Source organism: Leclercia barmai (genome assembly GCF_049312895.1).
Classification (GTDB): Bacteria; Pseudomonadota; Gammaproteobacteria; order Enterobacterales; family Enterobacteriaceae; genus Enterobacter; species Enterobacter barmai.
Genome location: NZ_JBMNWZ010000001.1, coordinates 1,709,660 through 1,767,330 on the forward strand (window position 1 = coordinate 1,709,660; position 57,671 = coordinate 1,767,330).

The 57,671-nt window shown below is 58.6% G+C and carries 51 protein-coding genes (2 of these 51 running past the window's edge); 19 read left to right on the forward strand and 32 right to left on the reverse strand.

Going from position 1 to position 57,671, the window contains the following annotated elements; genetic code table 11:
• Both aldA and ACOYA6_RS08060 read right to left on the reverse strand, forming a co-directional pair.
• On the reverse strand, positions 1-1,095 hold the 5' portion of the coding sequence (gene aldA / locus ACOYA6_RS08055; RefSeq protein WP_039028534.1) for an aldehyde dehydrogenase. 345 nt of this gene lie to the left of the window's left edge; the window shows 1,095 of its 1,440 coding nt (coding positions 1-1,095); it begins with the start codon at positions 1,093-1,095; the stop codon falls past the left edge of the window.
• A 199-nt stretch (positions 1,096-1,294) separates the two neighbouring features.
• A complete protein-coding gene (locus ACOYA6_RS08060; protein WP_422654467.1) occupies positions 1,295-2,098 on the reverse strand; it encodes a YdcF family protein in 804 nt (267 codons plus the stop codon).
• A 390-nt stretch (positions 2,099-2,488) separates the two neighbouring features.
• On the opposite strand from ACOYA6_RS08060, the gene ACOYA6_RS08065 reads away from it, so the two are divergent.
• The 5 genes from ACOYA6_RS08065 (at position 2,489) to ACOYA6_RS08085 (ending at position 8,864) form a co-directional block, all read left to right on the forward strand.
• Positions 2,489-3,811: an MFS transporter gene (locus ACOYA6_RS08065; RefSeq protein ID WP_422654468.1), complete on the forward strand. Its 1,323-nt coding sequence runs from the start codon at positions 2,489-2,491 to the stop codon at positions 3,809-3,811.
• A gap of 155 nt (positions 3,812-3,966) precedes the next feature.
• Positions 3,967-5,619: an MFS transporter gene (locus ACOYA6_RS08070; RefSeq protein WP_039028531.1), complete on the forward strand. Its 1,653-nt coding sequence runs from the start codon at positions 3,967-3,969 to the stop codon at positions 5,617-5,619.
• Positions 5,620-5,653: 34 nt separating this feature from the next.
• Complete coding sequence (locus tag ACOYA6_RS08075) at positions 5,654-6,733, forward strand: HlyD family secretion protein (RefSeq protein ID WP_138369131.1); 1,080 nt, start codon at positions 5,654-5,656, stop codon at positions 6,731-6,733.
• On the forward strand, positions 6,730-8,106 hold the full coding sequence (locus tag ACOYA6_RS08080) for an efflux transporter outer membrane subunit (protein WP_422654469.1): 1,377 nt from the start codon (positions 6,730-6,732) through the stop codon (positions 8,104-8,106). The genes ACOYA6_RS08075 and ACOYA6_RS08080 overlap by 4 nt, the downstream gene beginning before the upstream one ends.
• 98 nt (positions 8,107-8,204) lie before the next feature.
• Positions 8,205-8,864, forward strand: coding sequence for an O-methyltransferase (locus tag ACOYA6_RS08085; protein WP_422654470.1), 660 nt, complete (start codon positions 8,205-8,207; stop codon positions 8,862-8,864).
• 428 nt (positions 8,865-9,292) lie between these two features.
• Here ACOYA6_RS08085 and hrpA read toward each other — a convergent pair whose 3' ends face one another.
• On the reverse strand, positions 9,293-13,195 hold the full coding sequence (gene hrpA, locus ACOYA6_RS08090) for an ATP-dependent RNA helicase HrpA (protein WP_422654471.1): 3,903 nt from the start codon (positions 13,193-13,195) through the stop codon (positions 9,293-9,295).
• A gap of 203 nt (positions 13,196-13,398) precedes the next feature.
• Here hrpA and azoR point away from each other — a divergent pair, with 203 nt between their 5' ends.
• Both azoR and ACOYA6_RS08100 read left to right on the forward strand, forming a co-directional pair.
• Positions 13,399-14,004 carry an FMN-dependent NADH-azoreductase gene (gene azoR / locus ACOYA6_RS08095; RefSeq protein WP_138369136.1) on the forward strand — a complete coding sequence of 202 codons (606 nt, stop codon included), beginning with the start codon at positions 13,399-13,401 and terminating at the stop codon, positions 14,002-14,004.
• A gap of 272 nt (positions 14,005-14,276) precedes the next feature.
• Positions 14,277-14,429, forward strand: coding sequence for a Hok/Gef family protein (locus ACOYA6_RS08100; RefSeq protein WP_039028525.1), 153 nt, complete (start codon positions 14,277-14,279; stop codon positions 14,427-14,429).
• An 89-nt stretch (positions 14,430-14,518) separates the two neighbouring features.
• Here the strand turns inward: ACOYA6_RS08100 and paaY are convergent, their stop codons facing one another.
• From paaY to paaA, 13 genes are all read right to left on the reverse strand, one after another.
• Positions 14,519-15,115: a phenylacetic acid degradation protein PaaY gene (paaY, locus tag ACOYA6_RS08105; protein WP_039028524.1), complete on the reverse strand. Its 597-nt coding sequence runs from the start codon at positions 15,113-15,115 to the stop codon at positions 14,519-14,521.
• A gap of 10 nt (positions 15,116-15,125) precedes the next feature.
• Positions 15,126-16,061: a phenylacetic acid degradation operon negative regulatory protein PaaX gene (gene paaX / locus ACOYA6_RS08110; protein WP_139565262.1), complete on the reverse strand. Its 936-nt coding sequence runs from the start codon at positions 16,059-16,061 to the stop codon at positions 15,126-15,128.
• Positions 16,062-16,148: 87 nt separating this feature from the next.
• The gene (paaK, locus tag ACOYA6_RS08115; protein WP_139565263.1) at positions 16,149-17,465 is read right to left on the reverse strand and encodes a phenylacetate--CoA ligase PaaK; all 1,317 of its coding nucleotides are present in this window, start codon (positions 17,463-17,465) and stop codon (positions 16,149-16,151) included.
• Positions 17,466-17,517: 52 nt separating this feature from the next.
• Positions 17,518-18,723, reverse strand: a complete 1,206-nt coding sequence (gene pcaF, locus ACOYA6_RS08120) for a 3-oxoadipyl-CoA thiolase (protein WP_138369140.1) — start codon at positions 18,721-18,723, stop codon at positions 17,518-17,520.
• Entirely contained in the window at positions 18,723-19,145 is a 423-nt protein-coding gene (gene paaI, locus ACOYA6_RS08125; RefSeq protein WP_039028520.1) for a hydroxyphenylacetyl-CoA thioesterase PaaI, read from the reverse strand. The genes pcaF and paaI overlap by 1 nt, the downstream gene beginning before the upstream one ends.
• On the reverse strand, positions 19,135-20,556 hold the full coding sequence (locus ACOYA6_RS08130; RefSeq protein WP_422654472.1) for a 3-hydroxyacyl-CoA dehydrogenase: 1,422 nt from the start codon (positions 20,554-20,556) through the stop codon (positions 19,135-19,137). Before ACOYA6_RS08130 ends, paaI begins: the two co-directional genes overlap by 11 nt.
• 1 nt (position 20,557) lies before the next feature.
• The gene (paaG, locus tag ACOYA6_RS08135; protein WP_138369142.1) at positions 20,558-21,343 is read right to left on the reverse strand and encodes a 2-(1,2-epoxy-1,2-dihydrophenyl)acetyl-CoA isomerase PaaG; all 786 of its coding nucleotides are present in this window, start codon (positions 21,341-21,343) and stop codon (positions 20,558-20,560) included.
• A 2-nt stretch (positions 21,344-21,345) separates the two neighbouring features.
• Entirely contained in the window at positions 21,346-22,113 is a 768-nt protein-coding gene (gene paaF, locus ACOYA6_RS08140; RefSeq protein ID WP_422654473.1) for a 2,3-dehydroadipyl-CoA hydratase PaaF, read from the reverse strand.
• A complete protein-coding gene (gene paaE / locus ACOYA6_RS08145; protein WP_422654474.1) occupies positions 22,110-23,180 on the reverse strand; it encodes a 1,2-phenylacetyl-CoA epoxidase subunit PaaE in 1,071 nt (356 codons plus the stop codon). Before paaE ends, paaF begins: the two co-directional genes overlap by 4 nt.
• A gap of 7 nt (positions 23,181-23,187) precedes the next feature.
• The gene (gene paaD, locus ACOYA6_RS08150) at positions 23,188-23,685 is read right to left on the reverse strand and encodes a 1,2-phenylacetyl-CoA epoxidase subunit PaaD (protein ID WP_039028515.1); all 498 of its coding nucleotides are present in this window, start codon (positions 23,683-23,685) and stop codon (positions 23,188-23,190) included.
• A 14-nt stretch (positions 23,686-23,699) separates the two neighbouring features.
• Positions 23,700-24,446 (reverse strand): 1,2-phenylacetyl-CoA epoxidase subunit PaaC, encoded by a 747-nt coding sequence (paaC, locus tag ACOYA6_RS08155; RefSeq protein ID WP_039028514.1) that lies wholly within the window; start codon positions 24,444-24,446, stop codon positions 23,700-23,702.
• Between the two features lie 7 nt (positions 24,447-24,453).
• Positions 24,454-24,741, reverse strand: a complete 288-nt coding sequence (gene paaB, locus ACOYA6_RS08160) for a 1,2-phenylacetyl-CoA epoxidase subunit PaaB (protein WP_032611057.1) — start codon at positions 24,739-24,741, stop codon at positions 24,454-24,456.
• Between the two features lie 11 nt (positions 24,742-24,752).
• The gene (paaA, locus tag ACOYA6_RS08165) at positions 24,753-25,682 is read right to left on the reverse strand and encodes a 1,2-phenylacetyl-CoA epoxidase subunit PaaA (RefSeq protein ID WP_039028513.1); all 930 of its coding nucleotides are present in this window, start codon (positions 25,680-25,682) and stop codon (positions 24,753-24,755) included.
• A 282-nt stretch (positions 25,683-25,964) separates the two neighbouring features.
• Here paaA and paaZ point away from each other — a divergent pair, with 282 nt between their 5' ends.
• The 3 genes from paaZ (at position 25,965) to ACOYA6_RS08180 (ending at position 31,671) form a co-directional block, all read left to right on the forward strand.
• Positions 25,965-28,010 (forward strand): phenylacetic acid degradation bifunctional protein PaaZ, encoded by a 2,046-nt coding sequence (paaZ, locus tag ACOYA6_RS08170; protein ID WP_422654475.1) that lies wholly within the window; start codon positions 25,965-25,967, stop codon positions 28,008-28,010.
• A 176-nt stretch (positions 28,011-28,186) separates the two neighbouring features.
• The gene (tynA, locus tag ACOYA6_RS08175; RefSeq protein ID WP_422654476.1) at positions 28,187-30,454 is read left to right on the forward strand and encodes a primary-amine oxidase; all 2,268 of its coding nucleotides are present in this window, start codon (positions 28,187-28,189) and stop codon (positions 30,452-30,454) included.
• 167 nt (positions 30,455-30,621) lie between these two features.
• Complete coding sequence (locus ACOYA6_RS08180; RefSeq protein WP_422654477.1) at positions 30,622-31,671, forward strand: GGDEF domain-containing protein; 1,050 nt, start codon at positions 30,622-30,624, stop codon at positions 31,669-31,671.
• Between the two features lie 166 nt (positions 31,672-31,837).
• Here the strand turns inward: ACOYA6_RS08180 and ACOYA6_RS08185 are convergent, their stop codons facing one another.
• Positions 31,838-33,337, reverse strand: coding sequence for an aldehyde dehydrogenase family protein (locus ACOYA6_RS08185; protein WP_422654478.1), 1,500 nt, complete (start codon positions 33,335-33,337; stop codon positions 31,838-31,840).
• Between the two features lie 235 nt (positions 33,338-33,572).
• Here ACOYA6_RS08185 and feaR point away from each other — a divergent pair, with 235 nt between their 5' ends.
• Positions 33,573-34,478, forward strand: a complete 906-nt coding sequence (feaR, locus tag ACOYA6_RS08190) for a transcriptional regulator FeaR (protein WP_138369149.1) — start codon at positions 33,573-33,575, stop codon at positions 34,476-34,478.
• Here the strand turns inward: feaR and ACOYA6_RS08195 are convergent, their stop codons facing one another.
• From ACOYA6_RS08195 to ACOYA6_RS08205, 3 genes are read right to left on the reverse strand one after another with little or no spacing between them, the layout of a single operon-like run.
• Entirely contained in the window at positions 34,479-34,799 is a 321-nt protein-coding gene (locus ACOYA6_RS08195) for a YdbL family probable chaperone protein (protein ID WP_039028507.1), read from the reverse strand.
• 7 nt (positions 34,800-34,806) lie between these two features.
• Positions 34,807-34,998, reverse strand: coding sequence for a YnbE family lipoprotein (locus tag ACOYA6_RS08200; RefSeq protein ID WP_039028506.1), 192 nt, complete (start codon positions 34,996-34,998; stop codon positions 34,807-34,809).
• The gene (locus tag ACOYA6_RS08205) at positions 34,995-37,634 is read right to left on the reverse strand and encodes a YdbH family protein (protein ID WP_422654479.1); all 2,640 of its coding nucleotides are present in this window, start codon (positions 37,632-37,634) and stop codon (positions 34,995-34,997) included. Before ACOYA6_RS08205 ends, ACOYA6_RS08200 begins: the two co-directional genes overlap by 4 nt.
• A gap of 209 nt (positions 37,635-37,843) precedes the next feature.
• On the opposite strand from ACOYA6_RS08205, the gene ACOYA6_RS08210 reads away from it, so the two are divergent.
• Positions 37,844-38,833 carry a 2-hydroxyacid dehydrogenase gene (locus tag ACOYA6_RS08210; protein ID WP_039028504.1) on the forward strand — a complete coding sequence of 330 codons (990 nt, stop codon included), beginning with the start codon at positions 37,844-37,846 and terminating at the stop codon, positions 38,831-38,833.
• 265 nt (positions 38,834-39,098) lie between these two features.
• Positions 39,099-39,512 (forward strand): heat shock protein HslJ, encoded by a 414-nt coding sequence (gene hslJ / locus ACOYA6_RS08215; protein WP_039028503.1) that lies wholly within the window; start codon positions 39,099-39,101, stop codon positions 39,510-39,512.
• On the opposite strand, the gene ACOYA6_RS08220 is transcribed toward hslJ, so the two are convergent.
• Entirely contained in the window at positions 39,513-39,779 is a 267-nt protein-coding gene (locus ACOYA6_RS08220; protein ID WP_039028502.1) for a putative hemolysin, read from the reverse strand. It abuts the gene before it with no gap.
• Between the two features lie 268 nt (positions 39,780-40,047).
• Between ACOYA6_RS08220 and nifJ the strand changes: the two genes are divergently transcribed.
• The 3 genes from nifJ to ACOYA6_RS08235 all read left to right on the forward strand — a co-directional run bounded on the left by nifJ (position 40,048) and on the right by ACOYA6_RS08235 (position 45,494).
• Positions 40,048-43,572, forward strand: a complete 3,525-nt coding sequence (nifJ, locus tag ACOYA6_RS08225; protein WP_422654480.1) for a pyruvate:ferredoxin (flavodoxin) oxidoreductase — start codon at positions 40,048-40,050, stop codon at positions 43,570-43,572.
• A 402-nt stretch (positions 43,573-43,974) separates the two neighbouring features.
• The gene (gene ompC, locus ACOYA6_RS08230) at positions 43,975-45,084 is read left to right on the forward strand and encodes a porin OmpC (protein WP_039028500.1); all 1,110 of its coding nucleotides are present in this window, start codon (positions 43,975-43,977) and stop codon (positions 45,082-45,084) included.
• A 197-nt stretch (positions 45,085-45,281) separates the two neighbouring features.
• Positions 45,282-45,494 carry a KTSC domain-containing protein gene (locus ACOYA6_RS08235; protein ID WP_039028499.1) on the forward strand — a complete coding sequence of 71 codons (213 nt, stop codon included), beginning with the start codon at positions 45,282-45,284 and terminating at the stop codon, positions 45,492-45,494.
• 19 nt (positions 45,495-45,513) lie between these two features.
• Here ACOYA6_RS08235 and ACOYA6_RS08240 read toward each other — a convergent pair whose 3' ends face one another.
• The 3 genes from ACOYA6_RS08240 to ACOYA6_RS08250 form a co-directional block, all read right to left on the reverse strand.
• Positions 45,514-45,930, reverse strand: coding sequence for a GFA family protein (locus ACOYA6_RS08240; protein ID WP_138369153.1), 417 nt, complete (start codon positions 45,928-45,930; stop codon positions 45,514-45,516).
• 85 nt (positions 45,931-46,015) lie between these two features.
• Positions 46,016-46,522 (reverse strand): hypothetical protein, encoded by a 507-nt coding sequence (locus ACOYA6_RS08245; RefSeq protein WP_039028497.1) that lies wholly within the window; start codon positions 46,520-46,522, stop codon positions 46,016-46,018.
• Between the two features lie 214 nt (positions 46,523-46,736).
• Positions 46,737-46,814, reverse strand: a complete 78-nt coding sequence (locus tag ACOYA6_RS08250) for a hypothetical protein (protein ID WP_225759512.1) — start codon at positions 46,812-46,814, stop codon at positions 46,737-46,739.
• A gap of 241 nt (positions 46,815-47,055) precedes the next feature.
• On the opposite strand from ACOYA6_RS08250, the gene ttcA reads away from it, so the two are divergent.
• Complete coding sequence (gene ttcA, locus ACOYA6_RS08255) at positions 47,056-47,991, forward strand: tRNA 2-thiocytidine(32) synthetase TtcA (protein ID WP_422654481.1); 936 nt, start codon at positions 47,056-47,058, stop codon at positions 47,989-47,991.
• Between the two features lie 45 nt (positions 47,992-48,036).
• Here ttcA and dbpA read toward each other — a convergent pair whose 3' ends face one another.
• The 4 genes from dbpA to ACOYA6_RS08275 all read right to left on the reverse strand — a co-directional run bounded on the left by dbpA (position 48,037) and on the right by ACOYA6_RS08275 (position 52,164).
• On the reverse strand, positions 48,037-49,410 hold the full coding sequence (dbpA, locus tag ACOYA6_RS08260; RefSeq protein ID WP_138369156.1) for an ATP-dependent RNA helicase DbpA: 1,374 nt from the start codon (positions 49,408-49,410) through the stop codon (positions 48,037-48,039).
• 28 nt (positions 49,411-49,438) lie between these two features.
• Positions 49,439-49,615: a proline-rich small protein YnaL gene (gene ynaL, locus ACOYA6_RS08265; protein ID WP_422654482.1), complete on the reverse strand. Its 177-nt coding sequence runs from the start codon at positions 49,613-49,615 to the stop codon at positions 49,439-49,441.
• Positions 49,616-49,896: 281 nt separating this feature from the next.
• Entirely contained in the window at positions 49,897-50,880 is a 984-nt protein-coding gene (zntB, locus tag ACOYA6_RS08270; protein ID WP_138369157.1) for a zinc transporter ZntB, read from the reverse strand.
• A 156-nt stretch (positions 50,881-51,036) separates the two neighbouring features.
• Positions 51,037-52,164 carry a methyl-accepting chemotaxis protein gene (locus ACOYA6_RS08275; protein ID WP_422654483.1) on the reverse strand — a complete coding sequence of 376 codons (1,128 nt, stop codon included), beginning with the start codon at positions 52,162-52,164 and terminating at the stop codon, positions 51,037-51,039.
• Positions 52,165-52,708: 544 nt separating this feature from the next.
• On the opposite strand from ACOYA6_RS08275, the gene ACOYA6_RS08280 reads away from it, so the two are divergent.
• Together ACOYA6_RS08280 and ACOYA6_RS08285 are read left to right on the forward strand one after the other, a co-directional pair.
• Positions 52,709-53,941 (forward strand): sensor domain-containing diguanylate cyclase, encoded by a 1,233-nt coding sequence (locus tag ACOYA6_RS08280; RefSeq protein ID WP_223073975.1) that lies wholly within the window; start codon positions 52,709-52,711, stop codon positions 53,939-53,941.
• Positions 53,942-53,992: 51 nt separating this feature from the next.
• Entirely contained in the window at positions 53,993-54,562 is a 570-nt protein-coding gene (locus ACOYA6_RS08285; RefSeq protein WP_422654484.1) for a DJ-1/PfpI family protein, read from the forward strand.
• 114 nt (positions 54,563-54,676) lie between these two features.
• Here ACOYA6_RS08285 and ACOYA6_RS08290 read toward each other — a convergent pair whose 3' ends face one another.
• The 4 genes in view from ACOYA6_RS08290 to tssG are tightly spaced (at most 23 nt apart) and all read right to left on the reverse strand, a layout consistent with a single transcriptional unit that may run on beyond the window.
• On the reverse strand, positions 54,677-55,972 hold the full coding sequence (locus ACOYA6_RS08290) for a VasL domain-containing protein (protein ID WP_422654485.1): 1,296 nt from the start codon (positions 55,970-55,972) through the stop codon (positions 54,677-54,679).
• Positions 55,973-55,995: 23 nt separating this feature from the next.
• Positions 55,996-56,451, reverse strand: coding sequence for a type VI secretion system baseplate subunit TssE (gene tssE, locus ACOYA6_RS08295; RefSeq protein WP_138369162.1), 456 nt, complete (start codon positions 56,449-56,451; stop codon positions 55,996-55,998).
• The gene (gene tssJ / locus ACOYA6_RS08300) at positions 56,451-56,996 is read right to left on the reverse strand and encodes a type VI secretion system lipoprotein TssJ (protein ID WP_138369163.1); all 546 of its coding nucleotides are present in this window, start codon (positions 56,994-56,996) and stop codon (positions 56,451-56,453) included. The genes tssE and tssJ overlap by 1 nt, the downstream gene beginning before the upstream one ends.
• Positions 56,974-57,671: the 3' portion of a type VI secretion system baseplate subunit TssG gene (gene tssG / locus ACOYA6_RS08305; protein ID WP_422654486.1), read on the reverse strand. Its footprint extends 388 nt past the window's final position; the window shows 698 of its 1,086 coding nt (coding positions 389-1,086); the start codon falls outside the window, past its right edge — the gene reads right to left on this strand; the stop codon is at positions 56,974-56,976. Before tssG ends, tssJ begins: the two co-directional genes overlap by 23 nt.

The following is a 57,671-nucleotide window of genomic DNA, read 5'->3' on the forward strand; positions in this document are numbered from 1 at the left end:
ATAGAAATAGCCTTTACCTTCCACCGCTTTACCGCCCAGCACCACTTTCGCACCCTGCTCTACCGCCAGAGCGACTTTCTGCTCAACGCGCTCCAGCGCCGCGGCGTTGATCAGCGGCCCCATGGCGACATCGTTGCGCTCGGCCGGGTTGCCAAACTGCACCGCTTTCATCGCTTCGCCCAGGCGGTTTACAAAGCGGTCGTAGATGCCCTTCTGCACATACACGCGCTCGGCGCAGTTACATACCTGCCCGGTGTTGATCACGCGGGAGTCGACAATCGCCTTCACCGCCAGCTCCAGATCCGCATCGTCCATCACGATGGCCGGGGCTTTACCGCCCAGTTCCAGACACACTTTGGTGATGTTCTTCGCGGCGGCAGCCATGATCTTCTCCCCCGCGCCCACGCTGCCGGTCATGCTGACCATCGCCACTTTCGGGTTGCCCGCCAGCTCCTGGCCTACGGTTTCACCCCGGCCCAGCACCAGGTTAAAGACCCCTTTCGGCAGGCCAATTTCGTCGACGATTTTGGCGAAGGCGATGGCATTATTCGGGGTAAATTCGCTCGGCTTGATAACGATAGTGTTGCCGGTCAGCAGCGCCGGAGCCAGCTTGCGGGCAATCAGGAAGAACGGGAAGTTCCACGGCAGAATGCCGGTGGTCACACCAAGCGCGCGTTTGAACAGCAGAATGTTTTCGCCCGGACGATCGCTCTGGATAATTTCGCCCTCGTAGCGACGCGCCCACTCTGACATGTAATCGAGATAGTCGGCGGTGAAGGCGACTTCGACCTCGGCGAGCTGCTGGATCTTGCCGCCTTCGGCCACGATCAGGGCGCTGATTTCACTGGCGCGCTCGCGAATGCCTGCGGCGATTTTACGCAGCCAGCCCGCACGCTGGATGGCTGGCAGCGCCTCCCAGGCATCCTGGGCGCGTTCGGCAGCGTCGATCGCCTTGCGGGCATCTTCAGCGCTACCGTCGGGAATACGGGAAATGACCTCTTCGGTGGCCGGGTTGATCACATCAATCCAGGCATCACCCTGCCAGGCAACAAACTGTCCATCGATATACATAGGATGTTGTACGGGTACTGTCATGACTCGCTCCTGTAATTACACTGTTTTTAACAAGTAAAATTATTGTTAAAAACTACAGATCCCGATCCTCAATCCCAGCCTATCGCGCTGTTTTTGTGAGACATCTCATAAAAGAAACGGGTCAGCAGGAGAAAAGTATTACATTCCGGCAACAGAGAGTTGCCCGTTTGCGTGAAACTCAGCGCAAACGGGCAAGGCGTTACAGCAGAGAGCGGCTGGCCAGCGCCTCGGTGAGGACGGCGTCATTACGCAGGATTTGCCAGGCAGCCTCCACCTCGGCAGGAATATCCACATGTACAATGAAATCCCGGCCGAGCGGGCCGTAGCCATTAATGTCATCCCGCAGGCGCGGGAGTTCACCCAGCACCAGCGACAGATAGCGTTCGACGGGCCACAGCCCCTCGCCGCCGCCGCGAAACGCCAGACCGTCATCGCTGTTTTGCAGCTGCGGCACGACGCCTGGGTGGCTGGTCCATTCCGGGGCATCCGGTTTATCGCGGTAGACGCGGGCAAACGTCGCCATGGTGCGGCGCTGCATGGTCGGGTCCTGCACCACGATCCCGCGCTTCACCGGCAGATGGTGATGCTGGATCATCGCCGCGCTGAAGCGGGCATTTTCACCGCAGTTGGTGGACTGGTCTTCCACCAGCAGGCGCTCGGGCGGAATATGCCAGAACTCCCGGGCGATCTCCGCCAGAATGGTGGCTTCGGCCTTGCCGGTGGTGCGTACTTTGTTGTAGCGCGGGTGCCGCGCAATGGCGGCGTATAAAAAGGTGGTGGAATGGCCTATCCCGCCGCTGATCAGCAACGGCACGGCAAGCTCCGACGCCAGACGGCAGGCCGCGTCGATGGCGGGGATCACCGCGTTACCGGCCAGCGCCACCAGGTCGGCCCGGAGCGCGGGCGGATTGTAAGGCAGGTTATCTTCGGCAAGCCAGTGGCCGACGGTATTCACCGCAGCCAGGGTTTTATCCGGCAGGGATGGGAAGATCGTAAGACTCATCGTTACCTCCTTGCAGCATTTACGTTCAGGGTAACGCGCGGGCCGTCGCTTAACAGAGGATCCCTCTGAAAGCCAAATCGGCAGTTACCTTATAAGAATAGTCATTAAACTGAAATAACCAGAAACGTCCAAAAATCAGCAGGTTGCACCTGCATTATATGCTGCAATCTACCCTGATAAAAAAATTAAGCGCCAGAAATATCGCACCTGTCAGCATCGATAGCTGCTTATTTCACCGTGATCTGACCAGTTTTGACATTTCGCCGCTTGCCAAAAGTAACAGCCCTCCCTAAGTTGCTTAACAATTCGACAACCTTTTCCTTTATCGGGTTGCACCCGAAGCGCGCCGGGTGTCACCCGCTTCATCATCCACTGGGCGGGATCACGGTTATGACACAACAACACGAAAGCAGTGCCACAGTTCTACGTAAAAATAAGAAGGTGCTGGTCGCCAGCCTTACCGGCAGCGCCATTGAATGGTTTGACTATTTTCTCTACGGCACGGCCGCCGCGCTGGTCTTCAATAAGATCTTCTTCCCGATGGTCGACCCGGTCATCGGCCTGATTTTGTCCTATCTTTCGTTCTCATTAACCTTTTTTATCCGCCCCATTGGTGGCGTGATATTCGCCCACATCGGGGATCGCATTGGGCGCAAGAAAACGCTGGTCTTAACCCTGTCGCTGATGGGGGGTGCAACAGTGATGATTGGGCTGCTACCCACCTATGAACAGATTGGCCTCTGGGCGCCGGCCCTGCTGATCCTGATGCGCATTATTCAGGGGATGGGGATCGGCGGCGAATGGGGCGGCGCCCTGCTGCTGGCCTATGAATACGCCCCGGAAAAGCGTAAAGGCTTCTTCGGCAGCATCCCGCAGGCGGGGGTCACCATCGGCATGCTGATGGCCACCTTTATCGTCTCGCTGATGACCCTATTCAGCGAGGAGGATTTCCTCTCCTGGGGCTGGCGAATTCCGTTCCTGCTGAGCTCGGTGCTGGTGCTGCTGGGCCTGTGGATCCGCAAGGATATCGACGAAACGCCGGAGTTTAAGAAGGTGAAATCCTCCGGCAAAGTGGCAAAAGCCCCCCTGCGTGACACCCTTAAATATCACTGGCGCGAAGTGCTGATCGCCGCCGGGCTGAAGGTGGTTGAAACCGCGCCGTTCTACATTTTCTCAACCTTTGTGGTGAGCTACGCCACCACGACGCTCAGCTACCAGAAGTCGCAGGCGCTGGAGGCGGTCACCCTCGGGGCGCTGGTCGCCACCGTGATGATCCCGCTGATGGGGCTGCTGTCGGATAAGGTCGGTCGCCAGCGGATGTATGCCGTCAGCGTCTTTATCCTCGGCCTGTTTATCGTGCCGTGGTTTATGCTGCTCAATACCGGCACCACCTGGGGCATTGTGCTGGCGACGGTGATCGCCTTCGGAGTGCTGTGGGCCCCGGTCACCGCGGTGCTGGGCACGCTGTGCTCGGAGATTTTCACCGCCAACGTGCGCTATACCGGCATCACCCTCGGCTATCAGCTGGGCGCCGCGCTGGCGGGCGGTACCGCGCCGCTGATTGCCACCGGCCTGCTGGCGAAATATAACGGCGACTGGGTGCCGGTGGCCTGGTATCTTGCGGTGACGGTGACCATCTCGCTGATTGCCATCTTCTGCGCCAGCCGGGTGAAGCGCGCCCCGGTGATTAACGCGCAAACACACGAACTCTGATCCTCAGGCGGCCAGCCCTGCTGGCCGCTTTTTCCTGAACTTCCCTCTCACATTTGCTTAACCGCCGTTATCATATTCACTTGAATCAGACATTGCGTCAGACGTAGAATCATTAGCCCACTAACTATCCATTCTTATCACAGGTATTTATCGCTATGCGCCTGCCCCAACGCGACCCCTATGCTCCTCGCGAGTGGCAGCCTCACGAAAAGCCGATGCTGTTAGGCTCCCCCTCCACGCCGGTGCACAGCACCCCGAAGCGTATCGCCTATGGCGTGGTGGGATTACTGGTCTGTCTGACCGGCGCGCTGGGCAATGCGATGGTCGCCGCCAACCTGCAAAATTTGCAGGGCACCTTTGCCGCCTGGTCCACCGAGATCGCCTGGCTCCCGGCGGTCTACGTGATGACCAACGTGTCGATCAACCTGCTGCTGGTGAAGTTTCGCCAGCAGTTTGGCCTGCGCGCCTTCACCGAAGGGTTCCTGGTGCTGTATGTGCTGGTGACCTTTTTTCACCTCTTTGTTAACGATCTCAGCTCGGCCCTGATGGTGCGCGCGGCCCACGGTATGGTGGCCGCCGCGCTCAGCTCGCTCGGGATCTACTATCAGATCCAGGCCTGGCCGGCGAAACACCGTCTCAAAGCCCTGACCATCGGCATCACCGGCTCCTCGCTGGCGATCCCCATTGCGCGGCTGTTCTCCACCGAACTGCTGCAGCTGGACGAGTGGCGCGGGCTGTATCTCTTTGAGCTCGGTCTGGCGCTGATCTCGCTGGGCTGCGTGATCGCCCTCAAGCTGCCCCCGGGCGACCGGCGCAAGGTGTTCGAGAAGAAGGACTTCATCACCTTTATTCTGCTGGCGCCGGGCATGGCGCTGCTGTGCGCGGTGCTGTCCCTGGGGCGGCTCGACTGGTGGTTTGAAGCGCCGTGGATCGGCTGGGCGCTGGCGGGTTCGCTGGTGCTGATTGTCTCAGCCATCGTTTTTGAGCATAACCGCAGCAACCCGCTGCTGAATACGCGCTGGCTCTCCAGCGGCAGTATTGTGCGCCTGGGGCTGATTATGCTGCTGATCCGCATCGTGCTGGCGGAGCAGAACACCGGGGTGATCGGCTGGCTGCAGTATGTCGGCCTGCAAAACGAGCAGATGACCCATCTGGCGTGGTCGATTTTTGCCGGGATCGCCTGCGGTATCGCCGCCAGTTGCCTGACCATCAAACCCACAAAGCTCGCCTGGCCGATTATCACCTCGCTGGTGCTGATGATTATCGCCTCGCTGCTCGACAGCCAGTCCACCAGCCTCACCCGCCCGGATCAGCTGATGCTGAGCCAGTTCCTGCTCGGGTTCGGCAGCGCCTTCTTCCTCGCCCCGGCGATGCTGGCCGGGATTGGCGGGGTGATTGCCGACCCGCGTAACCTGGTCAGTTTTTCGGTGCTGTTCGGCATGAGCCAGAACATCGGCGGCCTGCTGGGGTCGGCCATTCTTGGCACCTTCCAGACCTGGCGTGAGAAGTACCACTCCAGCCTGCTGGCGGAGCAGCTCACCAGCCTGAATCCGCTGGTCAACGAGCGCCTGCAGATCTACAGCCAGATGTACCGCAGCCTGATTGGCGACGATGCGCTGGTGAGCGTGCAGTCCACGCTGCAGCTGCAGAACGCCAGCACGCTGGAGGCAAATATTCTCGCTTACAACGATACTTATCTTCTGACGGCTGGCATTGCCACCGCCACGCTGGTGTGGATTTTATGGCGCTTGCTGCGGCTGCGCATTACTGCCCGTCTGGCGCTAAAAAAGGCCACCGGCAGTCAATAATGGATAAAAAATTAATGATGTTTCTGGAGAAGTTATGAGTCAGCAGGATGCCGCTAAAGAGCAGGCCAATACCCGTAATAATCTGCGCGTGGTGTCAGTGTTCGCCGCTGCCGCCATCGGCATCGTCGGCGTGCTGGTGATCCTCTACGCCTGGCAGCTACCGCCGTTTACCCGCCATGTCCAGTTCACCGATAACGCCTACGTGCGCGGCCAGACCACCTTTATCAGCCCGCAGGTGAACGGCTATATCACCGAGGTCAAGGTGCAGGATTTTGAGCGGGTGAAGAAAGGCGACCTGCTTTTGCAGATTGACGACCGCATCTACCGCCAGCGCGTGCATCAGGCCGAGGCCCAGCTGGCGATGAAGGTAGCCACCCTGAACAACAACCTGCAGCAGCGCAAAAGCGCCGAGGCGGTGATCCAGCGTAACGATGCGGCGCTGAAAAACGCCCGGGCCCAGAGCCAGAAAACCCAGGCCGACTTAAAGCGGGTGAAGGACCTGACCGCCGACGGCTCGCTGTCGATTCGTGAGCGGGATGCCGCTCTGGCAAGCGCCGCCCAGGGCAGCGCCGACATCGACCAGGCAAAGGCCACGCTGGAGATGTCGCGCCAGGATCTGCAAACCGCCATTGTTAACCGCGCCGCGCTGGAGGCGGACGTAGAGAACGCGAAGGCGGCGCTCGAACTGGCGCAGATCGACCTGCAAAATACCCGCATCGTCGCTCCGCGCGACGGCCAGCTCGGGCAGATTGCCGTGCGCTTAGGGGCCTACGTCACCGCCGGAACCCATCTCACCACCCTGGTGCCGCCGCAGCACTGGGTGATCGCCAATATCAAAGAGACGCAACTGGCGAACCTGCGCGTCGGCCAGCCGGTGAAATTCACCGTCGATGCCCTGAACGATAAAGCCTACGAGGGCCGGGTGCAGAGCATCTCCCCGGCGACCGGGGTGGAGTTCAGCGCCATTACGCCGGATAACGCCACGGGGAACTTCGTCAAGATTGCCCAGCGTATTCCGGTGCGCATCGAGGTGCTCGGCAAGCCGGAGGAGTCGGCCCTGCTGCGCCCGGGGATGTCGGTGCAGGTGACGATTGATACCCGGGAGGCGAAATGATCCGCCGCCCGCTCGTTGCCCTGATGGTTGCCGCCGCTCTGAGCGGCTGTCAGTCAGTGGATGTCGCCCCGGCAAAACCGACGTTGCAGATCCCCGCCCAGTGGCGAGCCGCGACCGGCCCAGCCAGCCCGGCAGAGCAGATGTGGTGGCGCAATTTTCACGACAGCCAGCTCAACCACTACGTTGACCAGGCCCTGCGCAACAACAGCGACGTGCTGATCGCCCGGGAGCGGATCAACGAGTATCAGGCCCGGGTGTATGCCGCCGACGGCAGCCTGTTTCCGACGCTGGATGCCGACCTGAGCGCGGGTCGCGCCCGCTCCCAGTCGGCGGCGACCGGTTTGCCGGTCTATGGTGCGCTCTATAAAGGCAGCCTGACCGCCAGCTATGACGTGGATATCTGGGGCGTGAACCGCCGCACCAGCGATGCCGCTGAAGCGACCCTCGAGGCGCAAAAGGCGGCGGCAGCGGCAGCGGATCTGACCGTGGCGTCGTCGGTGGCATCGGGCTACGTCACCCTGCTGGCGCTGGACGAGCAGCTCAGGGTCACGCAGTCGACCCTGAAAGCGCGGGAAGAGGCCTTTAACCTGGCGCAGCGGCAGTATCAGACCGGCTATAGTTCGCGCCTTGAGCTGATGCAGTCCGACTCGGAACTGCGCTCGACCCGGGCCCAGATCCCGCAGGTGCAGAACCAGATTGCCCGCCAGGAGAATGCCCTCAGCCTGCTGCTCGGCAGCAATCCGGGTGCTATTGCCCGCAGCGCGGATTTCGACACCCTGACGCCGCTGCGTATCCCGTCGCAGCTGCCGTCATCACTGCTTAATCGTCGGCCTGATATTGTGCAGGCGGAACGCCAGCTTATCGCGGCGGATGCCACTCTTGCCGCCTCGCGCGCCAGCCTGCTGCCGTCGATCAACCTCACGGCGACGGGATCGATTCAGGATCGCACCCTGCCCGGCCTGCTGGATAATCCGCTGGAGCTGTGGAGCATCGGCGGCAGTATTCTGGCCCCGCTGCTGAACCGCCAGGCGCTGAATGCGCAGGTGGATATCGGCCAGTCCCAGCGCAACCAGGCGCTCTACAGCTATGAGAAAACGGTGCGTAACGCCTTTAAAGAGGTAAACGACAGCCTGGATGCCATCGCCCGTTACGGCGAGCAGCTCACCGAGCTGGTGGCGCAGCAGGATGTGGCCCAGGAGACATTGCGCATCGCCCAGAACCGCTATAACAACGGCTATTCGTCTTATCTGGACGTGCTGGACGCCCAGCGCACGCTGTTCTCGGTGCAGACCAGCGTGGTGCAGGCGAAAAATAACCTTCTGCTGGCGCAGATCGATCTGTATAAGGCGCTGGGCGGTGGATGGTCGGTGTAAAACGCCCGGCGGCGCTGCGCTTGCACGGGCCTACGGATTTCGTAGACCTGGTAAGCGCAGCGCCACCGGGCAATGCTCACACACTAAGGGGTCAATCTATGCAACAACAGTGGTCTGCCGTAGATAATTACATGATTTCCGAGCTTATTCCTCAGGATGAGGTGCTGCAGAAGGTCCTTGAGAATAACCAGCGAGCAGGTTTACCGGCCCACGACGTCGCCGCCAATCAGGGGCAACTGCTGGCGCTGTTTGTGCGCATGTCCCAGGCGAGGCGCATTCTGGAGATTGGCACGCTGGGAGCCTACAGCAGCATCTGGATGGCGCGCGCCTTGCCCGCTGATGGCAAGCTGATCACCCTGGAAGCCGACCCGGCGCATGCCGCCGTTGCGCGTCAGAATATTCATCTGGCAGGGCTGGATCAGCGTATCGAGCTGATTGAAGGCCCGGCCCTGCTCTCCCTTGAGCGCTTCAATAACATCCCGCCTTTTGACCTGATTTTTATTGATGCCGACAAACCCAATAATCCTGGCTATCTGGAGTGGGCGCTGCACTACTCCCGGCCGGGGACGCTGATTATCGGCGACAACGTAGTGCGCGACGGGGAAGTGATCAACGGCCAGAGCGACGACGCCCGCGTGCACGGCGTGCGGCGGTTTATCGAGATGATCGGTGACAATCCGCGCCTGACCGCAACCGCGTTACAGACGGTAGGTGTGAAGGGTTGGGATGGGTTTACGCTGGCGCTGGTGAACGGGTAAAAACCGCCGGGCGGCGCTACGCTTGCCCGGCCTACAAAACCCGGCCCGTCAACTTTTAACGCAATGAGAGAGTATCAAGGGAATCATGACTTACAGCGGCACCCTTGTCCGGCTGAAAATCGCCGAAGCGTTTCCGAAAGGCCGGGGCGAGGCGCAGGGACGCGCCGAGAGGGTATAGCCTGCAGGGATGCAGGCTGGTGCCCGACCCGAAAGCCTGAAGGAATAAGCTGAGGGCACCGCGAAGCGGCGATTTTCTTGCCGGGAGCCCGGGTAGCCAGGGTGGTGGCGATTGAGCCACCCTGGCACGTTCACAGGTTCAGGATTAACAGAGAAGCAAGAAACGTAAGGTGAACGGAACTACCACCGGTGCCACATGCATCCGCAAAAACCATGTAGGCCCGGTAAGCGCAGCGCCACCGGGCAGGGTTTTACCCTGAGATCTGCTCCATCGCCTGCAAAATACGCTTATCGGAGATCGGATACGGCGTCCCAAGCTGCTGGGCAAAGAAGCTGACGCGCAGCTCTTCGATCATCCAGCGGATCTCCTGAACGTCTTCGTCATCGCGGCGGGCTGGCGGGAGCTTGTTCAGCCACTGCTGCCAGCGCTGCTGCACCGCTTCCACCTTCAGCATCTGCGCCCGGTCGCGGTGCGGATCGATCGCCATCTTCTCCAGACGCTTTTCAATCGCCTGTAAATAGCGCAACGTATCGCCTAAACGCCTGTAGCCGTTACCGGTGACAAACCCGCGATAGACCAGCCCCGCCATCTGCGCTTTCACGTCCGACAGCCCCAGCGCCATGGTCATATCCACCCGCCCTTTCAGACGCTTGTTAATATTGAACACCGCAGTCAGGATCTGCTCGACCTGCTTCGCAATGTTGACCACCGTCTCGTTGAGTTCGGCGCGCACCTTATCGTGCAGCTTCGCAAAGCCCTCTTCCGTCCACACCGGGCCGCCCGCAGCGTGGATCAGCTGATCCACGCCGCAGGAGATGCAGTCGTCAATCAGATCCAGCACCTTGCCGTACGGGTTAAAGTAGAGCCCCAGCTTGGCTTTGTTCGGCAATTTCTCGTGCAGATACTTGATCGGCGACGGGATGTTCAACAGCAGCAAACGGCGCAGCCCGCGCCACATCGCCTGCTGCTGCTCCTGCGGATTATCAAACAGCTTGATCGCCACGCTGTCGCGCTCGTCCACCAGCGCGGGCCAGGCTTTCACCTTGTAGTTGCCGCGCTTCTGCTCGTAGCTTTCCGGCAGCTGACCAAAGCTCCAGATATGCAGCCCGCTCTGCTCGATACCGTCGTCGGCCACGGCAGACAGGGTCTCCTGTACTTTGCCTTTCAACGCCTCTTTCAGATCGGTGAGGGAGCGGCCTTCCTGCAGCTTTTTGTTTTTGTCGTCCACCACCCGGAAGCTGATTTTCAGGTGATCGGGCACCTGATCCCAGTGCCAGTCCTCCCGGTCGATGGTGACGCCCGTCATGCGACGCAGCTCGCGCTCTAGCGAATCCAGCAGCGGCAGCTCCAGCGGCGTGGCGCGCCCCAGGAACGCCTCGGCATAGTTCGGCGCAGGCACAAAGTTACGCCGCACCGGTTTGGGCAGCGATTTAATCAGGGCGATAATCAGCTCGCGGCGCAATCCTGGAATTTGCCACTCAAAGCCGCTCTCCTCCACCTGGTTGAGCAGCGGCAGCGGGATGTGAACGGTGACGCCGTCGGCATCGGTTCCCGGCTCAAACTGGTAGCTCAGGCGCAGCTTGAGGTTGCCCTGATGCCAGAAGTTCGGGTAATCCAGCTTGCTGACCTGTTCCGCCCCCTCTTTAATCAACATGCTCTTTTCAAAGTTGAGCAGGTCCGGGGTCTCGCGGCTGACCTTTTTCCACCAGCTGTCGAAGTGGCGCGCAGAAACCACGTCGTGGCTGATGCGCTGGTCATAAAACTCAAACAGCGTCTCGTCATCCACCAGGATATCGCGACGGCGGGTTTTGTGCTCCAGCTCCTCCACTTCGCTGCGCAGCTTGAGGTTTTCACGGAAGAAGGCGTGACGGGTCTGCCAGTCGCCCTCCACCAGCGCGTGGCGGATAAACAGTTCACGCGACAGGGCCGGATCGATCTGGCTGTAGTTGACCTTACGCGCGGCCACCACCGGCAGGCCGTAAACGGTGACCTTCTCGGTCGCCATCACCGCCCCCTGCGCCCGCTCCCAGTGCGGTTCACTGTACGAGCGTTTCAGCAGGTGCTGCGCTACCGGCTCGACCCACTCCGGGTCGATGCGCGCGGCAATGCGCCCCCACAGGCGGCTGGTCTCCACCAGCTCGGCCACCATCGTCCACTTCGGCGGCTTCTTGAATAGACCTGAGCCCGGGAAGATAGAGAACCGGGCGTTACGCGCCCCGGTGAACTCCTGCTTGTCGGCATCTTTCATACCGATATGCGACAGCAGACCGGTCAGCAGCGCGATATGAATTTCGCGGTACTCCGCCGGCTCGCTGTTCACCGGAACGCCAAGCTCCTTCACCACCTGACGCAGCTGGGTGTAGATATCCTGCCACTCGCGCACCCGCAGGTAGTTGAGGAAATCCAGCTTGCACTGGCGGCGGAACTGGTTTGACGACAGCGCTTTCTGCTGCTCGCCGATATAGTTCCACAGGTTCACAAAGGCGAGGAAATCGGACTCTTTGTCGTGGAAGCGGCGGTGCTTCTCGTCCGACGCCTGCTGCTTGTCCATCGGACGCTCGCGCGGATCCTGAATGGAGAGCGCCGAGGTGATGATCATCGCCTCGCGCACGCAGCCGTGTTTTTGCGCCTCCAGCACCATACGCGCCAGACGCGGGTCCACCGGCAGCTGACTGAGCTGACGGCCCATTGGCGTCAGCTTGTAAACGGTGGCCTGCTCGTCGGTGGTGATCGCCCCCAGCTCCTCCAGCAGGCGCACGCCGTCCTGGATATTGCGCTTGTCCGGCGCTTCCACAAACGGGAAGGCGGCGATGTCGCCGAGCCCAAGGGCAGTCATCTGCAGAATGACCGATGCCAGGTTGGTACGCAGAATTTCCGGGTCGGTAAACTCAGGACGCGACAGGAAATCGTCTTCCGAATAGAGACGAATACAGATCCCTTCCGAGACACGTCCGCAGCGGCCTTTACGCTGGTTGGCCGAGGCCTGGGATACCGGCTCAATCGGCAGACGCTGCACCTTGGTGCGGTAGCTGTAGCGGCTGATGCGCGCCGTGCCGGGATCAATCACATATTTAATGCCCGGTACGGTAAGGGAGGTTTCCGCCACGTTGGTCGCCAGCACGATGCGGCGGCCGCTGTGGGACTGGAACACCCGGTTCTGCTCGCTGTTGGAGAGACGCGCGTACAGCGGCAGGATCTCGGTATGGCGCAGGTCGCGCTTGCTGAGCGCGTCGGCAGTATCGCGGATTTCGCGCTCGCCGCTCATAAAGATCAGAATATCGCCCGGGCTTTCATTCCCCAGCTCATCCACCGCGTCGAAAATGGCCTGCAGCTGATCGCGCTCGGTGTCGTCGGCGTCCTCCACCATCGGGCGGTAACGCACTTCAACGGGATAGGTACGACCGGAGACTTCGATAATCGGCGCGTTGTTGAAATGGCGCGAAAAACGTTCCGGATCGATGGTCGCCGAGGTGATGATCACTTTCAGATCCGGACGACGCGGCAGCAGCTCACGCAGGTAGCCCAGCAGGAAGTCGATGTTCAGGCTGCGCTCGTGGGCTTCATCGATGATGATGGTGTCGTACTGCATCAGCATCCGGTCCTGCTGGATCTCCGCCAGCAGGATCCCGTCGGTCATCAGCTTGACCATGGTGTTGTCGCTGACGCGATCGCTGAAGCGCACCTTGTAGCCGATGCAGCCGCCCGGCTCGGTTTGCAGCTCTTCGGCAATTCGGTTTGCCACGGTCCGCGCCGCCAGACGACGCGGCTGGGTGTGGCCGATCAGCCCCTTCAGCCCACGCCCCAGCTCCATACAGATTTTTGGCAGCTGGGTGGTTTTACCGGAGCCGGTCTCCCCCGCCACAATCACCACCTGGTGATCGCGCACGGCTTCGAGGATCTCCTGCTTTTTCTGGCTGACGGGCAGGTTTTCCGGATAGACGATCGCCGGGCGCGCCGCTTCGCGCAGCACGACCTTACCTGCCGCCTGTTCAATCTCTTTCGCCATCTCCTGGAAAATGGCCTGTTGTGCATCAGGATTTTTAACCTTCTTCACCCCGTGCAGACGGCGGGCAAAGCGCTGTTTGTCACGCAGCATCAGCGTATCAAGCTGTTGCATAAGCATCGGGAAGGTTAATTTCTGTTGTTCTGTCATAGCGTTAACGGGCAGTGCACTGCCGGATAAAATCTCTTTTTAATGATTGATATAGAGTACCACATTGACGGTTTTTGCGCCTTATTCAAAAATTTCGAACATAGGCTTCGATATATTGCGCTATCCCTGCGACAGGATTGTGAATAGAGTGTCATCAAGCAACGGGGTAACCCCCCTCATCAAATACAACAAAGGAATCACCCATGAGCAAAGTATTAGTTCTTAAATCCAGTATTCTGGCAGGGTACTCTCAGTCTGGTCAGCTGTCTGATTATTTCGTTGAACAGTGGCGTGAACAGCACAGCGCTGACGAAATCACCGTCCGCGATCTGGCCGCTCAGCCGGTACCGGTACTGGATGGCGAACTGGTTGGCGCGCTGCGTCCGAGCGATGCTCCACTGACCCCACGTCAGCAGGAAGCGCTGGCGCTGTCTGATGAGCTGATTGCCGAGCTGAAAGCGCACGACGTGATCGTGATTAACGCGCCGATGTACAACTTTAACATCCCGACGCAGCTGAAAAACTATTTCGACCTGGTGGCGCGTGCAGGTGTAACCTTCCGCTACACCGAGAAAGGACCAGAAGGTCTGGTGACCGGTAAACGTGCGATTGTGCTGTCAAGCCGTGGCGGTATTCACAAAGATACCCCAACCGACCTGGTTGCCCCGTATCTGTCCCTGTTCCTGGGCTTCATCGGTATCACCGACGTGAACTTCGTGTTCGCTGAAGGTATCGCTTACGGTCCGGAAGTGGCGACGAAAGCCCAGACCGACGCCAAAGCCGCTATCGACAGCCTGGTTGCTGCATAAGATTTCCCACTCCCACCGCCCGGTGGGAGTTTTTTTATTTCCCCTGCCGTCCCCTGCATTTACGAGACGCCTCGTAGAATCAGCGCTGTAATCTGCGCATCTTCAAAGAAATCCTTATTATGCCGGCGGGTGCTTGAGGCTGTTCAACCTCAGGCAAACTTGCCGTAGGCTGGACAGTAAAAAGCCCCAGGAGATTTTTCAATCCACCTGGGGCTACCATCCAAACCCTAGCAAGTTGGATGTTAGCCCCTTCTGAGCAAGGAGGCAATGACATGCTGACAAAGTACGCCCTTGTGGCAATTGTGGTGCTGTGCTGCACAGTGCTGGGATTTACGCTTCTTGTACGCGAAACCTTATGTGAGTTGAGCGTAAAAGAACGTGGTATGGAGTTTAAAGCTGTTCTCGCTTACGAATCGAAGAAGTAGCTAAAACGCGGGGAGCAATCCCCGCGTATCCCACAAGCAGGCTGGATCTCAATGCATCTTTTAGCCCTCTCGAATGAGAGGGCTAACTCTTAGCTGGCCGATTTCGGCCGCAGGTTTTCGTCAAACACCAGCCGCTTACGATCCGGCTCCGCCTCGTGCAGTGGTTCGACCTGATGCATCGTCTGTTTGCAGCGATCCACCAGGGTCTGGTACTCCCGGGTGCCCTGCTTTTTCCACGCTTTTTCCTGTTCGCTGAGCACGCGGATGGCTTTGGCCGGGCTGCCGATAATCAGATAGTCGGCAGGCATTTCCGCCTTCGCTTTCACAAAGGCCGCCGCGCCGACAATGCTGTTTTCGCCAATCACTGCTCCGTCCATGATCACCGCGTTCATCCCTACCAGCGCGTTACGGCGGATCACGCAGCCGTGCAGAATGGCACCGTGCCCGATATGCCCCTCCTCTTCCACCACCGTGTCCTGCTCGGGGAAGCCGTGCATGATGCAGTTATCCTGAATGTTGGCCCCGTCTTTGACGACGATCCGCCCGAAATCGCCGCGCAGGCTGGCGTTAGGCCCGACATAAACCCCCTTGCCGAGGATCACGTCGCCAATCAGCACCGCCGTCGGGTGGACATAACTCTCTTGTGGCACAACCGGTGTCAGACCATCGATTTGATATACAGGCACATAACCTCCTTTACGCGGGCGTCAGGCCACCGAAGCGCTGCCAGTAAGAGGTGCCCGGCGACGGCAGTTCGCCGACCGAGGTTTCCCCTTTTTCACTGACAAACGCCAGCGCCCCTGGCGCCACGCGCTGATAAATGTTGATGCACAGCTGGCGGGCCGTCTGGCCTGCCCAGTGTGACGGGAGTAACTCTTCCGGCAGGAGCGGATCCTTGAGCACCACCCGGCGATAAAAGTGGATCAGCAGCAGCTGGATCTGGAAGCAGCGCTCCGGCGTCAGCTCCTCCGGCGTGGCCTCGCGCAGCAGAGGTAGCACCGGACGGAACGAGTCGATAAAGGTTTCATACATCAGGTTCTGCTCGCTGAGCTGCCAGCATTCCTCCACCCGGGCGCGCAGCGCGGCGCGGGAGAGCGCCAGCGGCGAGTGGGCCTCAAAGCAGATCACGTTGTCCGCCACGCCCGCTTCATGCAGCAGCGTCTGTACATCTGCCAGCTGTTGCGACGGCGACGCCATCAGGCTCGGCGCCAGGGTGCCAAATCCCTGCCAGATCAGCTGCTTTTTCACATCTGCCAGGGTGGCTTTGTCCATCCCTTCGGAGAGCAGCAGCAGCCATTTGCCGTCCCAGGCAGGAAGCTCGGCGCGGTAAATTTTGGTCTCGGCCCGGCGGGTTAAGCGCAGCCCTTTGTCGCTCAGCCGGTAGAAGCTGCGTCGTCCAATGCGGACCACATCCAGCCAGCCCTCCTTGTTAAGACGGAACAGCGCGGTACGCACAAAGCGTTCGCCGAATCCCATCCCCTCCAGCAGGGCCGCCAGGCTTCCCAGCCAGACTTCACCCCCGCGATGGGACAGGGCATCACCGTACAAAGATGAGATCAGCGATGTGCCGCTGACGGGAACGGAGCTGACCGCGTGCTGGATAAAGGCGTCGAGTTTACTCATCTGATTCATTCTGTTGTGATTATTTTGTCGGATGAATCATAGCATAGCCCCGCAAGCCTGGCCCTCCCCAATACGGAGAGGGCCAGCAGGTCAGGATCAGCCGTTGGCGGCAGCCTTGCGCAGGTCGAAGACGCGGCAGGCTTTGCCCTCGGAACGCGGGATGCTGCCGCAGTTCACAATGGTCACGTCGGTGGAGATCCCCACCATCGATTTAATGCGGTGGCGCAGCTGATGGCAGACGTTGCAGCGCTGCTCGTGGGTCAGCGTCAGGCTGCTCTCTTTCAGCTCCACTTTCACGGAAAGCGAATCAAGATGACCGCGACGGTTCACCTCAAGCTGGTAGTGCGGCGACAGGTGTTCAAACTTGACGATCTCCTCTTCCAGCTGGGACGGGAAGACGTTCACGCCGCGAATAATCAGCATGTCGTCGCTGCGACCGCTGATGCGATCCATGCGGCGCATGGTGCGGGCGGTGCCCGGCAGCAGACGGGTCAGGTCGCGGGTGCGGTAGCGGATCACCGGCAGCGCCTCTTTAGTCAGGGTGGTGAACAGCAGTTCGCCCTGCTCACCGTCCGCCAGCGGCGTGCCGTCGTTCGGGTTGACGATCTCCGGGTAGAAGTGATCCTCCCAGATGGTCGGGCCGTCGGCGGTTTCGATACACTCCATCGCCACGCCCGGGCCCATCACTTCGGACAGGCCGTAAATGTCCAGAGCGGTAATGCCGAGGCGTTTTTCGATTTCGCGGCGCATCGCCAGAGTCCAGGGTTCGGCCCCAAAAACGCCGACGCGCAGGGAGCATTTGCTGGCATCGCCGCCCATCTGGCGCTCAAGCTCTTCGATCAGGTTGAGGCAGTAGGATGGCGTCACCATGATCATGTCCGGCTGGAAATCGCGGATCAGCTGGGCCTGCTTCTCGGTCTGGCCGCCGGACATCGGGATCACCGTTGCCCCCAGGCGCTCGGCACCGTAGTGCGCACCCAGACCGCCGGTGAACAGGCCGTAGCCGTAGGCAACGTGAATTTTATCTTTCGCACTGCCTCCCGCGGCGCGCAGGGAGCGGGCCACAATGTTGGCCCAGTTATCGATGTCGTTTTGCGTGTAGCCGACCACGGTCGGTTTACCGGTAGTACCGGAGGAGGCGTGGATCCGCACCACCTGCTCCATCGGCACCGCGAAGGTATCAAACGGATAGTTGTCGCGCAGATCCTGCTTGGTGGTGCACGGGAACTTGCGGATATCCGCTAACTCTTTGAAATCGTCAGGGTGAACGCCCGCCGCATCAAACTTGCGTTTGTACATCGGGACGTTTTCGTAAGCGTGTTTTAAGGTCCACTTCATGCGCTCGGTTTGCAGAGCCTGCAGCTCATCAAGGGAGGCGGTTTCGATGGCATCAAGCGCTGTTGTCGATGTCATTGTCGTTGCAGTTGTCGTTGTCATAGTAGGGTACTCACATTTTTATAATTGTTCAGACACGCTCAAGGATCATGGCAATGCCCTGACCGACACCAATGCACATCGTACACAGCGCATAGCGCCCTTTACGACGGTGCAACTCGTTGCTGGCGGCCAGCGCCAGACGGGCTCCGCTCATCCCCAGGGGATGGCCTAAGGCAATCGCGCCACCGTTAGGGTTAACGTGCGGCGCATCGTCCGCCAGCCCCAGCTCGCGCAGGACGCCCAGCGCCTGGGAAGCAAAGGCTTCATTCAGTTCGATAACGTCCATATCGTTGATGCTCAGCCCGGCGCGCTCCAGCACGCGGCGGGTGGCGGGCACCGGACCCAGCCCCATCAGACGCGGCTCAACCCCGGCGGTGGCCATCGCCACGATGCGGGTACGCGGGGTTAAGCCCTGCGCCGCCGCCATCTCTTCGCTGGCGATAATCAGCGCCGCGGCACCGTCGTTCACGCCGGACGCGTTACCGGCGGTGACCACGCCGCCCGCGCGGAACGGGGCTTTCAGACCGGCCAGCATCTCCAGAGTGGTGTCCGGGCGGAGATGTTCGTCATGCACCACTTCGGTGACTGCCCCTTTCTTGCCCTTAATCATCACCGGCACAATCTCCTGGGCCAGAATGCCGTTGGCCTGGGCCTGAGCGGTACGCTGCTGGCTGCGGAACGCGAAGGCGTCCTGGTCTTCGCGGGAAATTCTTAACAATTCCGCTACATTCTCTGCCGTTTCCGGCATGCTGTCAGAACCAAATTGCTGCGCCATGAGCGGGTTCACAAAACGCCAGCCGATGGTGGTATCAAAAATTTCATTCTGGCGCTGGAAGGCGCTGGTGGCTTTGCCCATCACAAACGGCGCGCGGGACATCGACTCCACGCCCCCGGCAATCATCAGGTCGCCATCACCGGCGCGAATGGCGCGAGCCGCGAAGCCAATTGCATCCAGCCCGGAACCGCACAGACGGTTCAGGGTGGTGCCGGAGACGGTCTGCGGCAGCCCGGCCAGCAGCAGGGACATGCGCGCCACGTTACGGTTGTCTTCCCCCGCCTGGTTGGCGCAGCCAAAGATCACATCGTCGATGCGCTCCGCATCCAGACCCGGGTTACGCGCCAGCAACTCGCGCAGCGGAATAGCGCCGAGATCGTCCGCGCGAACCCCAGACAACGCACCGGCATAGCGGCCGATGGGGGTACGGATCCCGTCACAAATAAAGGCGTCACGCATTATGCTTCTCCTGTGATCGTGCCGCCGATGCGGTGGGATTTCCCACGGAACAGGGCAACGGTTTTTTGTTGTTGGTTAACGATTTCAATGTCGTACACGCCGGTCAGCTGGCCCTGATGACGCACCTGCGCTTTCGCGGTGAGCCTGTCACTGGCAAACGCCGGGCGAACAAAATCAATGGTGCAGCCCGAGGCCACCGCCGCCAGCCCCTGACTGTTGCAGGCGTAGGCGAAGGCGGTATCGGCGAGGGTAAAGAGCTGGCCGCCGTGGCAGGTTTTATGGCCGTTGAGCATCTGCGGCGTGACGGTCATGGTCAGCACCGCGACGCCGTCATCCATCTCGATAATGTCGATGCCATAGGCCTGGGCGCAGGCATCGTTTTCATACATGGCGCGGGCGTTGCGCCAGGCGTTATGACTCATAGCTACTCTCCAGAAGCGCGCGCTGGCGCAGCAGGGATGAAGGACGGTAACGCTCTTCGCCGTAATGGCGTTGCAGGTTTTCCAGAAGGATCAGCAGACGCTGCCAGCCAAGCTGTTCTCCCCAGGCCAGCGGACCGCGCGGATAGTTCACCCCGAGGCGCATGGCGGTATCGATATCCTGTTCGCTGGCGACCCCTTTTTGCAGGGCGTCGAGGGCTTCGTTGACGATCATCGCCACCGTGCGCCAGATAATCAGGCCCGGATAATCCGCCACCTGCAGCACGCGCTTGCCCTGCTGCTGGAAATAGCCCACCGCTTTCAGGGTGGCGGCGGTCGGGTTGCTGGCGGCGGCGGCAATCACCGTCACGTCGGCTTCCTGCCTGTCGAACACCACCACCGGCTGGGCGTAGCGGTTCGCCAGCGCCTGGGCGGTCTCACCCTGAGTTTCAATCAACAGTACGCCGCCGATATCGGTGACACCGTCACTTCTCTTTTGCTGTTGCGTGACACTGTCACTACCTACGACATGCTCAAACCAGTTCACCGCAGGCTTTTCGTTGCGCCAGTTGTAGACGCCCTGCCCGCTCTTCTTACCGAAACGCCCGGCCAGCACCAGCTCCTGCTGCACTAGCGACGGCAGGAAGCGGCGCTCCTGCCAGAAGGCGTTGAAAACCGAACAGGTGACGGCGAAGTTGACGTCCTGGCCGATCATGTCGGTCAGCTCCAGCGGCCCCATCGGGAAGCCCGCGCCTTCGCGCAGCGCGGCGTCGATAACTTCCGGGGCGGCAACCTGCTCTTCCAGCGCGCGCCAGGCTTCAGCGTAGTACGGACGCGCCACGCGGTTAACGATAAAGCCCGGCGTGGACTGGCAGCGCACCGGCTGCTTGCCCCAGCGTGTTGCCAGTTCCATCAACTGGGCCACCACCTCTTCAGAGGTCGCCAGCCCGCTCACCACTTCCACCAGCTTCATCACCGGTGCCGGGTTAAAGAAGTGCAGCCCCGCCACGCGCTCAGGGTGGCGCAGGTCGGCGGCGATAGCGGTAATGGAGATGGACGAGGTGTTGCTGGTCAGCAGCGTTTTCGCCGGGCAGATCTCTGCCAGCTGCGTGAACAGCGCTTTTTTGACCGCCATCTGTTCGGAGGCGGCTTCAATCACCAGGTCCGCCGCCGCCAGCGAGTGAATGTCAGTGACCGGCACCAGGCGCTGGAGCGTCTGTTCAGCGTCGTGTGCGCCCAGCTTGCCGCGCGCCACGCGGGATTCGAGACGGCCGCGGATGCCGTCGATGGCGCGGGAGATGGCGTCGGCGTTGATGTCATACACCAGAACCGGATGCCCGTGGCTGGCCGCCACTTCAGCAATGCCTGCGCCCATAATGCCGCTGCCAATGACCGCTACGGTATGAATCGTCATCTTATTTCCCCGTAAACTGCGGTGCGCGTTTGTTGAGGAAGGCGCTGACCCCTTCGCGGTAGTCGGCGCTGCGCCCGGCCAGGCGCTGATAGTCGCGCTCCAGATCCAGCTGCGCGTCCAGGGTGTTGGTTTCCGCGGCGTTGATCGCCTGCTTGATCAGACCTAAGCCAAAGGTCGGCTGCGCGGCCAGATGCACGGCCAGCTGGCGGGCGGTGTCGGTCAGTTCGGCGTCGTCCACCACCTGCCAGATCATCCCCCAGGCGTGCGCCTGCTCGGCGCTGATTTTCTCGCCCAGCAGCGCCAGGCCCATCGCCCGGGCGCGGCCCGTCAGGCGCGGCAGCAGCCAGGTGCCGCCAGAATCCGGCACCAGACCGAGCTTGCTGAAGGCCATCACAAAGTTCACCGAGCGGGCGGCAATGACGATGTCGCAGCCCAGCGCCAGGGTTGCTCCGGCACCGGCGGCCACACCGTTCACCGCGCAGATCACCGGCTTGGGCAGTTTTGCCAGACGGCGCACCAGCGGGTTGTAAAACTTCTCCACCGACATCCCGAGGTCCGGGGCCGGACTGTTCGGGTCGACGTTACGGTCGTTCAGATCCTGCCCGGCGCAAAAACCGCGACCGGCACCGGTGACCAGCAGGCAGCGCACGGTATCGTCGCGCTCCGCCTGCTTCAGGCACGCCGCCAGCTGCTGGTGCATCTCCTCATTGAAGCTGTTGAGACGCTCCGGGCGGTTCAGGGTGATGGTCATTACGCCCTGCTCAACGTGACTCAGAATGAAATCCATGGTTAGCGTCCTTTAAATTCGGGGGTGCGTTTTTGCAAAAAGGCGTCGATCCCTTCCCGGCGATCGTCGGTGGCCGCCAGCAGGGTAAACAGCTGACGCTCCTGGGCCAGCCCGGCCTGTAAGGCCACTTCCTGGGACTGGCGCAGCGCCTGCTTCGCCGCCTGCAATGCCAGCGGGGAGTGGCGCGCCATCAGCGCCGCCTGCTGCAGGGCATATTCAAGGGTCAGGGATTCAGGGTAAATATCGCTCACCAGCCCTGCCGCCAGCGCCTGACGGGCGGTGATGCTCTCCCCGGTCAGGACCATTTTGCTGGCAAGGGATTTGCCCACGCTGCGGATCAGGCGCTGGGTGCCGCCTGCGCCAGGCATGATGCCTAAAGTAATTTCCGGCAGACCGAAACGGGCATTCTCCCCGGCGATGACCACATCGCAGAGCAGCGCCAGCTCGCAGCCAGCGCCCAGGGCATAGCCGTTCACGGCGGCGATCAGCGGCTTGTTGAAGGCGTTTATCCGCGCCCACAGCTGGGGGCGAATGTCGTTGAGGGTGGCGGGCAGATCTTTTTCCGCCATCTCGTTCAGATCGGCCCCGGCGGCGAAGAAGCGTTCGTTCCCGGCAATCACGCACACCGAGATTTCGCTGTCCGTCGCGGCGGCTTCGAGAGTGGTCGCCAGTTCGCCCAGCAAGGCATTGTTCAGCGCGTTGCGGGCCGCCGGGCGATTGAGGGTCAGGTGCAGCACCCGTCCGTGACGGGCGACAATCAGGTCGCTCATGCCATCCCCTTCGCGTCAAAGTCCACCACCACGTCGCTGGTCAGCGGCAGGGCCTGACAGCTCAGGACGTAGCCCGCCGCCAGTTCATCCGGCTCGAGGCTGTAGTTGGTGACCATATCCACTTTGCCGCGCACCACTTTGCATTTACAGGTGGCGCAGACCCCGCCCTTACAGGCGTACGGCAGATCGGCACCCTGACGCAGAGCGGCGTCGAGAATGCTCTCGTCGTCGGCGGTGAGGACGATCTCTCGGTCGCGTCCGTCCTGGCGCACCGTCACTTTCTGCCCTTCGGCCTGCACCGTATGGGTACGCTTGACGGTCGAGCCCGGCGTGTTGAAGCGCTCGAGATGCAGCGATTTTTCCGGCATGCCCAGCGCTTTCAGCGTCTGTTCGGCTTCGTCCATCATCGCCGCCGGGCCGCAGATAAAGGCTTCGTCAAACTGGCTGAAGTCGATTAAGTGTTTTCCCAGCGCCTGCAGTTTTTCACCGTCGATGCGCCCGTGCAGCAGCTCGCTGTCCAGCGTCTCCTGGCTGAAGATGTTGACCACCTGCAGGCGGGTCGGATAGCTGTCCTTCAGGTCGGCCAGCGCCTGGCGGAACATCATGCTCTGGCTGCTGCGGTTACCGTAGATCAGCGTGAAGTGGCTGTTCGGTTCGGTGGTCAGGGTGGTGGCAATGATCGCCAGCATCGGGGTGATGCCGGAGCCCGCGGCAATCGCCAGATAGCAGCCTTCACGTTCGGCCAGCGGCTGATAGCCAAAATGACCCTGGGGCACCATCACCTCCAGCGCCATTCCCTGTTTGATCTCATCCCGGGCATAGCGCGAGAAGCGGCCGCCGTCGATGGCTTTCACCGCCACGCTGATTTCGCCGGTACGGGCGCTGCGGCAGATGGAGTAGCAGCGGCGCAGCTCTTCGCCCGCAAGATGAGCTTTCAGCGTCAGATGCTGGCCCGGACGGAAGCGATACGCTTCCTGTAATGCCTGGGGAACCGCGAAGGTGATGGTCACCGCATCGCGGGTTTCGGGTTCCACTTTTGCCACCGTTAAGGAATGAAACGTTGTCATGGCGACCTCAGATACATTTGAAATAGTCGAAGGGTTCACGGCAGCTGTCGCAGCGATACAGCGCTTTGCAGGCCGTGGAACCAAATTCACTGATAAGCGTGGTGCGGGTGCTGGCGCAGCGCGGACAGGTCACCTCGGCGGGCAGATGCGCGTGGCAGCTGTGTCCGGCCGGGGGGCTGATGCCGTACTGACGCAGGCGCTCCCGGGCGTCCGGGGTCATCCAGTCTGTAGTCCACGCCGGGTCGAGCTGGATGGTAATCTGCACCGGGGCATAGCCGTGGGCGGTCAGCGTGTCGCGGATCGCCCCCATCAGATGGTCGGTGGCCGGACAGCCGGAATAGGTCGGCGTAAAGCCGATGGCCCAGCCTTCACCCTGCGGGGTAACGCTGCGCACCATGCCCAGATCGGTAATGGTCAGCACCGGGATCTCCGGGTCCGGGATCTGGCTTAACAGAGACCAGATCTGCGGGACGGCGGCGGGTGCGAGTTCGACGGCATGTTGCATAGTGTTCTCCTGCTTTACCACTGCTGGCCGGGGTACACGCGCTGGAGATATTGCATCTCTGCCAGCATCGGTCCCAGATGTTCGGTGTGCAGCCCTTTTCGACCGCCGGTACGGTAAGCGGACTCGGACGGTACGCTCAGCGTCGCCTCGTTCAACCCGGCAAACACTTCCGCTTCCCACTCGTCGCGCAGGCTGCGCGGGTCGACGGCAATCCCGTCGGCGGCCAGAGCCAGATCAATCTCGTCGGCCTCGAACAGTTCGGCGGTAAAGCGCCACAGGTCGTTCACCGCCTGCTGCATTTTTTGCCCCGACACCTCGGTGCCGTTGCCCAGACGCTCCAGCCAGCCGCGGCTGAAGCGCAGGTGGTAGCGGGCTTCTTTGATGGATTTGGCGGCGATGGCGGCAAGCTGCGCGTCGCGGCTCTGGGTCAGACGGGTAAACAGCGCCACGTGCCAGGCGTCGATAAAGTACTGCCGGGCGATGGTGTCGGCGAAGTTGCCGTTCGGCTGTTCCACCAGCAGCAGGTTGCTGAACTGGCGTTCGTCGCGCTGGAACGCCAGCGTATCTTCGTCCCCCGCCCCTTCAAGCTCGGCGGCGTAGGTTAAGAAGTTGCGCGCCTGACCCAGCAGGTCGAGGCCGATATTGGCCAGCGCGAGGTCGATCTCCAGTTCCGGGGCATGGCCACACCAGGCGCCCAGACGTTGAGAGAGCACCAGCCCGTTATCACCCAGGCGCAGAACATATTGCGTTAACGTTTTCATCCCTGCCTCACATGTGCTCAATGCCATCAGGGATGGTGTAGAACGTCGGATGGCGGTAGACCTTGCTTTCCGCCGGATCGAAGAACTCACCGCGCTCTTCCGGCTGCGAGGCGACGATTTCACTCGCCTTCACCACCCAGATGGAGCAGCCTTCGCTGCGGCGGGTGTAGGCATCGCGGGCGTTTTCCAGCGCCATGCGGTCATCGGCGGCATGCAGGCTGCCCACGTGACGGTGGGATAAACCCTGTTTGCTGCGGACAAAAACTTCGTACAACGGCCAGTATGTTTTGCTCATCTTGATTCCCCTTACGCAACCTTGCGGGCGTGTTGTTTTTCTGCGTGCGCCAGTGCGGCTTCGCGCACCCACGTCCCCTCTTCCCAGGCTTTATTCTTGGCGGCCAGGCGTTCGTGATTACAGACCCCTCGCCCGTTGATAACGTCGTCGAACTCCTGCCAGTCGATCTCACCAAAACGGTAGTGACCGCTTTCGGCGTCAAAGTGCAGATCCGGGTCCGGGACGGTCATGCCCAGCATTTCCACCTGCGGCACGGTGTTGTCGACAAAGCGCTGACGCAGCTCGTCGTTGCCAAAACGTTTGATCTTCCAGGCCAGGCTGCGGGCGCTGTTCGGCGAGTTGTCGTCGTTCGGGCCAAACATCATCAGGGCAGGCCACCAGAAGCGGTTGATAGCGTCCTGCAGCATCTGGCGCTGGGCTTCGCTGCCCTGGGCCAGCGCCATGCAGGCTTCAAAGCCCTGACGCTGGTGGAAGCTCTCTTCTTTACAGATTTTCACCATCGCCCGGGCATAGGGGCCATAGGAGGTACGGCACAGCGCCACCTGGTTAACGATGGCCGCGCCATCCACCAGCCAGCCGATCACGCCGATATCCGCCCAGCTCAGGGTGGGGTAGTTAAAGATGGAGGAGTACTTCATCTTGCCGTCGAGCATCTTCTGGTAGATGTCTTCCCGCGCGCAGCCCAGCGTTTCCGCCGCGCTGTAGAGATAGAGGCCGTGCCCGGCTTCGTCCTGCACTTTCGCCAGCAGGATGGCCTTGCGGCGCAGCGTCGGGGCGCGGGTGATCCAGTTACCTTCCGGCAGCATGCCGACAATTTCGGAGTGTGCATGCTGGCCGATCTGGCGGATCAGCGTCTTACGGTACGCGTCAGGCATCCAGTCCTGGGGCTCGATGGCCGTCTCTTGCGCGATGCGCTGCTCAAAGCGTTGTTCTTCCGTCACGTCATCACCCTTTTGATTCGCTTAGCCAGTAATTCGTGTTCAATAATGAATCACGTTGTTTAATAAAAGTTACACAAAGGTTAATGATAAACCCAAGATCCCTTTGTCTGTTTTGTGATGAGGCTCGCAAGACATTTCTGAAGCCCAGGCATAGCAAGGCCTGCCTCAGTAGAGAAGATATAGCGAGATCACAATGTTAATAAATCATTAACAAGAAACTTGCTTTTTATGATTCACAAACGAACTATCTATAGTGAAATCACGAACCATCTGGAGAGAAAGATGCAGCAGTTAGCCAGCTTCTTATCCGGCACCTGGCAGTCTGGCCGGGGCCGTGAGCGCACCATTCAACACGCCATCAGCGGCGAATCCCTCTGGTCCGTTACCAGCGAAGGGCTGGACATGGCCGCCGCGCGTCGCTACGCCATCGAGAAAGGCGGCGAATCACTTCATGCCATGACCTTTATTGAGCGCGCCGCGATGCTGAAAGCGGTGGCTAAACATCTGTTGAGTCAGAAAGAGACGTTCTATGCCCTGTCGGCACAGACCGGGGCGACCCGCGCCGACAGCTGGGTGGATATCGAAGGCGGGATCGGCACCCTGTTTACCTTTGCCAGCCTCGGCAGCCGCGAGCTGCCGGACGATACCCTGTGGCCGGAAGATGAGCTGATCCCGCTCTCAAAAGAGGGCGGATTTGCCGCGCGCCACGTCCTGACCTCCAAATCGGGCGTTGCGGTGCACATCAACGCCTTTAACTTCCCCTGCTGGGGGATGCTGGAAAAACTGGCTCCGACCTGGCTGGCCGGAATGCCGGCGATAATCAAGCCGGCCACCGCCACCGCCCAGGTAACTCAGGCGATGGTGAAAGCCATTGTCGACAGCGGCCTGGTGCCGGACGGCGCTATTAGCCTGATCTGCGGCGGCGCGGGGGATCTGCTGGACCAGCTCGACCACCAGGACGTGGTGACCTTTACCGGCTCTGCCGTTACCGGCCAGTCGCTGCGCGTGCACCCGAACATCGTTGCGAAATCCATTCCGTTCACCATGGAAGCCGACTCCCTGAACTGCTGCGTGCTGGGGGATGACGTCACCCCGGAGCAGCCGGAGTTTGCGCTGTTTATCCGCGAAGTGGTGCGGGAGATGACCGCCAAAGCCGGGCAGAAATGTACCGCTATCCGCCGCATCATCGTGCCGCAGGCGCAGGTGGAGGCCGTCAGCCAGGCGCTGATCGCCCGTCTCGAGAAAGTGGCGGTTGGCGATCCGGCGCAGGAAGGGATCAAAATGGGTGCCCTGGTCAACGCCGATCAGCGTGCCGACGTGCAGGAGAAAGTGGATGCGCTGGTCTCCGCTGGCTGCCAGGCGCTGTTGGGCGGTAAAGCCGACCTGACTGCCGCCGGGGCCTTCTTCCCGCCGACGCTGCTGTTCTGCCCGCAGCCGGACGAAACCCCGGCGGTTCACGCCACCGAAGCCTTCGGCCCGGTCGCGACCCTGATGCCGTATCAGTCCCGCGAACACGCCATGGCCCTGGCCCGCGCCGGTGAAGGCAGCCTTGCCGGGACGCTGGTCACCGCCGATCTGCGTCTGGCGCGACAGTTTATCGCCGGGGCCGCCCGCGCCCACGGTCGTATCCAGATCCTCAACGAAGAGTCGGCCAAAGAGTCCACCGGCCACGGCTCGCCGCTGCCGCAGTTGGTACACGGCGGCCCGGGCCGCGCGGGTGGCGGCGAAGAGCTGGGCGGCCTGCGGGCGGTGAAACACTACCTGCAGCGCACCGCCATTCAGGGCAGCCCGAGCATGCTGGCCGCCATCAGCCAGCAGTGGGTGCGCGGTGCACAGGTGCAGGAGGATCGAATCCATCCGTTCCGCAAATACTTCGAGGAGCTGCAGCCGGGCGACAGCCTGCTGACCCCGCGCCGCACCCTGACCGAGACCGATATCGTCAACTTTGCCTGCCTGAGCGGGGATCATTTCTACGCCCACATGGACAAGATTGGTGCGGCGGAGTCAATCTTCGGCGAGCGCGTGGTGCACGGTTACTTCCTGATCTCCGCCGCGGCGGGGCTGTTCGTCGACGCGGGCGTCGGGCCGGTGATCGCCAACTACGGTATGGAAAACCTGCGCTTTATCGAGCCGGTGAAGCCGGGCGACACCATCCAGGTGCGTCTGACCTGCAAGCGCAAGACGCTGAAGAAACAGCGCTCGGCGGAAGAGAAACCGACCGGCGTGGTGGAATGGGCGGTTGAGATCTTCAATCAGCATCAGCAGCCGGTGGCGCTCTACTCCATCCTGACCCTCGTCTCACGGCAGCACGGAGATTTCGACGCCTGATCCCCCTCCCTCCGGGTAACGTCGCGCACGTTACCCGGCTTCTGGCACATCTGACAAAACATCTGGCAAATGCAGGCAAACACTACGCACAGCGATATTGCTATGTTGGCAATGACTAAACCGCGCGCAGAACAGCGGTCCCGAGTGGATAACAACACATACAACAGAGGTTAATCATGGGAAGCTCCTCCATTTTTTCTCCACGTAAAACGGCGCTGGCGTTGGCCGTTGCTTATCTCTTTTCCGGTCAGGTGCTGGCTCACGGTGGTGAAGCGCATATGGTCGAGATGGATAAAACCCTGACCGACTTTGGCGCGGATGTGCAGTGGGATGACTATGCCCAGATGTACACCATCAGCAAAGACGGAGCCTTCATCAAAGTGAAGCCGGGCGCAACGACCGCCATCGTCAACGGCAAGCCGCTCACCCTGCAGGTGCCGGTGGTGATGAAAGAAAACAAGGCCTGGATCTCCGATACCTTTGTCAACGATGTGTTCCAGTCCGGTCTTGACCAGACCTTCCAGGTGGAGAAGACCCCGCACCCGCTGAATGCCCTCTCCGCGGATGAGATCAAACAGGCCGTCGAGATTGTGAAAGCCTCGCCGGACTTTAAACCGAACACCCGCTTTACCCAGATCGCCCTCGCCGAGCCGGAAAAAGCCAAAGTGTGGGATTTCGTGCTGAACGGCACGGCGGTGGATGCGCCGCGTCAGGCCAATATCACCATGCTGGATGGTAAATTTATTATCGAAGCCCTGGTGGATCTGAAGGATAAGAAAATCCTGCACTGGGAGCCGATCAAGGACGCCCACGGCATGGTGCTGCTGGATGACTTTATGGCGGTGCAGAACATCGTGACCTCCAGCCAGGAGTATGCCGACGCCCTGAAAAAACGCGGCATCAACGACCCGAAAAAGGTGATGGCCACCCCGCTGACCGTCGGCTTCTTTGACGGTAAAGATGGCCTGAAGCAGGAAGACAGGCTGCTGAAAGTGGTGAGCTACCTGGATACGGGCGACGGCAACTACTGGGCGCATCCGATTGAAAACCTGGTGGCGGTGGTCGACCTGGTTGAGAAGAAGATCGTCAAAATTGAAGAAGGCGCAATTGTGCCGGTGCCGATGCAGTCCCGTCCTTATGATGGCCGCGACCGCGAGCCGGTAGAGCATAAACCGCTGGAGATCGTGGAGCCCGAGGGCAAGAACTACACCATCACCGGCAATATGATCCACTGGCAGAACTGGGACTTCCACCTGAGCCTGGATTCCCGCGTCGGGCCGATCATCTCCACCGTCACCTTTAACGATAACGGCAAAAAACGCCAGGTGATGTACGAAGGTTCGCTGGGTGGGATGATCGTCCCTTACGGCGACCCGGACGTGGGCTGGTACTTCAAGGCGTATCTGGATTCCGGCGACTACGGCATGGGCACCCTGACCTCTCCGCTGGTGCGCGGCAAAGATGTGCCGTCCAACGCCGTGCTGCTGAATCAGACCATCCCGGACTACACCGGTGCGCCGATGGAGATCCCGCGTGCAATGGCGATTTTCGAACGCTACGCCGGGCCGGAGTATAAGCACCAGGAGATGAACCAGCCGAACGTCAGCACCGAGCGTCGTGAACTGGTGGTGCGCTGGATCAGCACCGTGGGGAACTACGACTACATCTTCGACTGGATCTTCCACGAAAACGGCACCATCGGCATCGATGCCGGGGCGACCGGTATCGAAGCGGTGAAAGGCGTGATGGCGAAAACCATGCACGATCCGAGCGCCAAAGACGATACGAAATACGGCACCCTGATCGACCACAACATCGTCGGCACCACCCACCAGCACATCTACAACTTCCGTCTGGATATGGACGTGGATGGCACCAACAACACCCTGGTGGCGATGGATCCGGAAGTGAAGCCGAACACCGCTGGCGGCCCGCGTACCAGTACCATGCAGATCAACCAGTACAACATCGACAGCGAGCAGCAGGCGGCGCAGAAATTTGACCCGGGCACCATTCGTCTGCTGAGCAACACCAGCAAAGAGAACCGCATGGGCAACCCGGTCTCTTACCAGATCATCCCGTACGCGGGCGGCACACACCCGGTAGCCACCGGCGCGAAATTCGCACCGGACGAGTGGATCTATCACCGCCTGAGCTTTATGGATAAACAGCTGTGGGTGACCCGCTACCATCCAAACGAGATGTACCCGGAAGGGAAATTCCCGAACCGCTCCACCAAAGATCAGGGGCTGGGGCAGTTCAGCAAGGATAACGAGTCGCTGAATAACCAGGATGACGTGGTGTGGATGACCACCGGCACCACCCACGTGGCGCGAGCGGAAGAGTGGCCGATCATGCCAACCGAGTGGGTGCATACCCTGCTCAAACCGTGGAACTTCTTCGACGAGACGCCGTCGTTAGGTAAGAAGAAAGAGGCGCAGTAAGTGAGTGTAAAAGGCCGGGCGAATGCCCGGTTTTTTTTGCCCGTTAATGACTTGCCGATCGGCCTATCGTGCTTATAGTGAGTATTATCTTTTGCTTTTTTTTGGGTTAAGCATTGTTACGTCGAAAATCTTCAAGCCTTCGGACAGAACCTTTTTCACGCAGGGACATGGTCACACGCGGGCTAATCATCAGCATTCCCTGGCTGGCGCTGGTTAACATCACCTTTGCCCTGCTGGTTCTGTTGCGAAACTGGCTATTCAGCGACATCGACCGTCTTTACGAGGTCGGCACGGCCCGTGCCGCGACGATAGATCTGCTAATGCTGACGGTAATCGTCCTGTTTAGCCTCTCCCTGCTGCTGGTCTGGCGCAAAAAGCGGGGGCTGAGTCTGCTGTTGCTGCTGGCGGGGCTGATCTGGTCCTTCTGTAGCGTCTGGTTTATCGCGCATCTGCAATTGCCGTTCGCCTGGCCGCTCTGCACCACTCTCCTGATGACCTCTCTGGCCGCGCTCTATTTTTATCCCGTCGGGCTTGTCTGCTATGCACTGCCGCTGTGGATCGCTATGCCCGTTGCCAGCGTGATGCTGAACCAGGGCGTCAGTCTGCGCTTTCTGGTGGTGTGGCTTATCTTTACGGGGATCCTGGTCTACGGACGGTTTATTTTACTGCGCTGGTTTGACGAGGCCTGGCTGCGCCATCAGCAGAATCAGGCGCTGATTGCCCGCCTGGACGCTCTGGCGCATCAGGACCCACTCACCGGCACCGCCAACCGCCGGGCGATGGAGGCGGTGCTGGAAAACGCCGTCGAACAGGACAAAGGTTTTGCGCTGATCATGCTCGATGTGGATCAGTTCAAGCGCTACAACGATTTTTACGGGCATCAGGCCGGGGATGAATGTCTGGCGGCGGTGGCGCTGGCGCTAAAAAAAGTGGTGCGCAGCCCGGACGATGTGGTGTCGCGCTACGGTGGCGAGGAGTTTCTGCTGATCCTGTTTGATGCGACGGAAAAAGTTGCGGAACGGGTGGCAGCGCGCATTCAGGAGAGTCTGCGCACCGCGGCAATTCCGCATGCCGCCTCAACGGTCAGCGACAGCGTCACGGTCAGCATGGGGATCGCTTCGATGACCGTTGGTCAAACGGCCTGCGAGGTGATTGCCCAGGCCGACGCCGCGCTGTACCGGGCGAAAAATGCAGGACGAAACCGCTGGTCCTGCTAAGGGTGCGGATTTTTGGTTCGGTGCGGTTTGGTGTCGGGTGGCGGCTGCGCCTTACCCGACCTACAGACGGCACTGTGCGGTTTTTTGTCGGGTGGCGGCTGCGCCTTACCCGACCTACGGGTGAACACAAGGTCGTAGGCCCGTGCAAGCGCAGCGCCGCCGGACGTTAGTACCTTACGCACACCGATTTGGTTTCACACCAGCCGTCCAGCCAGTCAGGGCCGAAATCACGCCCGGTGCCGGACTGCTTCATGCCGCCGAACGGCAGGTTGGCGTCGATCAGGGTATGGCTGTTCACCCACACTGTGCCGGCCTGCAGGCGGTCGGTGTACTCCAGCGCTTTGCTGATGTTTTGCGTCCAGACGCTGGCGGTCAGACCGTATTCGGTATCGTTCGCCAGGCGTAATGCCTCTTCGCCGTCGGCGACGCGCACCAGGTTCACCACCGGGCCAAACACCTCTTCGCGGGTCAGGCGCAGGCTGGCGTCCGGGTTCACCACCAGCGTTGGCGAGACATAGTAACCCTGGTCGTTGGGACCACGATTACCGGTAATCAGCTCCGCCTGACGCGACTGGGCCTCGTCGAGGAAGGTCTGCACCTTGTCACAGTGGGCGCGGGAAACCAGCGGGTTGATGTGCGTATCCTGGGACATCCCCGGCCCGACGCTCAGGGATTTCACCGCCTGCTCAAAACCGCTCACCACGGTATCAAACAGCGGCGCTTCGATGTAAATACGCGAGCTGGCGGCGCATACCTGGCCCTGGTTGAGGAAGCTGCCGGTCATCAGCCCTTCGATCACCCAGGACGGATCGGCATCCTTCAGCACGATGGCCGGGTTTTTACCGCCCAGCTCCAGGGTTACGCCCATCAGGCGGTCGGCGGCGGAGCGCGCAATCTGTTTCCCGGTGGCGGTCGAGCCGGTAAAGCTCACTTTGGCGATATGCGGATGGTTAGTCAGCGCCGCGCCACACACCGCACCGCTGCCGGTGACCACGTTAAAGACGCCGTCCGGGATCCCGGCTTCACTTGCCAGTTCCGCCACGCGCAACAGGGTCAGCGGCGTGGTTTCGGACGGTTTGATCACGATAGAGCAACCTGCCGCCAGGGCAGGCATCACCTTCCACATGCCGATCAACAGCGGGAAGTTCCACGGCACGATCCCGGCTACCACGCCAATCGGCTCTTTGCGGGTCCAGGCCTGGTAGCGGGCGCCCTGCGGCATCGGAATGGAGAGATCCAGCGTCTTACCGGAAATTTTTGTCGTCAGCCCGGCGGTGTAGCGCATCCAGTTCAGGGTGCAGCCTACTTCAAATGCGCGGGAGATGTTAATGGATTTGCCCTGCTCGAGGGTTTCAAGCTGGGCCAGCTCCTCGGTGTGCTGCTCCACCAGATCGGCGAAGCGCAGCAGAATACGTTCACGCTCAGCGGGCAGTTTGCCACACCAACTGCGGGCCACGAAGGCGCGCCAGCCGGACATCACCGCCCGGTCGACATCCTGCGCGCTGGCATCGGCCGTGGAGGCAATCACCTGCCCGGTTGCCGGGTTATAGATATCCAGACGCTTTTCGCTGTCGGAGGCGGACGATTGTCCCTCAATCCAGAGACCGTGCTGGCGATCCAGAAATTGCTGCACGCTGTGCAGTACTGCGACCTGTGTATCAGACATAGCGATTCCTTATTATTCGCAGGGTGTCATCGCAGTCTATGATGGGTTTCGGCAATGCGCTTTTATCTGTGTGACATTCGCTTTGTCGGCTGTGACAGGCTCCGCAAAACGCGACAATACTGCCGTTTCGCTCTCTTCCTCCGCCGGATTTTTTGCAGGATTTCGCCCCCTGTCACGGGCAATTAGAAACATAAATGCAACAATGTTTAAACATTCACGACGTAGCGGGTAACACATGCGTGCAAACGAAACGGACAATTATCAGCAGTGGCTGGCGCAGATAAACCAGGTTTGCGGGAGTTTTGCGGCCCGGCCAATGAGCGGCGAGTTTTACGGTGAGCTGGAATCGACCTGGACCGGCAACCTGAAGCTCAGCACCGTTACTGCTGGCGGCGTGAATCTGTTTCGTACCCGCCAGGAGATAAAAACCAGCAACGATGCCTGGTTCTACACCGTGTTTCAGCTGGAAGGTGAAGCCGGGCTGGAGCAGGACGATCGGCAGATTGTGCTGAACGCGGGGGATATCACCCTGATCGACGCCTCCCGCCCCTGCTCGATCTACTGGCCGGAGAAATCCCGTCAGATCTCACTCCTGCTGCCGCGCCAGATCCTGGAGCAGCACTTCCGTTTTCAGGAGGTGAGCTGCGCGCAGAAACTCTCCCGCAGCCTGCCTACCGTGCAGCTCAGCTACCGTCTGCTGCAGGACAGCATGAACAACCCGGCACTGAGCGAGACCGAAAGCGAAGCCGCGCTGGAGGCGATGGTCTGCCTGCTGCGCCCGGTATTGCAGCAGCGTGAAACCGTGCAGCCGCGCAAGGAGCGTCAGTTTACTCAGGTCCTGACCCTGATCGACGACCATATTCAGGCTGAACACCTGCGCCCGGAGTGGATTGCGGCGGAATGCGGGATGTCGGTACGCAGCCTCTACCGGATGTTTGCCGAGAAAGGGCTGGTGGTGGCGCAGTACATTAAAAATCGCCGTCTGGATCTGTGCGCGCAGATGCTGCGCGGTGCCCGCGACGACGAAAAACTGGCGGGGATTGGCTACAGCTGGGGTTTTACAGACCATAGCCACTTCTCAACGGCGTTTAAGCAGCGCTTTGGGATTTCGCCAGGCGAATACCGCAAACGCCACCGCTGATCACTTCTGCATCCACTTGCCGTTGATCCCCTGGACGTACTCGCCGGGGCGGGCGCGTTGGACCAGTTTTGTCCCGGCCATTTTCGCCACTTCATCCACCGGTATGTTATTGCTGTCCGCCAGTTTCTGATAGCTGTCGGTGCGCGCCTTGTTGATCTGCTCAACCAGCGCCAGGGTTTCTCTGTCGTGACTGCGCGGGGCAATATACCCGCTCAGCGTCTCCCCGACGCGCCCCTCGGTGCGGGCCTCATTGAGGGTCAGCGCCAGCGCGGGCGCGCTGAGCAACAGGGTTAGCACAATCAGCGCAATGCGTTTTCTCATGGCGGCCTCAGAACAGATCGCTGCGCGATTTCAGCAGCGATTCCACGTCTTTATCCACTTTGATGTGGATTTCATGTTCAATTTTGACGTTCATGTTGATGGTGATCGGCTCCTTCGACGCCGCCACTTCAATCCTCGGCGTGCAGCCTGTGAGCGTCAAAATCACAATCGCGGTGAAGCCACCGGCCAGCTTTTTCATGGTTGTTCCTTACATTCCTTGCCTGTCGGACAGCGGTTATCCGGTAGTGCTGTGTGCTCCTCCAGCCACGTCTGCAGCTTGTCGCCAAAACGCAGGCTGCGCCAGAGGGTAAACACGTTCTCCTGATGGGTGTAGTTGAGATTAACGGCCTGCGTCTGGCCCTCGACGCGGCTGGCGCCACGCAGGGTCGAGGCGAGGGTTAATTCACCCAGATTATCTAAATTGAGTTTCGTCCACGACTGCGAAATTTCCATATAGCGAAGCCAGTTAATCGCGCCCCCCGCCGCCCCGTTCTCTTTGACCAGCGCATCGGCGGTGTCTTTATCGAGACGCAGGGTCATGGGGCCAGCGTTGGTCAGCCAGCCATCTTTGATGATCCACCTGTCGTTGTCCAGCCATAAGGGCAGCGCCCCGCTGAACGGCCCGGAGAGGGCAAACTGTTTGGGATTAATCGCGCTAATCAGTTCGCTGGAGGAGATGTTCTGCACCCGCAGAAGCGCCGCATCGTGCTGGGGCATGCGCAGCTGCTGCAGGGCCACTTTGCCGCCCAGCATATCGACGCTGACGTTGCTGAGCAGCAGCGGGTTCGGGTCGCTCCAGGGGTAATCGCCCTGCAGATCCGCAGTGATATTGCGGGCGGTGACCTGGTTTATCACTTCGCCAATGCGCAGCGTCACCGGGCCGTGGGCACCCAAGGACCAGGTGCCCTGGCCGAAGCGGAACGGCAGGACAAAATCGACGCCGTTGATTTTGTTGTCCGGCATCCAGACGCTGCCGCTTTTCAGCACCCCGTGACCACCGGCCTCAAAGCCCTGATCCGCCGCCGCAGAATAAGCCACCTGGGCATAAAGCTCGCCGTCCTTGAGGGTCATCTTCCAGTCCGGTGGGATCAGCGGCTGGAAGACGGTTAAGGACTGTTTTGGCCACCACGCCTGACCGCGCAGGCGCTCCCCGTCCCAGCGCCCGTTCAGCTGTACCGGGCCGATGGCCCGGGCATTGAGGGCGCCTTTGTAGTTGAAAAACGTCGGATCGCTGCCGTCGACGCTGAATTTGATGGTCGAAGGCGGTAATACGCTGCCGCCGGTGAAGGTGGTTTCTCCGGCATCGAAGGACAACGCGCCGCTGAAGTGCGGCTTCGCCGGATCTCGCTGCCAGCGGATCGGGCTATCCAGCACCATGCGTGGCGCGCTGGCATGCATTGTGCCGTACTTTAGCTGGTCGAAACCGGTGGAAAGCTCGCTGAGCTCAATCACGCTGTCGCGCCACTCGCCCCTGCCCGCCACGTCCCAGCGGGCCTGCATCGGCGTGAAATTACCCTCGCCCCAGTAGCGCCATTGCCACAGGCCGTTGTCCGGCAGGAAGTCGCTGGCCCGACCGTCGAGATGGAGGGTGAAATCTCCCATCTCCTGCTCATGGGCGCGCAAAATGGCCTGAAGACGCCCGTCGATGCCTTTACGGGTGAGCGCCACGCCAGCCAGCGGCCAGCGAACCTCGTCGATATTCAGGGAGTCGATAATCCGCCCCCGCGAGCGCAGCAGCGCCCCCGGCGCAAACGCCAGCCGGGGATCGGCGAGACTGCCGGTCAGCGTGGCGGGCAGCTTCGCGTAGAGCGTCAGGTCGTTCTGTTTGGCAATGCCCGTAAGCTGCATCGGCATGTTGCTGTTATCCATGCTCAGCTTGCCGGGACCAAAGGTCAGCACCGCGTTACCTTTCCCGGCGTCGCCCTGGGTGAGCACGTTCATCCGTCCGCTGATCGCGGCGTTCTCCGTCCCCTGCTGCCAGTTATCGATCTTAAGCCCCAGCCGTCCGCTGAGCGGAATGCCGGCCTGATCCCAGCGCCAGCGCCCGTCACTGATGGTGAGCTGTTCCGGGGTGATCTGCCAGGGAAGATCCAGCAGCGGCTCGCCGCTCTCCCGGGCAATCATCACCAGCTGGCCCTGATTGTCCTGCCACGTCAGTTCGCCATCCACAAGCGTTGGGATCTGCGGCACCGAGAAGGTCGCCACCGTATGCCCCTGCACCGGCAGGCCATCCGGCACCAGCGGCAGGGTAAATTCCCCCACCAGTTTTACCGGCTGGGGATTATCGGGGAGATGAAGCGTGACGTCGGTGACGGTCAGGGAACGCCCGCGTAGTTTTCCCCGCAGGCTAAACTTATCGCCGTGGTAGACAATTTCCTGCAGCGACGGCGTCAGCGAGGCGGTGAGTTTCCCCTCCCACGCCTGCCAGGGGGAGAGCGTCAGACGGTCGATGGTCAGCCAGGTGTTGGGCAGCAGGGATTGCCATTCGGCCAGGGTACGCGGTGCGGCGGGCGAAGGCTCGCTGGCGGGGATTTTACTCAGGCAGGCGCTGTTGAGATCCAGCGCGCCGATATTGATTTTCCAGCGGCTGGGGTGGCTGAGGGTGGCATCTTCGACGCGGGCAATTTCGCAGTCATCCACCAGATAGCGCAGATCGGAGATCACCAGCGCGTTGCGGGTTAAGCGCGGGCTTTTCTCAAAGGCGATGCGGGTCCCGGCGGGCAGCCAGATCCCGGCGAGCGTTGGCACCCACTGCGCAAGGGTCAGCAGCAGCGTCAACGGCAAAAGAATGATGAGCAGTAGTAGTGCGATCGCGGCTTTGTATGTACCCCTCATGGGCAGTTAATATCCTGATTTAGCGAAAAAATTAGCCGACAGTGCCGAATATTGTGGCATGTTTAGCCCGCCAGTTGAAGCGAACGCCATTTTTAAGGATAGTTGCTACATAATTATTCAGAGAACTTATTGAATTCAATAATATTTTATAAATTGTAAGATTATTTTAATCATGCTAACGTAATTGAAAACTCACTGGAGAAAGTCTTATGAAACTCGCTGTATACAGTACAAAGCAATACGACAAAAAGTATCTGCAGCATGTTAACGAGGAGTATGGCTTCGAACTTGAATTTTTCGACTTTCTGCTTAACGAAAAAACCGCCAAAACCGCACATGGTTTTGATGCAGTCTGTATTTTCGTTAACGATGACGGCAGTCGTCCAGTGCTGGAAGAGCTGAAAAAACAGGGTGTGAAGTACATCGCTCTGCGCTGCGCGGGCTTCAACAACGTGGATCTGGATGCGGCGAAAGAGCTGGGTCTGCAGGTGGTGCGCGTTCCGGCCTATTCGCCGGAAGCGGTGGCGGAACATGCTATCGGCCTGATGATGTCCTTAAACCGCCGTATTCACCGCGCGTATCAACGCACCCGTGACGCGAACTTCTCTCTGGAAGGTCTGACCGGGTTTACCATGTACGGCAAAACTGCCGGGGTGATCGGCACCGGTAAAATCGGCGTGGCGGCACTGCGGATCCTGAAAGGATTTGGTATGCGTCTGCTGGCGTTTGACCCGTACCCAAGCGCAGCCGCGCTGGAACTGGGCGTGGAGTATGTCGACCTGCCGACCCTGTATGCGGAATCCGACGTGATCTCCCTGCACTGCCCGCTGACCGCCGACAACTACCATCTGCTGAACCAGAGCGCCTTCGACCAGATGAAAGATGGTGTGATGATCGTCAACACCAGCCGCGGTGGTCTTGTTGATTCTCAGGCCGCTATCGAAGCCCTGAAAACCCAAAAAATCGGCGCGCTGGGGATGGACGTGTACGAGAACGAACGCGATCTGTTCTTTGAAGATAAGTCTAACGACGTTATTCAGGATGACGTGTTCCGCCGCCTGTCCGCCTGTCACAACGTGCTGTTCACCGGCCACCAGGCGTTCCTGACCGCTGAGGCGCTGATCAGCATTTCAGAAACCACGCTGGGCAACCTGAGCCAGCTGGAGAAAGGCGAGAAGAGTCCGAACGCGTTGTTTTAAATTTTAGGGCGTGCCCTACAAGGATGTAGGGTCACTGCTCTTGAAGTGAACGGAACTACCCTCAGTGCGGTATGTTCCCCTCACCCTAACCCTCTCCCCAAAGGGGAGAGGGAATAAACCCCGCCCGGCGGCGCTACGCTTGCACGGGCCTACAAAACCCAAAACCCAATCCCCCGGACATTTCAGATTAACCCGCAAGACATTCCCATCCACCGCAATACACTATCCATTAGCTATTTACGCAGTGAATATACCGAGAAGAAAGATGAAAACGCTCGTCGCAGTAACACTCCTCAGCATGGCGCTGACAGGCTGTGTCAATCCAGGGAAAGCCTCTGTACAGGAAGAACAACTCCAGCAGCACCGCTTCGTGCTGCAAAGCATCAACGGCACCGCCATAGCCCCGGTCGCCACGCCGCCGGAAATCACGTTTGGCGAAAAAATGGCGGTATCAGGGGTGATGTGCAACCGCTTCAGCGGCCAGGGCAAGCTGTCTGATGGCGAGCTTAAGGTTAAGGAACTCGCCATGACGCGTAAACTGTGTACCGAGCCTCAGCTTAACGAGCTGGATCACGCCATTGGAACGATGCTGCGCAGCGGTACGCAGGTCGATCTGACGGAAGATGTGTTAACCCTGGCGACGGCCGAGTCGACGCTGGTGTTTAAACGCGCAGAGTAATCAGTAACTTCCGCACGAACCTACGGCAAGCGACTGTTCACTGCAGCGTTTGCCGTTAGGCAGCGCACACATGCCGATGGCAGAACCATCCAGCTGACGCGCAACGGACAGCGAGCCGCCAATCATGGCGCAATTGGCCTCTCCTGAACTGGACATGGCCGCCCTCATCCCCGGCGCGACGTGCGCGGCGGTTGCCTGCTGAACAGGTTCATTGCTACAGGCCGACAGTAACAAAGCGGCACACCCAACCCAAAATGCTGCGCGCATAATCTCTCCCCTCGTTGAATTGCAAAACCTATGCATAATAGGCACCCCACGCCCTGCCGTCGAGAGTCGAAGCGCGGTTTTATGCGCTGTGAAAACAATTGCAGATTAATTTCAGGCAAAAGTTTGATCAAACCATTGATGGCGTTAATGAGCAGGACACAAAAGCGAAAATCGTTTCAGCGCCCCTTTGCTAAACTTAAAAGATAACTACAGGCCCCGTCGAAGCGTCACGGGTCCCTCTTTTCTTTGCGCAATGTAAGGGTGTCATATGCAAACTATTGACGGTAATGGCGCAGTCGCGTCCGTCGCGTTTCGCACCAGTGAAGTGATCGCCATCTACCCCATTACACCCAGCTCAACCATGGCGGAACAGGCCGACGCCTGGGCCGGGAACGGGCTGAAAAACGTCTGGGGTGATACGCCTCGCGTGGTGGAAATGCAGTCGGAGGCCGGGGCGATTGCCACCGTCCACGGCGCGCTGCAGACCGGGGCGTTGTCCACCTCGTTTACCTCGTCCCAGGGGCTGCTGCTGATGATCCCGACGCTGTATAAGCTCGCGGGACAACTCACCCCATTCGTGCTGCACGTCGCGGCCCGCACCATCGCCACCCATGCGCTGTCGATTTTTGGCGATCACTCCGACGTGATGGCCGTCCGCCAGACCGGTTGCGCCCTGCTCTGCTCCGGCAGCGTGCAGGAGGCGCAGGATATGGCGCTGATCTCCCACATGGCGACGCTGAAAAGCCGCGTGCCGTTTATTCATTTCTTCGACGGTTTCCGCACCTCCCACGAGATTAACAAGATCAAGTCGATCGCCGATGACACGATCTTAAAGCTGCTGCCTCAGGCGGAGATTGACGCCCACCGCGCCCGCGCGCTGAACCCGGAACACCCGGTGATCCGCGGCACCTCCGCCAACCCGGACACCTACTTCCAGTCCCGCGAGGCGACAAACCCGTGGTACGACGCGGTGTATGACCATGTGGACCAGGCGATGGCAGACTTTGCCGCTGAAACCGGGCGCGAGTACAAGCCGTTTGAGTTTTACGGCCATCCGCAGGCGGAACGCGTCGTTGTGATCATGGGTTCCGCGATTGGCACCTGTGAAGAGGTGGTGGATGAACTGCTGCGCCGGGGCGAAAAAGTGGGCGTGCTGAAGGTGCGTCTCTACCGTCCCTTCTCGGCAAAACATCTGCTGGCGGCGCTGCCGGAAAGCGCGCGGTCGGTAGCGGTGCTGGATCGCACCAAAGAGCCCGGCGCTCAGGCCGAGCCGCTCTATCTGGACGTGATGACAGCCCTGGCGGAAGCCTTTAACAGCGGCGAGCGAGAGACGTTGCCGCGGGTGATTGGCGGGCGCTATGGCCTGTCGTCGAAAGAGTTTGGCCCCGAATGCGTACTGGCCATCTTTAACGAGCTGAGCGCCGCGAAGCCGAAGCCGCGCTTTACCGTCGGCATCTATGACGATGTCACCAATTTGTCCCTGTCGCTGCCGGAAAACACCCTGCCCTCCACCGCGAAGCTGGAAGCGCTCTTTTACGGGCTGGGCAGCGACGGCAGCGTGTCGGCCACCAAAAACAACATCAAGATCATCGGTAACTCCACGCCGTGGTATGCCCAGGGCTATTTCGTCTATGACTCGAAAAAAGCCGGTGGGCTGACGGTTTCTCACCTGCGCGTCAGCGAACAGCCGATCCGCTCGGCGTATCTGGTATCGCAGGCCGATTTCGTCGGCTGCCACCAGCTGCAGTTTATCGACAAATACCAGATGGCCGAGCGCCTGAAACCAGGCGGGATTTTCCTGCTGAATACGCCCTACAGCGCCGACGAGGTGTGGGCGCGCCTGCCGCAGGAAGTGCAGGCGGTACTGAACCAGAAAAAAGCGAAGTTCTATGTCGTTAACGCCGCCAGAATCGCCCGCGAATGCGGCCTGGCGGCGCGTATTAATACCGTGATGCAGATGGCGTTTTTCCATCTGACCCATATTCTGCCGGGCGACAGCGCGCTGATCGAGCTCCAGGGCGCGATTGCCAAAAGCTACAGCAGCAAAGGCCAGGAGCTGGTGGAGCGCAACTGGCAGGCCCTGGCGCTGGCGCGGGAGTCGCTGGCGGAAGTGCCGCTGCAGCCGGTGAATGTCCACAGCCCGAACCGCCCGCCGGTGGTGTCGGACGCGGCGCCGGACTTTGTCAAAACCGTGACCGCCGCGATGCTGGCCGGTCTGGGCGATGCCCTGCCCGTCTCTGCACTGCCGCCGGACGGCACCTGGCCGATGGGCACTACCCGTTGGGAAAAACGCAATATCGCCGAGGCGATCCCGATCTGGAAAGAGGAGCTGTGCACCCAGTGTAACCACTGCGTGGCGGCCTGCCCGCACTCGGCCATTCGCGCCAAAGTGGTATCACCGGAGGCGATGGAGAACGCCCCGGCCAGCCTGCACTCGCTGGATGTAAAATCCCGCGACATGCGCGGGCAGAAATACGTCCTACAGGTGGCGCCGGAGGACTGCACCGGCTGTAACCTTTGCGTGGAGGTCTGCCCGGCGAAAGACCGACAGAACCCGGAGATCAAGGCCATCAACATGATGTCGCGCCTTGAGCATGTGGAAGAGGAGAAAGTGAATTACGACTTCTTCCTCGATCTGCCGGAGATCGATCGCAACAGCCTGGAGCGCATCGATATCCGAACTTCGCAGCTGATCACCCCGCTGTTCGAATACTCCGGGGCCTGCTCCGGCTGCGGCGAGACGCCATACATCAAGCTGCTGACCCAGTTGTACGGTGACCGGATGCTAATCGCCAACGCTACCGGCTGTTCGTCCATTTACGGCGGCAACCTGCCGTCAACGCCATACACCACCGACGCCAACGGCCGTGGTCCGGCGTGGGCGAACTCGTTGTTTGAGGATAACGCTGAGTTTGGGCTGGGCTTCCGCCTGACGGTGGATCAGCACCGCGTGCGGGTAATGCGTCTGCTGGAACAGTTTGCCGATAAGATCCCGGCGGAGCTGAACACCGCCCTGCACAGCGAGGCGACGCCGGACGTGCGCCGTCAGCAGGTGGCCGAGCTGCGCCAGGCGCTGGCCGGGGTGGACGGTGCGGAGCAGCTGTTAACCGATGCCGATGCGCTGGTCGAGAAGTCAATCTGGCTGATTGGCGGCGACGGCTGGGCGTATGACATCGGCTTTGGCGGCCTGGATCATGTTCTGAGCCTTACCGAGAACGTCAATATTCTGGTGCTGGATACCCAGTGTTACTCCAATACCGGCGGTCAGGCATCGAAGGCGACGCCGCTGGGCGCAGTGACCAAGTTTGGCGAACACGGCAAACGCAAGGCGCGTAAAGATCTGGGCGTCAGCATGATGATGTACGGTCATGTTTATGTGGCTCAGATTTCGCTGGGTGCGCAGCTGAACCAGACGGTGAAAGCGATTCAGGAGGCGGAGGCCTACCCTGGCCCGTCGCTGATCATCGCCTACAGTCCTTGCGAAGAGCATGGCTACGATCTGGCGCTCAGCCACGATCAGATGCGCCAGCTGACCGCGACGGGCTTCTGGCCGCTGTACCGCTTTGACCCGCGTCGCGCCGATGAGGGCAAACTGCCGCTGGCGCTGGATTCTCGCCCACCGTCAGATGCGCTGGCAGAAACGCTGATGCAGGAACAGCGGTTCCGTCGGCTCAATGCCCAGCAGCCTGACGTGGCAGAGCAGCTGTGGAAAGACGCCGCCGCCGATCTGCAAAAACGCTACGACTTCCTGGCGCAGATGGCCGGGAAAGCCGAAAAATCGGCCAGCGAATAACCCGTTCAAGCCCGGCATGTCCGGGCTTTTTTACGCATAAAAAAGGCCCGCCAGAATGTTCAGGCGGGCCGCTTCCATTTATGAATAAATAACAGTTCAGCTATTTAAACCTTATTTGTTCATTGATCAGAAAAATTTACTACAGGCATATAACGGGGAAAGTGTACTGATTTCTACCGGGAAAAAGTAATTTTTATTTCATATGATTTTATTAAATACATTCACCAGAATTATGACTATTTCCCCGGCAGTATTTTCTTTAGATTTTACTCACCTGGTAACAATTATGTTTTATCGTCTGGCGAGAGAGTGATTTAGCATGAGACCACTTTCCAGCGCAGGAAGTTCCATGGAAAGTTTAAAAATATTCAAAATATAAAAACAGCATAAGGATTAGTCATCATGCAAAGAAAAGTACTGGCTCTGATGATCCCAGCCCTGTTAATGGCTGGCGCAGCACATGCAGCGGAAATTTATAATAAAGACGGCAATAAATTAGATCTGTACGGTAAAGTGGACGGCCTGCATTATTTCTCCGACAACAGCAGCGCTGACGGTGACCAGACATATGTCCGTCTCGGCTTTAAAGGTGAAACCCAGATCAACGATATGCTCACCGGCTACGGCCAGTGGGAATATAACGTTCAGGCAAATAACACCGAAAGTTCTGGCAACCAGTCCTGGACCCGTCTGGCGTTTGCCGGTCTGAAATTTGGCGACTACGGTTCATTCGATTACGGCCGTAACTACGGCGTACTGTACGACGTGGAAGGCTGGACCGATATGCTGCCAGAGTTCGGCGGTGACTCTTACACCAATGCCGATAACTTCATGACCGGTCGCGCCAACGGCGTGGCGACCTACCGTAACAGCGATTTCTTCGGCATGGTTGAAGGCCTGAACTTCGCTCTGCAGTATCAGGGCAACAACGAAGGTTCCGGCAACGGTAACGAAGGCACCAACAACGGTCGTGACGTGCGCCATGAGAACGGTGATGGCTTCGGTATCTCCACCTCTTACGACTTCGGCATGGGCATCAGCGCAGCAGCGGCATACGCCTCTTCTGACCGTACCAACGACCAGGTGAGCAACACCACCGCAGGCGGCGACAAAGCGGACGCGTGGACTACAGGTCTGAAATACGACGCCAACAACATCTACCTGGCGGCCATGTACTCCGAAACCCGTAACATGACCCCGTACGGCGACAACGAGCACGCGGTAGCTAACAAAACGCAGAACTTCGAAGTGACTGCGCAGTACCAGTTCGATTCAGGTCTGCGTCCGGTTGTCTCTTACCTGCAGTCCAAAGGTAAAGATCTCGGCAACGGTCAGGGCGATCAGGATCTGGTTAAATATGCAGAAGTGGGTGCGGTTTACTACTTCAACAAAAATATGTCCACCTACGTTGATTATAAAATCAACCTGCTGGACGAAGACGACCAGTTCTACAAAGATAATGGCATCGGCACCGATGACATCGTAGCCCTGGGTCTGGTTTACCAGTTCTGATGAAATTAGCCCGCGTTACGGCGCGGGCTAACGCTTTATATTTCTAAACCATTCTGATTCTTTATTATCCATATCCACATCCCGTTCAAATATCCTGACTTTATCCTCGCCTCTTTTACACACTTTTAGTTGCGCCGACCGGACAATCTGATACAAGATAAATCTCATGTCTGCCCGGCTGTAAAGGACTCGCTATTATGAATCATCATACCGTTAAATCTTCGCGCATCGCCTCGATTGCTTACGACAAATGCAATGAAACGCTGGAGGTCCGTTTTCTGGATCGCAGCGCCTGGCAATATCAGCCGGTTCCGGTACGGATTTTTAACGACTTTTTGAACGTGGTTTCAAAAGGTCGATTTTATGATGGCGTTGTGAAGGGAAAATTCAAAGAGAAAAGAATCGCCTGAGCCCCTCTCAACTGCGTCTTTATTCGTCCGGAGTGGCGCGATAGCTCAACACGCCAGCAACGCCCCCACCGCCATCATTGGGGTGAACCCTGCCTTCCATCACCAGCACTTCCGGAAAATCAAACGGCGACACGCCCTCAATGCAGGCGACGTTGACGCCATACTGATTTGGGTTTGAACGCCGCTGATGGAAAGTGTAAATCCCACAAACAGAACAGAAATAGTGAACCGCCGTCTGAGTGTTGAAGCGGTACTCGGTCAGCAGCGACTCGCCCTGAACAATGTTGATACCGGATAACGGCGCGGAAACCGCGATCGCCCCGCGCATCCGACAGAATGAGCAGTTACAGCGCCGGATGGTATTGAACCCGTCCGAGAGTTCGACGGTAAAGCGGACCGCGCCGCAGTGACACTGAGCAGAGACAGTATTCGCCATTGCAGGCTCCTTTCAGGTAAGCATGCCCAACATGGGCGGCGTGACGCCACGCCGCGTACTGACTAAGTGTACGCCAGACGCTCCGTCAGCGGCGGATATATTCCTCCGCGCTCTTTTTCAGATACGCTTCCTGAAATATTTGTTCTGAATAGGTAAGCTTCATCACCGGCGATAAATAGGGCGCATCAAGCTCGATTAAATCGTCGTCATTCTGGTATCTGGCGTATTTATCTCCGGCGAAAGAGATCTGTTTTTTCTGCACGACATATTTATGCGCCAGCATACTTTCAACTTCATCAAATCGGCTCTTATCCAGCTCAAGCATAATGGCGGTGATCTTGCCGTCCTTATTGAAGATTACGGCGTTGTTTTTTACTCCCTCTAAACCCAGCTCCCGGTTAGGGATAGAGAATATATCGCCGTCGCTCCACTTACTGCGCCCTTCATGCAGGGACGAGGGATAAGCCGTAATAAATTGCTGTAACGTTGTTTTGCCTAACGTCAACCCCATTGCCGTTGTGTTTGCCCGGACGGATGAAAACATTGCCAGTAAAATAAAAATACCCGCCAGTAATTGCCACTGTTTACGCATCGTTATCACCTCATTGTAATAGTCCTGTTTTGCCCACCATCATCTTTATTACCTGTCTCTTCTCTATCGTACAGGGTCAACTATTATCGGCCTATGCGCCTTTATGGTGAGTGGGTTGCAGTGATACAGCACTACTTACTGAGTGAGGAGATGGCGAAAAAGGCATAAAAAAGCCACCCGTAAAAACGGGTGGCGGGGTATGACTCACGTTCAGCTATTTTTTAACAGGTTGGGGCTTCTTGTCGCCCGATTCCGGCGCCTCGCGCGGGTCATCTTTTTCAACATACTGCATGAGTACCTCCCTTTCGTGGATGGACTACAACTATAGACTGCATTGCAGAAAAACAGCCAGGCGGCAAATAGCGAAAATCACGGTGTACTGGAACGCGAGCCTTTGCTGTAAAACGTGCTGACATTCATCGCCGTAATCCGTACCATACACGCCATACTTTTTCATGTTGATCTGCAGTCCGCCTTCTCCAGACCGGGCCGCCTGAGCTGCTTTAGCCACAAACGAATTGAGCCACTATTAAATGTCGCAAAATCAAGATATTACCAAGAAAGAACAGTACAACCTGAACAAACTGCAGAAGCGTCTGCGCCGTAACGTGGGCGAAGCCATTGCCGATTACAACATGATCGAAGAAGGCGACCGCATCATGGTCTGCCTGTCCGGCGGCAAAGACAGCTACACCCTTCTGGAAATTTTACGCAATCTTCAGCAAAGCGCGCCGGTCAACTTCTCGCTCGTTGCTGTTAACCTGGATCAGAAGCAGCCAGGCTTCCCGGAGCATATCCTACCGGAATACCTGGACAAGCAGGGTGTTGAGTACAAGATTGTCGAAGAGAATACCTACGGCATCGTTAAAGAGAAGATCCCGGAAGGGAAAACCACCTGCTCGCTCTGCTCCCGCCTGCGCCGCGGCATTCTTTATCGTACCGCCACCGAACTGGGATGCACCAAGATTGCCCTTGGCCACCACCGCGATGACATCTTACAGACGCTGTTCCTGAACATGTTCTACGGCGGCAAGATGAAAGGGATGCCGCCGAAGCTGATGAGCGACGACGGAAAGCACATCGTGATCCGCCCGCTGGCCTACTGCCGCGAGAAGGACATCGAACGTTTCTCCGAGGCCAAAACCTTCCCGATTATTCCGTGCAACCTGTGCGGCTCACAGCCAAACCTGCAGCGTCAGGTGATTGCCGATATGCTGCGCGACTGGGACAAACGCTATCCTGGCCGAATCGAAACCATGTTCAGCGCGATGCAGAACGTCGTGCCTTCACACATGTGCGATATCAACCTTTTTGATTTCAAAGGTATTCAGCACGGTTCTGAAGTGGTTAACGGCGGCGATCTGGCGTTTGATCGCGAAGAGATCCCGATGCAGCCCGTCGGCTGGCAGCCGGAAGAAGATGACTCTCAGCTGGATGAGATGCGTCTGAACGTTATTGAAGTGAAGTGATTTTAAAGCGTCTCAGCGTGAAGGCTGAGACGCTCTCCCGCCCGCTTATTTCAGCAGACGAACCCGGCAGTTTTTGCCTTTGATCTTACCGTTTTGCAGCTGTTTCCACGCCTTCTGCGCCACAGACTGACGCACCGCCACATACACGTGCGCAGGATGCACGGCGATTTTACCGATATCCGCACCGTCCAGGCCAATATCCCCGGTCAGCGCACCCAGCACATCGCCCGGACGCATTTTGGCTTTTTTACCGCCGTCGATGCACAGGGTTGCCATCTCTGCTGCCAGCGGCGTAATGCTGACGTTTGCCGGGGCATCCACCCAGTTCAGCTTAATTTGCAGCATCTCGGCCAGGATATTGGCGCGCTGGGCCTCTTCCGGCGCGCAGAAGCTGATCGCCAGACCGCTGTTACCGGCACGCGCGGTACGGCCAATACGGTGAACATGCACTTCCGGATCCCAGGCCAGCTCGTAGTTTACTACCAGCTCCAGGGATTTGATGTCCAGACCGCGGGCGGCGACGTCAGTGGCAACCAGCACGCGGGCGCTGCCGTTGGCGAAACGCACCAGAGTCTGATCGCGATCGCGCTGTTCCAGGTCGCCATGCAGCGCCAGCGCGCTCTGGCCCGCCTCGGCCAGGGCATCACACACCGCCTGACAATCTTTTTTGGTGTTACAGAACACCACGCAGGAGGCAGGCTGATGAATGCTGAGCAGCTTTTGCAGCAGCGGGATTTTGCCACGCTGGGTGGTATCGAAGAACTGCTGCTCAATGGCCGGCAGCGCGTCGACGGAATCAATTTCGATGGCAAGCGGATTTTGCTGCACGCGACCGCTGATGGCGGCGATCGCCTCCGGCCAGGTGGCGGAGAAGAGCAGCGTCTGACGTGTTGGCGGCGCAAAACGGGTCACTTCATCAATGGCGTCGCTGAAGCCCATATCCAGCATGCGGTCGGCTTCATCCAGCACCAGGGTTTGCAGCGCATCAAGAGAGACCGTGCCTTTCTGCAGGTGATCGAGCAATCGCCCCGGCGTGGCAACGATAATGTGTGGAGCATGCTGCAGAGAGTCACGCTGCGCGCCGAAGGGTTGTCCGCCGCACAGGGTTAAAATTTTGGTGTTCGGCAGAAAACGCGCCAGCCGACGTAGCTCACCCGCAACCTGATCCGCCAGCTCGCGCGTCGGGCAGAGCACCAGGGACTGCGTCTGGAACAGCGTGGCGTCAATTTGCTGCAACAGCCCAAGGCCAAAGGCAGCCGTCTTACCACTGCCGGTTTTGGCCTGCACACGGACGTCGCGTCCTTCCAGGATCGCTGGCAGCGCGGCAGCTTGTACAGGGGTCATCGTCAGGTAACCCAACTCGTTAAGGTTATCGAGTTGGGCGGCAGGCAGTACGTTCAGCGTTGAAAAAGCAGTCACAGTTATTCTCGCGGTAAAAGACTCACAGTCAGCAGGCGCGTATCCTCGCAGATCTCTGCCTGTGATGCGACATTTTAATCGGCACTTCATCAGGCGGTGGATCAGGCATCGGCTGCGGGCGTGGGATAGGATCGGGAACGGGCACCGGATCGGTAGGCACCGGGTCCGATAGCCGCGTTTGTTGCAGCAGCAGTGTTAAGAGCATGGCCATATTACCCTCCAGAAAACGCGTTGGTCTCTTTTAGGGTAGTCGCTGCTGGATTGCAGGCAAAAAAAAGCCGACTTATTTAAGTCGGCGTCGTACGAATCAATTTTGCTATGCAGTAATTCAAAAAAGGAAGTAAGACAATATGGAGCGCAACGCCCATCGCTTGACGTTGCATTCACCTGCGGGAGAGATATTGCACCTTATGGGTAAATCGTTTTTTGACTTCGCTCAATTAAAATGGCGTTTTAAGAACGTTATCACGTCAAAAAAATGTAAATTTACAGCCATTTACTGCGATGTAACCACCATGCAACACCACCAATCAATACCACTAACATGATGCAAAACAGCGAGAAGCCGAAGCGGAAATCGCCGCCGGGGATGCCCCCAAGGTTGACGCCGAACAGGCCGGTCAGGAAGGTGCTGGGCAAAAAGACCATCGCCATCAGCGACATGGTGTAGGTTCTGCGGGAGAGCGACTCCTGCATCACCTGGGCGATTTCGTCGGTCATGACTGCCGTTCGGGCGATACAGGCATCAATTTCATCCAGCCCGCGTCCCAGCCGCTCGGCGATATCCTGCATTCTGCGGCGCTGATCGTCGCTCATCCACGGAAGACGTTCGCTCGCCAGCCTGGCATAAACATCGCGCTGCGGCGCCATGTAGCGGCGCATAACAATCAGCTGTTTGCGCAGTAACGCCAGAAAGCCACGGGGCGGTATCTGCTGGTCGATGAGATTGTCTTCCAGGTCGATAATTTTATCGTGCAGCTCTTCTATAAACTCACTGGCGTGATCGGTGAGCGCGTCGCAGACATCCACCAGCCAGCCGCCGCAATCCTGCGGACCGGTGCCCTCTTTTAAATCGCCGATGACATCGTCCAGCGCCAGCACTTTTCGCTGCCGGGTGGAGACAATCAGGCGTTCGTCCATATAGAGGCGCATCGCCACCAGTTGATCCGGCCGCTCATCGGTACTGCCGTTAATGCAGCGCAGCGTAATTAACGTCCCCTCGCCCATGCGGGTGACCCGAGGACGGAGGCTCTCGCCAGCCAGCGCGTCGCGCACGTTGTTGGGTAATAACGGCGTCGAGGCCAGCCAGTGGGCGCTCTCCGGGTGGGTGTAGTTCAGGTGCAGCCAGCAAGGATGCTGCTGATCGATAACGTCATCGTCGGTGAGCGGCCTTGCTCCGCCTTTACCATCCAGTACCCATGCAAAAACTGCGTCAGGAACGTTAACTTCCGATCCTTTTATGCCTTCCACAGCGCCTCCGCCAGTAGCTGTTCTTTGCTGTCAGTCTAGCCACCCTGCCAGCTTAAGCAACACTTTCCCCAGGCATCGCGCTGAAATTATTCATAAAAGAGACTATTCCTGAACCCTGTAGCGCGTAAAAAAAGCCTGGCGAACCAGGCTTTATTGTCAGGCACGGGCGGGATAGCTTCGCCCGTCATACCTGGGCGCAGAGGCTCCCGGTTCGAGATGGAAGTTGCGGGTGCGTGTTTGCAGTTCAACGACCTGATTTTTCAGTACGGCCGATGAGCCCGAAAGCTCCTCTACCATTACCACGTTGCTCTGGGTCACCTGCTCCAGATCGCTCAACGCCTGGGTGATCTGTGCGATGCCCCTCTCCTGCTCGTAGGTCGAGGTAGAGATTTCGTCCATCAATTTGCTGACCTGCCCGGAGCCGCTGACGATCTCATGCATGTTCTTTTCGGCTTCCGCTACTACCATCGCCCCCTGACTGACGTTGCTGCTGGTGACGTCGATCAGGGATTTGATATTTTTGGCCGCTTCGGCGCTCCGATGCGCCAGGCTGCGTACTTCCCCCGCCACAACGGAAAAGCCTTTACCATGATCGCCAGCCCGGGCGGCTTCGACCGCCGCATTCAGCGCCAGGATGTTGGTCTGGAACGCAATGCCGTCAATCAGGGTGATAATCTCCGTCATCTGCTGGGCGCATTCAGTAATGGAGTGCATGTTGTTAGCAACCTGCCCCATCAGTTCGCCGCCTTTTTTAGCCTGATGTGTTGCCACACTGGCTTTCTCATTGGCGAGCCGGGTGTTATCCGCCGTATTTTTGGTGGTGGCGGCCATCTGTTCCATGCTGGCGGAGGTCTGGATCAGAGACGCAGACTGCAGCTCGGTTTTAGAGGCCAGCGCCGTGCTGCGGGCGGCGAGTTGTTCAGAAAGCGTCATCGCGGTATGGGATGACGATCGGATCTCGCGCACCAGGGTCGCCAGATTGTGCGACAGCGTATTTATGCCCGGGATCAGTCTGCCAGCGCAGTTGTTACCAAATTCCGGGATCGTGACGCCCAAATTCCCAGAGACAACCTCTTCGATAGTCTTCTTCACCGTATTGATTGGCACGACCAGGTACTGAGTCATGTAAAGCCACAGAAAACCCCATGTGATGACAAATAAACAGTTAAGTAATATTAACAAAGACATTTGCGGCGCTAAAAATACTACCAGTCCATCAATTACCAAAAACACAACTACCAGATAACTCAGAATAAAAGTCCTCACACTTATATTTCTAAGCATAATAGATCCTACAACGCTATTTTCGGAAGGTAACAACTATATAGCATTCAGTTTTTATTTTTTCACTTACATTTCGTATAGACAAACTATTAATGACATACACACCATAGTTTACCTTAAGGCAGAGCATAAACCCTGATCCTCCTGCGCGAACGGGTGTTCCACCTGAATCATTGCGCACCCAGGTCTTTTTACGGATTATATGCTTAACAATGCCATTTAACCTTTATACTTAAGCTGCATAGCTGTTCCGGGGTGTGGTATTTAGCCCTGCTTAAATAGCATGGCGCGGGTTATTTCCTCTCTTAATGCAAAATAATATTAATGTTTTCATATCAGCGATCCGATACTGAATTAAATAGATAGCTCCGGGCGTAGTGGCGAATAAAACTGTTCCAGTTGGTAAAATTAATACGAAATTCACGCTGATATCACAAAAAAATTCTGCCCGAGCGGATGAAGTGGAGTATGTTTCAAAGAACCCGGCGTGTGCCGCTCCGTCGTGGCCTTCCGGTATTTCGCTTGACGATAAATGAGATGAGCTATGTCGCCTTCAGGGTTTGATGCACTGGATATGCTTAAAACGCCCGTATGGTTAGTATCCCCGGTAACGGAGGATGTGCTGTTCGCCAATACGGCAGCCAAAACGATTATGCAGGATGCAACACTGGACATGCTGCGTAAAGGTGTCTGCTCGGCCCATGCCCAGGCGACACTTGCGATGTACGTGCCGGATTTAAAAGCCCGTCAGGAAATTATTGAAGTCTGGAGTGTGGTGGCGGATCGCCAGCAGACCAGCCTCACTTGTCGCCTCTCGCTGGCCGTTTTTGACACTCTCGGCGAGGTGATTGTCTTTGAAGGGATGGCGCGGCAGCCGGTAACGGGCCTCAAGGCCACCCGTTCAGGCACCTATCAGCGCAAGAAACAGGGCTTTTACGCCCGCTTTTTCCAGACCAACAGCGCCCCAATGCTGTTAATCGATCCCGCCCGGGACGGCCTGATCGTGGATGCCAATCTCGCAGCCCTCAACTTTTACGGCTATATCCACGAAGAGATGTGCAGCAAGCACACCTGGGAGATCAACACCCTTGGGCGAAACATTATGCCGGTGATGATGGAGATTGCGCGTCTGCCCGGCGGCCATAAGCCGCTCAACTTTATCCATCGCCTTGCCGACGGCTCCACCCGGCACGTACAAACCTATGCCGGGCCGATTGAGATCTACGGCGATAAACTGATGCTCTGCATTATTCACGATATCACCGAGCAAAAACGTCTTGAGCAGGAGCTTGAACACGCCGCGCTGCGCGACTCATTAACCGGCCTGCTCAACCGCCGTCAGTTTTATAATCTCACCGATAATACCTCACCGAACCATCTCCCGGCCCAGCAGGAGTTCAGCCTGCTGCTGGTGGATACTGACCATTTTAAGGGTATCAACGATGTGTTCGGGCATCAGAAAGGCGACGAAGTATTAATTGCCCTCGCACGGACGCTGGAAAGCTGTAGTCGGAAAGACGATTACGTGTTCCGCTGGGGAGGTGAGGAGTTTGTGCTGCTGCTGCCCCGCACCTCTCTGGATGCAGCGATGCAGATCGCAGAGACCCTGCGCGCGGCCATCGCCCGCATTGCCATTCCCGGTCTGCCCCGCTTTACTGTGAGTATTGGCGTTGCGCGGCATAACCCGGATGAAAGCATCGACGAGCTGTTTAAGCGTGTGGACGATGCGCTGTATCGCGCCAAAAATGATGGTCGTAACAAAGTGCTGGCGGCCTGACACTGCCTGCCGGTGTCATCTGTTTTTCAGTTTATTGCGTGAGGAGTGATGATGATGAGCAAGAAGATTTTAATGCTGGTCGGGGATTACGCTGAAGATTACGAAACTATGGTGCCTTTTCAGGCATTACAGATGATTGGCCATCAGGTTGACGCGGTCTGCCCTGATAAGGCTAAAGGCGATTATATCATGACGGCGATCCATGATTTCGACGGGGCTCAGACCTACAGCGAGAAGCCCGGGCACCGCTTTGTTCTCAACGCCGATTTTACCGGGGTTAAAGAGGCGGATTACGACGCCCTGTTAATTCCAGGCGGACGCGCGCCGGAATATCTGCGTCTTAATGAGCAGGTGCTTGAACTGGTGCGCGCTTTTGACCAGGCAGGTAAGCCGATTGCCGCCGTTTGCCACGGCCCGCAACTGCTGGCCGCTGCTGGTGTCCTGAAAGGTCGAACCTGTAGCGCCTACCCTGCCTGCGCGCCGGAAGTTCGACTCAGCGGCGGAGAGTATGCCGATATCGGTATTGACCAGGCGCACGTCGACGGCAATCTGGTTACTGCTCCGGCCTGGCCTGCCCATCCGCAATGGCTGGCGAAATTCGCTGAGGTGTTGCAGAAGTAAGAGTTGAATTTAGACAGGCTGGCGGTTCAGGCCAGCCTGTCGACAGCGTCAAAATAACGCTCTCTGGCTAACACGCTGTCGTCCCTGAAATTTTCTGTTTGCCCCAAACAGCCTTTATTCAGCCAGGCCATGTTTCAGCGCAGCATAAGAAGCAATCAGCTGCTGCAGATGTTGCTCCACCTGGCTCTGCCGCACGGCGTTACTGGCTTGCCCGGGGGGAGTAACGGAGAGCTGGCGCAGCTGCTCCTCTGCCGGAACGGTGCGGTTAAGCGACTGCAGAATGGCAAAGACCGCCGATTTCAGTTCGCTGACGGTCATATATTTGCCCTTCTGCTCGTCCAGCGCGTTAAGCCGGGCCGCCAGTTGCTCAAGCTGCGTCACACCCTGATGCCAGCCGGTCAGATTTTCCGGTGCCAGCGCAATAGCAATCTTCTGCTGTTGCCACTGCTGCGCCAGGCTTTTCCCCTGTTCAGGCCATAGCCTGAGCGCCTGCTGCACCAGGTTATCGCCATAGCTCAGCGCCCAGTCTGGCTTTAGCGCTATCAGCTGTGCCAGCTGCTGCTGTGTCTGGAAAATTCCACTCTCCGATGACTGAGAAGAGTGTTGCAGCGTTTGTAGCTGCTCAGCAGAAAGCGCTGCAGGCAATGAGGTAAGCTGCCCCTGCACGGGATCAGGCTGATGCATTAACTGCCATCCCTCCACCAAGGTTCCGCCCAGCACCAGCATGGTCAGCATCCCGGCGGCAAAGGGCTTCCAGGGCTTCGCGGCTGATGGAGGCTCGGGCAACGATTCAGGTTGAACAACAGGATCGCATTTAACCTCTGTCGCTTCATTCAACGATTGAGCCGGGGCGGTAACCTGCACAGGAGGCTTGTTATCCACCCCATTGCTGTTTCTCAACCGTGTCGCAGCGCTATGCATCTGCGCACGCAGGGTGTCGAACTGGACGACTCGCGCAACGTCCAGACGCTGTAATACGTCGTCCAGCACGTTCAGATACTCCTCCGCCTGAGAAAGCTGAATGAGATCGGCATGCGCCGGGGACTGGCTACGCAACACCCGCTGGAGCCGTTGACTCAGGGTATTGAGGATTTCCATGCGGACCTGGGCCGGTTGCGGCCATAGAGTGTCCCACTCACGAGTCACCAGCGCGGTCAAAATCGCTAACCCTTCGTTCAGTCCAGGCAACCCGGCGAGATGTGCGCGTGCCAGGGTGTACCATGCAGCGGTTTGCAGATCCGCGCCGTTATGTTCAAACAGGGACAGGCTCAGTTTTTCCGCATGCTGCCAGTTCACATCCGGGCGCGCCGGATGCGTCAGCTTATTCATTTCATTACGCAGGGCGACATAGTCCGCAAGCGTGCGCGGATCGCCCCCGGTTTTATAGGGGCGCTCAGAAGGTGTTGTCATGATATTTTCAGTCTGAAGAAGGGCTAAATTGCGGAGCGGGCATCCAGATACTGCTGTTGTTTAAGGTGCCGGATAAGCACCCTGCCCTCGGGCATGAACTCGGTGCCGTAGCGTACAAGGCCGATGCCTTTGAGTTCGGCATCGATTGCGTAGCGCAATTCACCCGGCTGCGCCTGCTCCAGCATCACCACCGTGACCCTGCTTAAGCGCGGCTCATACTTCAGCAGTACCGCGGACAGTATGGTAATCAGTTGATGCGCTGAACCCGGCATCCCCTGGAGAATTTTGGTCATATCCGGCAGGCCGTAATCCGGGAGATGCGCCAGCGTACCGGCGCGACAGTTGAGCACGCGCTGCATGTTATCGAGTACTGATAGAATCACCTGGTTCTGCTCACTGACCTGGCGCAGGCTGAGGCCACCGGAGAAATTACCACTCAGCATTTCATACAGCGACGGCGTGTTGTATCCCTGTGGCATCAGTCATCCTTCAGAGGTTGTAACGCCAGATGGTTATTTCCGGCTTCTAGAATACGGGGTTTATCCGGATCGAGATCTTTACGTTTGAGAACCTGCTTCCAGGTATTGTTGGTCAAATCCGGATGGCGGAACAGTCCAACCACCGCTACAAACTGCGTGTCCTCTTCCATCGGCATATCAAGATTTGCATCCCCGCCCGGTTTTACCACTACGTCGCGTGTCGCCAGCAGATCGGCTTTGAGGATCGTTTCGCCGTCCTTGAGCAATTGCTGATAGACCGTTTTGTCGAACTCTTTGCGTTCCTTCAGCTGGTAAATACGGACCACCACCGGCTCAGACAGTGAGTTACTCTCGCGGGAATCCGTATTCAGTGCTTCACGAGCCGTAAAATCGAGATGGAGCACCTTAATTTTCTTGTAAAACACCGCGGTGTAGACTGATTTGGTGCCATCTGCGACGCCCTGCGTCACTCCACAGCCCGTCAGGCTGAACGCCAGCAGTGCAGGTAGCCAGCTCGCAGGCTTAATCAAACTTGTACGTAACACGTCGGTTTCCTTGTTGTTGTGTTGCAGAATGCATACCTGTGTAATAGCCCAGTTCCGTCGTAAAGGTCGGCGGGATATCCTCTGCAATCTCATCCTTTTCAGCCCCCAGCACACCGTTCATGCCGAGCCAGAAAGATCCTTCGCCGAGTGGCGGAACGGCCAGCAGGCGGGTCAGAGTGGTCAGCGTGATTTTTGCCTTAAAGCGCCAGCCGAGGTAGACGCGCAGCATTACCAGAAAATCCTGATACAGCTGGCCGTCCGGCCTCCAGCCCTGCGACTCGTTTTCGTTATCGGAAAAAAGTGCAATCAACAACTGGCTGCTGGCATCCATCGCTTCGTCGCCAAGCGGCGTGTTGCCGTCCAGCACAAAATCTTTATCACCGTAAAAACCCAGTGGCTGACTGACCTCGACCGGACGCAGGCAATAGGGACTCACTTTCACTATGGTACCGGGTGCCAGCAGGCTCACCAGTGCCTGTATCCCCTCCTGGGTTTTTCCAGGCTGCCGCAGCACGCCAAGCAACGACAGAAAACGGGATACCGGAGTCGCAATATGCTCTGCGGTACCCGGTATGCCCAGTCCCACCAGACCCAGCAGCGATTGCGAAATGCTGTCGGTCCCGCCAGGCTCAAACGTGGCCGGGTAAGAGTATTTTCGCCAGATGCGATAGAACT

Coding starts and splice junctions, on each gene's coding strand:
- ACOYA6_RS08060 (WP_422654467.1), bottom strand. CDS start 2,098: ATGAGTCTTACGATCTTCCCATCCCTGCCGGATAAAACCCTGGCTGCG.
- ACOYA6_RS08065 (WP_422654468.1), top strand. CDS start 2,489: ATGACACAACAACACGAAAGCAGTGCCACAGTTCTACGTAAAAATAAG.
- ACOYA6_RS08070 (WP_039028531.1), top strand. CDS start 3,967: ATGCGCCTGCCCCAACGCGACCCCTATGCTCCTCGCGAGTGGCAGCCT.
- ACOYA6_RS08075 (WP_138369131.1), top strand. CDS start 5,654: ATGAGTCAGCAGGATGCCGCTAAAGAGCAGGCCAATACCCGTAATAAT.
- ACOYA6_RS08080 (WP_422654469.1), top strand. CDS start 6,730: ATGATCCGCCGCCCGCTCGTTGCCCTGATGGTTGCCGCCGCTCTGAGC.
- ACOYA6_RS08085 (WP_422654470.1), top strand. CDS start 8,205: ATGCAACAACAGTGGTCTGCCGTAGATAATTACATGATTTCCGAGCTT.
- hrpA (WP_422654471.1), bottom strand. CDS start 13,195: ATGACAGAACAACAGAAATTAACCTTCCCGATGCTTATGCAACAGCTT.
- azoR (WP_138369136.1), top strand. CDS start 13,399: ATGAGCAAAGTATTAGTTCTTAAATCCAGTATTCTGGCAGGGTACTCT.
- ACOYA6_RS08100 (WP_039028525.1), top strand. CDS start 14,277: ATGCTGACAAAGTACGCCCTTGTGGCAATTGTGGTGCTGTGCTGCACA.
- paaX (WP_139565262.1), bottom strand. CDS start 16,061: ATGAATCAGATGAGTAAACTCGACGCCTTTATCCAGCACGCGGTCAGC.
- paaK (WP_139565263.1), bottom strand. CDS start 17,465: ATGACATCGACAACAGCGCTTGATGCCATCGAAACCGCCTCCCTTGAT.
- pcaF (WP_138369140.1), bottom strand. CDS start 18,723: ATGCGTGACGCCTTTATTTGTGACGGGATCCGTACCCCCATCGGCCGC.
- paaI (WP_039028520.1), bottom strand. CDS start 19,145: ATGAGTCATAACGCCTGGCGCAACGCCCGCGCCATGTATGAAAACGAT.
- ACOYA6_RS08130 (WP_422654472.1), bottom strand. CDS start 20,556: ATGACGATTCATACCGTAGCGGTCATTGGCAGCGGCATTATGGGCGCA.
- paaG (WP_138369142.1), bottom strand. CDS start 21,343: ATGGATTTCATTCTGAGTCACGTTGAGCAGGGCGTAATGACCATCACC.
- paaF (WP_422654473.1), bottom strand. CDS start 22,113: ATGAGCGACCTGATTGTCGCCCGTCACGGACGGGTGCTGCACCTGACC.
- paaE (WP_422654474.1), bottom strand. CDS start 23,180: ATGACAACGTTTCATTCCTTAACGGTGGCAAAAGTGGAACCCGAAACC.
- paaD (WP_039028515.1), bottom strand. CDS start 23,685: ATGCAACATGCCGTCGAACTCGCACCCGCCGCCGTCCCGCAGATCTGG.
- paaC (WP_039028514.1), bottom strand. CDS start 24,446: ATGAAAACGTTAACGCAATATGTTCTGCGCCTGGGTGATAACGGGCTG.
- paaB (WP_032611057.1), bottom strand. CDS start 24,741: ATGAGCAAAACATACTGGCCGTTGTACGAAGTTTTTGTCCGCAGCAAA.
- paaZ (WP_422654475.1), top strand. CDS start 25,965: ATGCAGCAGTTAGCCAGCTTCTTATCCGGCACCTGGCAGTCTGGCCGG.
- tynA (WP_422654476.1), top strand. CDS start 28,187: ATGGGAAGCTCCTCCATTTTTTCTCCACGTAAAACGGCGCTGGCGTTG.
- ACOYA6_RS08180 (WP_422654477.1), top strand. CDS start 30,622: ATGGTCACACGCGGGCTAATCATCAGCATTCCCTGGCTGGCGCTGGTT.
- ACOYA6_RS08185 (WP_422654478.1), bottom strand. CDS start 33,337: ATGTCTGATACACAGGTCGCAGTACTGCACAGCGTGCAGCAATTTCTG.
- feaR (WP_138369149.1), top strand. CDS start 33,573: ATGCGTGCAAACGAAACGGACAATTATCAGCAGTGGCTGGCGCAGATA.
- ACOYA6_RS08195 (WP_039028507.1), bottom strand. CDS start 34,799: ATGAGAAAACGCATTGCGCTGATTGTGCTAACCCTGTTGCTCAGCGCG.
- ACOYA6_RS08200 (WP_039028506.1), bottom strand. CDS start 34,998: ATGAAAAAGCTGGCCGGTGGCTTCACCGCGATTGTGATTTTGACGCTC.
- ACOYA6_RS08205 (WP_422654479.1), bottom strand. CDS start 37,634: ATGAGGGGTACATACAAAGCCGCGATCGCACTACTACTGCTCATCATT.
- ACOYA6_RS08210 (WP_039028504.1), top strand. CDS start 37,844: ATGAAACTCGCTGTATACAGTACAAAGCAATACGACAAAAAGTATCTG.
- hslJ (WP_039028503.1), top strand. CDS start 39,099: ATGAAAACGCTCGTCGCAGTAACACTCCTCAGCATGGCGCTGACAGGC.
- ACOYA6_RS08220 (WP_039028502.1), bottom strand. CDS start 39,779: ATGCGCGCAGCATTTTGGGTTGGGTGTGCCGCTTTGTTACTGTCGGCC.
- nifJ (WP_422654480.1), top strand. CDS start 40,048: ATGCAAACTATTGACGGTAATGGCGCAGTCGCGTCCGTCGCGTTTCGC.
- ompC (WP_039028500.1), top strand. CDS start 43,975: ATGCAAAGAAAAGTACTGGCTCTGATGATCCCAGCCCTGTTAATGGCT.
- ACOYA6_RS08235 (WP_039028499.1), top strand. CDS start 45,282: ATGAATCATCATACCGTTAAATCTTCGCGCATCGCCTCGATTGCTTAC.
- ACOYA6_RS08240 (WP_138369153.1), bottom strand. CDS start 45,930: ATGGCGAATACTGTCTCTGCTCAGTGTCACTGCGGCGCGGTCCGCTTT.
- ACOYA6_RS08245 (WP_039028497.1), bottom strand. CDS start 46,522: ATGCGTAAACAGTGGCAATTACTGGCGGGTATTTTTATTTTACTGGCA.
- ACOYA6_RS08250 (WP_225759512.1), bottom strand. CDS start 46,814: ATGCAGTATGTTGAAAAAGATGACCCGCGCGAGGCGCCGGAATCGGGC.
- ttcA (WP_422654481.1), top strand. CDS start 47,056: ATGTCGCAAAATCAAGATATTACCAAGAAAGAACAGTACAACCTGAAC.
- ynaL (WP_422654482.1), bottom strand. CDS start 49,615: ATGCTCTTAACACTGCTGCTGCAACAAACGCGGCTATCGGACCCGGTG.
- ACOYA6_RS08275 (WP_422654483.1), bottom strand. CDS start 52,164: ATGCTTAGAAATATAAGTGTGAGGACTTTTATTCTGAGTTATCTGGTA.
- ACOYA6_RS08280 (WP_223073975.1), top strand. CDS start 52,709: ATGTCGCCTTCAGGGTTTGATGCACTGGATATGCTTAAAACGCCCGTA.
- ACOYA6_RS08285 (WP_422654484.1), top strand. CDS start 53,993: ATGATGAGCAAGAAGATTTTAATGCTGGTCGGGGATTACGCTGAAGAT.
- ACOYA6_RS08290 (WP_422654485.1), bottom strand. CDS start 55,972: ATGACAACACCTTCTGAGCGCCCCTATAAAACCGGGGGCGATCCGCGC.
- tssE (WP_138369162.1), bottom strand. CDS start 56,451: ATGCCACAGGGATACAACACGCCGTCGCTGTATGAAATGCTGAGTGGT.